Annotated in this window: 55 protein-coding genes, 2 tRNA genes and 1 other RNA gene (1 of these 58 running past the window's edge); 24 read left to right on the top strand and 34 right to left on the bottom strand. The window is 58.8% G+C overall.

The window, feature by feature from the left end; translation table 11 throughout:
• The 9 genes from SLW75_RS27605 to SLW75_RS27565 form a co-directional block, all read left to right on the top strand.
• Positions 1–920, top strand: the 3' portion of a protein-coding gene (locus tag SLW75_RS27605) for a TRAP transporter substrate-binding protein (protein WP_369318947.1). The gene continues 64 nt to the left of window position 1, outside the view; 920 of the gene's 984 nt are visible here — the last part of the coding sequence; the start codon falls outside the window, past its left edge; it ends in the stop codon at positions 918–920.
• 63 nt (positions 921–983) lie between these two features.
• Positions 984–1511, top strand: a complete 528-nt coding sequence (locus SLW75_RS27600) for a TRAP transporter small permease (RefSeq protein ID WP_065987588.1) — start codon at positions 984–986, stop codon at positions 1509–1511.
• Positions 1511–2791 carry a TRAP transporter large permease gene (locus SLW75_RS27595; RefSeq protein ID WP_074888520.1) on the top strand — a complete coding sequence of 427 codons (1281 nt, stop codon included), beginning with the start codon at positions 1511–1513 and terminating at the stop codon, positions 2789–2791. The genes SLW75_RS27600 and SLW75_RS27595 overlap by 1 nt, the downstream gene beginning before the upstream one ends.
• A gap of 362 nt (positions 2792–3153) precedes the next feature.
• Entirely contained in the window at positions 3154–3915 is a 762-nt protein-coding gene (locus SLW75_RS27590; RefSeq protein WP_410936007.1) for a hypothetical protein, read from the top strand.
• A 165-nt stretch (positions 3916–4080) separates the two neighbouring features.
• Positions 4081–4992, top strand: a complete 912-nt coding sequence (locus tag SLW75_RS27585) for a TauD/TfdA dioxygenase family protein (RefSeq protein WP_410936006.1) — start codon at positions 4081–4083, stop codon at positions 4990–4992.
• A 34-nt stretch (positions 4993–5026) separates the two neighbouring features.
• Positions 5027–6142 carry an ABC transporter substrate-binding protein gene (locus tag SLW75_RS27580; RefSeq protein ID WP_410936005.1) on the top strand — a complete coding sequence of 372 codons (1116 nt, stop codon included), beginning with the start codon at positions 5027–5029 and terminating at the stop codon, positions 6140–6142.
• A gap of 4 nt (positions 6143–6146) precedes the next feature.
• On the top strand, positions 6147–7055 hold the full coding sequence (locus tag SLW75_RS27575) for an ABC transporter permease (protein ID WP_410936004.1): 909 nt from the start codon (positions 6147–6149) through the stop codon (positions 7053–7055).
• Positions 7052–7840 (top strand): ABC transporter permease, encoded by a 789-nt coding sequence (locus tag SLW75_RS27570; protein ID WP_410936003.1) that lies wholly within the window; start codon positions 7052–7054, stop codon positions 7838–7840. Before SLW75_RS27575 ends, SLW75_RS27570 begins: the two co-directional genes overlap by 4 nt.
• 65 nt (positions 7841–7905) lie before the next feature.
• Positions 7906–8709 carry an ABC transporter ATP-binding protein gene (locus tag SLW75_RS27565; RefSeq protein WP_065987594.1) on the top strand — a complete coding sequence of 268 codons (804 nt, stop codon included), beginning with the start codon at positions 7906–7908 and terminating at the stop codon, positions 8707–8709.
• Between the two features lie 40 nt (positions 8710–8749).
• Here the strand turns inward: SLW75_RS27565 and SLW75_RS27560 are convergent, their stop codons facing one another.
• The 18 genes from SLW75_RS27560 to rlmE all read right to left on the bottom strand — a co-directional run bounded on the left by SLW75_RS27560 (position 8750) and on the right by rlmE (position 27161).
• Positions 8750–9709, bottom strand: a complete 960-nt coding sequence (locus SLW75_RS27560) for a GGDEF domain-containing protein (protein ID WP_192132947.1) — start codon at positions 9707–9709, stop codon at positions 8750–8752.
• A 3-nt stretch (positions 9710–9712) separates the two neighbouring features.
• A complete protein-coding gene (locus tag SLW75_RS27555; protein ID WP_410936002.1) occupies positions 9713–10714 on the bottom strand; it encodes a response regulator in 1002 nt (333 codons plus the stop codon).
• A 454-nt stretch (positions 10715–11168) separates the two neighbouring features.
• A complete protein-coding gene (locus SLW75_RS27550) occupies positions 11169–11519 on the bottom strand; it encodes a BON domain-containing protein (protein WP_065987597.1) in 351 nt (116 codons plus the stop codon).
• 294 nt (positions 11520–11813) lie between these two features.
• Positions 11814–13919, bottom strand: coding sequence for a polyribonucleotide nucleotidyltransferase (gene pnp / locus SLW75_RS27545; RefSeq protein WP_410929639.1), 2106 nt, complete (start codon positions 13917–13919; stop codon positions 11814–11816).
• Positions 13920–14091: 172 nt separating this feature from the next.
• Positions 14092–14361 (bottom strand): 30S ribosomal protein S15, encoded by a 270-nt coding sequence (gene rpsO, locus SLW75_RS27540; RefSeq protein ID WP_037015114.1) that lies wholly within the window; start codon positions 14359–14361, stop codon positions 14092–14094.
• A gap of 151 nt (positions 14362–14512) precedes the next feature.
• On the bottom strand, positions 14513–15430 hold the full coding sequence (truB, locus tag SLW75_RS27535) for a tRNA pseudouridine(55) synthase TruB (RefSeq protein WP_065987599.1): 918 nt from the start codon (positions 15428–15430) through the stop codon (positions 14513–14515).
• 3 nt (positions 15431–15433) lie between these two features.
• Positions 15434–15835, bottom strand: a complete 402-nt coding sequence (rbfA, locus tag SLW75_RS27530) for a 30S ribosome-binding factor RbfA (RefSeq protein WP_065987600.1) — start codon at positions 15833–15835, stop codon at positions 15434–15436.
• 161 nt (positions 15836–15996) lie between these two features.
• A complete protein-coding gene (infB, locus tag SLW75_RS27525) occupies positions 15997–18522 on the bottom strand; it encodes a translation initiation factor IF-2 (RefSeq protein ID WP_410936001.1) in 2526 nt (841 codons plus the stop codon).
• Positions 18523–18549: 27 nt separating this feature from the next.
• Positions 18550–20031: a transcription termination factor NusA gene (gene nusA / locus SLW75_RS27520; protein WP_065987602.1), complete on the bottom strand. Its 1482-nt coding sequence runs from the start codon at positions 20029–20031 to the stop codon at positions 18550–18552.
• A gap of 59 nt (positions 20032–20090) precedes the next feature.
• Complete coding sequence (rimP, locus tag SLW75_RS27515) at positions 20091–20549, bottom strand: ribosome maturation factor RimP (RefSeq protein ID WP_065987699.1); 459 nt, start codon at positions 20547–20549, stop codon at positions 20091–20093.
• A gap of 127 nt (positions 20550–20676) precedes the next feature.
• Positions 20677–20753, bottom strand: a tRNA-Met gene (locus SLW75_RS27510).
• 97 nt (positions 20754–20850) lie between these two features.
• Positions 20851–20936 (bottom strand) — tRNA-Leu (locus SLW75_RS27505).
• A 44-nt stretch (positions 20937–20980) separates the two neighbouring features.
• Positions 20981–21364: a preprotein translocase subunit SecG gene (gene secG, locus SLW75_RS27500; protein WP_074888489.1), complete on the bottom strand. Its 384-nt coding sequence runs from the start codon at positions 21362–21364 to the stop codon at positions 20981–20983.
• A 4-nt stretch (positions 21365–21368) separates the two neighbouring features.
• Positions 21369–22124, bottom strand: coding sequence for a triose-phosphate isomerase (gene tpiA / locus SLW75_RS27495; RefSeq protein WP_065987603.1), 756 nt, complete (start codon positions 22122–22124; stop codon positions 21369–21371).
• A gap of 66 nt (positions 22125–22190) precedes the next feature.
• A complete protein-coding gene (glmM, locus tag SLW75_RS27490) occupies positions 22191–23534 on the bottom strand; it encodes a phosphoglucosamine mutase (protein WP_192132954.1) in 1344 nt (447 codons plus the stop codon).
• Between the two features lie 16 nt (positions 23535–23550).
• On the bottom strand, positions 23551–24402 hold the full coding sequence (folP, locus tag SLW75_RS27485) for a dihydropteroate synthase (RefSeq protein WP_410936000.1): 852 nt from the start codon (positions 24400–24402) through the stop codon (positions 23551–23553).
• Between the two features lie 8 nt (positions 24403–24410).
• The gene (gene ftsH, locus SLW75_RS27480) at positions 24411–26321 is read right to left on the bottom strand and encodes an ATP-dependent zinc metalloprotease FtsH (protein ID WP_133776820.1); all 1911 of its coding nucleotides are present in this window, start codon (positions 26319–26321) and stop codon (positions 24411–24413) included.
• Positions 26322–26510: 189 nt separating this feature from the next.
• Positions 26511–27161 (bottom strand): 23S rRNA (uridine(2552)-2'-O)-methyltransferase RlmE, encoded by a 651-nt coding sequence (rlmE, locus tag SLW75_RS27475; RefSeq protein WP_065987607.1) that lies wholly within the window; start codon positions 27159–27161, stop codon positions 26511–26513.
• Positions 27162–27268: 107 nt separating this feature from the next.
• Between rlmE and SLW75_RS27470 the strand changes: the two genes are divergently transcribed.
• Positions 27269–27577, top strand: coding sequence for a YhbY family RNA-binding protein (locus tag SLW75_RS27470; protein WP_410935999.1), 309 nt, complete (start codon positions 27269–27271; stop codon positions 27575–27577).
• Between the two features lie 171 nt (positions 27578–27748).
• On the opposite strand, the gene greA is transcribed toward SLW75_RS27470, so the two are convergent.
• From greA to grpE, 7 genes are all read right to left on the bottom strand, one after another.
• A complete protein-coding gene (gene greA / locus SLW75_RS27465; RefSeq protein WP_037015137.1) occupies positions 27749–28225 on the bottom strand; it encodes a transcription elongation factor GreA in 477 nt (158 codons plus the stop codon).
• On the bottom strand, positions 28222–31443 hold the full coding sequence (gene carB / locus SLW75_RS27460; protein WP_172610671.1) for a carbamoyl-phosphate synthase large subunit: 3222 nt from the start codon (positions 31441–31443) through the stop codon (positions 28222–28224). The genes greA and carB overlap by 4 nt, the downstream gene beginning before the upstream one ends.
• Positions 31444–31564: 121 nt before the next feature.
• On the bottom strand, positions 31565–32701 hold the full coding sequence (gene carA / locus SLW75_RS27455; RefSeq protein ID WP_065987610.1) for a glutamine-hydrolyzing carbamoyl-phosphate synthase small subunit: 1137 nt from the start codon (positions 32699–32701) through the stop codon (positions 31565–31567).
• A 301-nt stretch (positions 32702–33002) separates the two neighbouring features.
• On the bottom strand, positions 33003–33809 hold the full coding sequence (gene dapB / locus SLW75_RS27450; RefSeq protein ID WP_410935998.1) for a 4-hydroxy-tetrahydrodipicolinate reductase: 807 nt from the start codon (positions 33807–33809) through the stop codon (positions 33003–33005).
• Between the two features lie 10 nt (positions 33810–33819).
• Positions 33820–34950 carry a molecular chaperone DnaJ gene (gene dnaJ / locus SLW75_RS27445; protein WP_410935997.1) on the bottom strand — a complete coding sequence of 377 codons (1131 nt, stop codon included), beginning with the start codon at positions 34948–34950 and terminating at the stop codon, positions 33820–33822.
• A gap of 322 nt (positions 34951–35272) precedes the next feature.
• Positions 35273–37192: a molecular chaperone DnaK gene (gene dnaK, locus SLW75_RS27440; protein ID WP_410935996.1), complete on the bottom strand. Its 1920-nt coding sequence runs from the start codon at positions 37190–37192 to the stop codon at positions 35273–35275.
• A 102-nt stretch (positions 37193–37294) separates the two neighbouring features.
• Entirely contained in the window at positions 37295–37861 is a 567-nt protein-coding gene (gene grpE, locus SLW75_RS27435; RefSeq protein ID WP_065987614.1) for a nucleotide exchange factor GrpE, read from the bottom strand.
• A gap of 277 nt (positions 37862–38138) precedes the next feature.
• On the opposite strand from grpE, the gene recN reads away from it, so the two are divergent.
• Positions 38139–39812, top strand: a complete 1674-nt coding sequence (recN, locus tag SLW75_RS27430; RefSeq protein ID WP_065987615.1) for a DNA repair protein RecN — start codon at positions 38139–38141, stop codon at positions 39810–39812.
• A gap of 111 nt (positions 39813–39923) precedes the next feature.
• Here the strand turns inward: recN and fur are convergent, their stop codons facing one another.
• Positions 39924–40331 (bottom strand): ferric iron uptake transcriptional regulator, encoded by a 408-nt coding sequence (gene fur, locus SLW75_RS27425; RefSeq protein ID WP_065987616.1) that lies wholly within the window; start codon positions 40329–40331, stop codon positions 39924–39926.
• A 98-nt stretch (positions 40332–40429) separates the two neighbouring features.
• Between fur and SLW75_RS27420 the strand changes: the two genes are divergently transcribed.
• The gene (locus tag SLW75_RS27420; RefSeq protein WP_410935995.1) at positions 40430–40954 is read left to right on the top strand and encodes an outer membrane protein assembly factor BamE; all 525 of its coding nucleotides are present in this window, start codon (positions 40430–40432) and stop codon (positions 40952–40954) included.
• A gap of 87 nt (positions 40955–41041) precedes the next feature.
• Here SLW75_RS27420 and SLW75_RS27415 read toward each other — a convergent pair whose 3' ends face one another.
• From SLW75_RS27415 to SLW75_RS27405, 3 genes are read right to left on the bottom strand one after another with little or no spacing between them, the layout of a single operon-like run.
• A complete protein-coding gene (locus SLW75_RS27415) occupies positions 41042–41362 on the bottom strand; it encodes an RnfH family protein (RefSeq protein ID WP_192132978.1) in 321 nt (106 codons plus the stop codon).
• Positions 41355–41789, bottom strand: a complete 435-nt coding sequence (locus tag SLW75_RS27410; protein WP_065987619.1) for a type II toxin-antitoxin system RatA family toxin — start codon at positions 41787–41789, stop codon at positions 41355–41357. The genes SLW75_RS27415 and SLW75_RS27410 overlap by 8 nt, the downstream gene beginning before the upstream one ends.
• Before the next feature lie 7 nt (positions 41790–41796).
• Positions 41797–43200 carry a sodium-dependent transporter gene (locus tag SLW75_RS27405; protein ID WP_410935994.1) on the bottom strand — a complete coding sequence of 468 codons (1404 nt, stop codon included), beginning with the start codon at positions 43198–43200 and terminating at the stop codon, positions 41797–41799.
• A gap of 127 nt (positions 43201–43327) precedes the next feature.
• Between SLW75_RS27405 and smpB the strand changes: the two genes are divergently transcribed.
• Positions 43328–43810, top strand: coding sequence for an SsrA-binding protein SmpB (gene smpB, locus SLW75_RS27400; RefSeq protein ID WP_065987620.1), 483 nt, complete (start codon positions 43328–43330; stop codon positions 43808–43810).
• A gap of 121 nt (positions 43811–43931) precedes the next feature.
• On the opposite strand, the gene SLW75_RS27395 is transcribed toward smpB, so the two are convergent.
• Positions 43932–44699: a GntR family transcriptional regulator gene (locus tag SLW75_RS27395; RefSeq protein ID WP_410935993.1), complete on the bottom strand. Its 768-nt coding sequence runs from the start codon at positions 44697–44699 to the stop codon at positions 43932–43934.
• A gap of 428 nt (positions 44700–45127) precedes the next feature.
• Here SLW75_RS27395 and SLW75_RS27390 point away from each other — a divergent pair, with 428 nt between their 5' ends.
• The 11 genes from SLW75_RS27390 (at position 45128) to SLW75_RS27340 (ending at position 55039) form a co-directional block, all read left to right on the top strand.
• Positions 45128–46834, top strand: a complete 1707-nt coding sequence (locus SLW75_RS27390; RefSeq protein ID WP_410935992.1) for a lactate permease LctP family transporter — start codon at positions 45128–45130, stop codon at positions 46832–46834.
• 67 nt (positions 46835–46901) lie between these two features.
• Entirely contained in the window at positions 46902–48047 is a 1146-nt protein-coding gene (gene lldD, locus SLW75_RS27385) for an FMN-dependent L-lactate dehydrogenase LldD (RefSeq protein WP_410929631.1), read from the top strand.
• A gap of 75 nt (positions 48048–48122) precedes the next feature.
• The gene (locus SLW75_RS27380; protein WP_410935991.1) at positions 48123–50933 is read left to right on the top strand and encodes an FAD-binding and (Fe-S)-binding domain-containing protein; all 2811 of its coding nucleotides are present in this window, start codon (positions 48123–48125) and stop codon (positions 50931–50933) included.
• Between the two features lie 209 nt (positions 50934–51142).
• On the top strand, positions 51143–51433 hold the full coding sequence (locus SLW75_RS27375; protein WP_410929629.1) for a hypothetical protein: 291 nt from the start codon (positions 51143–51145) through the stop codon (positions 51431–51433).
• A gap of 113 nt (positions 51434–51546) precedes the next feature.
• Positions 51547–51938: a transfer-messenger RNA gene (gene ssrA, locus SLW75_RS27370) on the top strand.
• A 150-nt stretch (positions 51939–52088) separates the two neighbouring features.
• On the top strand, positions 52089–52607 hold the full coding sequence (locus tag SLW75_RS27365; RefSeq protein ID WP_410935990.1) for a hypothetical protein: 519 nt from the start codon (positions 52089–52091) through the stop codon (positions 52605–52607).
• Positions 52607–53008 (top strand): hypothetical protein, encoded by a 402-nt coding sequence (locus SLW75_RS27360; RefSeq protein ID WP_410935989.1) that lies wholly within the window; start codon positions 52607–52609, stop codon positions 53006–53008. The genes SLW75_RS27365 and SLW75_RS27360 overlap by 1 nt, the downstream gene beginning before the upstream one ends.
• Positions 53009–53337: 329 nt before the next feature.
• Entirely contained in the window at positions 53338–53577 is a 240-nt protein-coding gene (locus SLW75_RS27355) for a hypothetical protein (RefSeq protein ID WP_410935988.1), read from the top strand.
• 313 nt (positions 53578–53890) lie between these two features.
• Positions 53891–54391: a hypothetical protein gene (locus tag SLW75_RS27350; RefSeq protein WP_410935987.1), complete on the top strand. Its 501-nt coding sequence runs from the start codon at positions 53891–53893 to the stop codon at positions 54389–54391.
• Entirely contained in the window at positions 54388–54678 is a 291-nt protein-coding gene (locus SLW75_RS27345; protein WP_410935986.1) for a hypothetical protein, read from the top strand. The genes SLW75_RS27350 and SLW75_RS27345 overlap by 4 nt, the downstream gene beginning before the upstream one ends.
• A gap of 97 nt (positions 54679–54775) precedes the next feature.
• Positions 54776–55039, top strand: a complete 264-nt coding sequence (locus SLW75_RS27340; protein WP_410935985.1) for a pyocin activator PrtN family protein — start codon at positions 54776–54778, stop codon at positions 55037–55039.
• A 6-nt stretch (positions 55040–55045) separates the two neighbouring features.
• Here the strand turns inward: SLW75_RS27340 and SLW75_RS27335 are convergent, their stop codons facing one another.
• The 4 genes from SLW75_RS27335 to SLW75_RS27320 all read right to left on the bottom strand — a co-directional run.
• Positions 55046–56293 carry an SGNH/GDSL hydrolase family protein gene (locus SLW75_RS27335; protein WP_410935984.1) on the bottom strand — a complete coding sequence of 416 codons (1248 nt, stop codon included), beginning with the start codon at positions 56291–56293 and terminating at the stop codon, positions 55046–55048.
• Positions 56290–56505 (bottom strand): hypothetical protein, encoded by a 216-nt coding sequence (locus SLW75_RS27330; protein ID WP_410935983.1) that lies wholly within the window; start codon positions 56503–56505, stop codon positions 56290–56292. The genes SLW75_RS27335 and SLW75_RS27330 overlap by 4 nt, the downstream gene beginning before the upstream one ends.
• 73 nt (positions 56506–56578) lie before the next feature.
• The gene (locus SLW75_RS27325; RefSeq protein WP_192132999.1) at positions 56579–57004 is read right to left on the bottom strand and encodes a cell wall hydrolase; all 426 of its coding nucleotides are present in this window, start codon (positions 57002–57004) and stop codon (positions 56579–56581) included.
• A 57-nt stretch (positions 57005–57061) separates the two neighbouring features.
• Positions 57062–57671, bottom strand: a 610-nt coding sequence (locus SLW75_RS27320; protein WP_410935982.1) for a hypothetical protein, incomplete at its 5' end; no start/stop codon positions are given.

Raw genomic sequence — 57671 nt, 5'->3', positions numbered from 1 at the left:
CGCTGGCGGAAACCAAAATCAAATTCGCTGAAGTACACCCCGCAGGTTATCCGCCCGTTGTCGCTGAACAAAACATGGGCAAGAAACTGGAGGAGCAAAGCAAAGGCGAGATCAGCTTCAAGATGTTCGCCGGCGGTGTGCTCGGCTCCGAGAAGGAAGTCGTCGAACAGGTTCAGGCCAACGCCGTCCAGATGACCCGCATCAGCCTCGGCATCGTCGGGCCGGTGGTACCGGACGTGAACGTGTTCAACCTGCCCTTCGTGTTCCGTGATCACGCCCACATGCGCAAGGTTATCGATGGCGAAATCGGCCAGGAAATGCTCGACAAAATCACCAACTCCGAAGCCAAACTGGTCGCCCTGGCCTGGATGGACGGCGGCACCCGCAACCTCTACACCAAGAAGCCGGTACACGACGTAGCCGACCTCAAGGGCATGAAGATCCGCGTGCAGGGCAACCCGGTGTTCATCGACACCATCAACGCGATGGGCGGCAACGGTATTGCCATGGCGACGGGCGAAATTTTCAGCGCCCTGCAGACCGGTGTCATCGACGGCGCCGAGAACAACATGCCCACCCTGCTTGAACACAACCACTATCAGAACGCCAAGTTCTACACCCTGACCGAGCATCTGATCCTGCCGGAGCCTGTGGTGATGTCCAAAGCCGCCTGGGAAAAACTGAACCCGGAACAGCAGGCGCTGGTGAAGAAACTGGCAGTCGAGGCCCAGGCTGAAGAGCGCGTTCTGTGGGACAAGAAGTCGGCCGAAAGCGAGACGAAGCTTAAGGCGGCAGGTGTGGAGTTCATCACGCTGACGCCTGAGCAGAAGAAAGCCTTCTACGACGCGACAGCGGGCGTGCGAGCCAAGTATGGCGCGCCTTACGCTGACTTGATCAAGCGCATCGAAGCGGTCCAATAAGTCCTTCAGCCCGATAGCACGGCGGTGGCGGCCCTGGCCGTCCACCGTCGTTGTGGTGAGCCTATGAAAAACACGATTCTGCGCTTCAATGACGCACTGTATCGCCTCTGCATCGGGATCGCGGGCCTGTCGATGCTGACCATGGCGCTGATCATCCCGTGGGGCATCTTCGCCCGCTACGTCCTGGGTACCGGCTCCAGCTGGCCGGAACCGACTGCCATTCTGTTGATGGTGGTGTTCACCTTCTTTGGCGCCGCTGCCAGTTACCGGGCCGGCGCGCACATGGCCGTGAATATGGCCACTGACCGCCTGCCGGAAAACGCACGCAAGGCTGCCGCCGTGCTGGTGCAAATCCTCATGGCCGTGGTCTGCGTGTTCATGGCGGTCAAGGGCATGAAGCTGTGCCTGAACACCTGGAATCAGTTTCTGGGTGAAATGCCGGGGCTGCGGGTTGGCATCTCCTATCTGCCGATTCCCATCGGTGGCGTACTGACGCTGATCTTCGTTCTGGAGAAGCTGTTTCTGGGTGACCAGCGTCACCGTCGGGTGGTGAGTTACGACGTGGTCGAATCCAGCGAAGAGGCAGCATGATGGACGCATTTATTCTGTTGGGCAGCTTCATCGCACTGATCCTGGTCGGCATGCCGGTGGCGTTCGCTTTGGGCCTGTCTGCGCTGATCGGCGCATGGTGGATCGAGATCCCGTTCGACGCACTGATGATTCAGGTCGCGGGTGGCGTGAACAAGTTCTCGCTGCTGGCGATCCCGTTCTTCGTGCTGGCCGGCGCGATCATGGCCGAGGGCGGCATGTCCCGCAGGCTCGTGGCGTTTGCGGGCGTGCTGGTGGGCTTCGTGCGCGGCGGCCTGTCGCTGGTTAACATCGTCGCCTCGACGTTCTTCGGCGCCATCTCCGGCTCGTCGGTTGCCGACACCGCGTCGGTCGGTTCGGTGCTGATTCCGGAAATGGAGCGCAATGGCTATCCCCGCGACTTCTCCACGGCGGTAACGGTGAGTGGTTCGGTGCAGGCGCTGCTCACACCGCCCAGCCACAACTCGGTGCTGTATTCGCTGGCAGCGGGTGGCACCGTATCGATCGCGTCGCTGTTCATGGCCGGGATCATGCCGGGCCTGCTGCTCAGCGCCGTGTTGATGGTGCTGTGCATGATCTTCGCCCGTAAGCGCAACTACCCAAAGGGCGAAGTGATCCCGCTGCGCAAGGCGTTGAAAATTGCCGGTGAGGCCCTGTGGGGCATGATGGCGATGGTGATCATCCTCGGCGGCATCCTGTCGGGGGTGTTCACCGCCACCGAGTCCGCGGCGATCGCTGTGCTCTGGGCGTTCTTCGTCACCATGTTCATCTACCGCGATTACAAATGGCGCGACCTGCCCAAGCTGATGCATCGGGCCGTGCGCACGGTTTCCATCGTGATGATCCTGATCGGTTTCGCCGCCAGCTTCGGCTACATCCTGACGCTGATGGAAATCCCCATGAAGATCACCACGGCGTTTCTGACGCTGTCGGACAACCGCTACGTGATCCTGATGTGCATCAACGTCATGTTGCTGCTGCTGGGCACGGTGATGGACATGGCGCCGCTGATCCTCATCCTCACCCCGATCCTGCTGCCGGTGATCGTCGGAATCGGCGTCGATCCGGTGCACTTCGGGATGATCATGCTGGTCAACCTGGGCATCGGGCTGATAACGCCGCCTGTGGGAGCCGTGCTCTTCGTCGGCGCCGCAGTGGGCAAGGTCACGATCGAGGCCACGGTGAAAGCGCTGCTGCCGTTCTATGTCGCACTGTTCCTGGTGCTGATGGCAGTCACGTACATCCCTGCGATCTCGCTGTGGCTGCCGAGCGTGGTGCTGTAAGTCACGTGAAGTGAATGCGCTAAAAAACGCCCTCTTTCCGAGGGCGTTTTCAGTTATCGCCCCTGGCAGACATCCTGGCCTGTCTCACGGAAGGAACAGGCGTCGACATATTCAGTGACACAACTTCGTTACGTCTCGCCGCCCATCTATCCGGCGCGTTCTTCGCCGATCTGTTTCATAAATGGACGGAAAACCTCGGCTTTTTAGCTGAAAATTAACATTTTGAAATATTCCTTCCTTGCGCGTGGATAAAGTTGTGCTAGCTGCTAGGCTCTGGCCTCGCCCGGCTGAACCGGTACATCTCAAGCAGTAGGTCCGACGGGTTTCGCTGTTCCTCGGTCTACGTCATGAGGTTGCGCCAGATGCCTTACACGACTTTTTCGGAAGCTCAGGTTCAGAGCTTGATCAAGGCCATCGACAGTGACGGATACGCTGTCTTGCCGGACTGGGCCAGTCCGTCCCAGCTCGAATCGCTGCAAGCACTGGTTGCCCGGACCGTGGCCGATAGCGGCAACGATTACGTGGCCCTCTCTGGCCGACAGGCCGTGCAGGATACGCCGCTGCATGAGTGGGGCTCGTCCCGGGACTTCATCGATTTATGCCGACGCATCGTGGCGGGCGTCACCGGCGATCGTTCAAGCGAAAATGGCATGACCCAGACATTGCGCTGCCTGACCGGCAGCGGCGGGCGTCGCGAATCGCTGATCTTTCACTACGACTCGTTTGTGCTGACCACCATCCTCCCGGTCTGCATGCCCACCAGCGGAGAACGCGGCGACCTGCTGATGCTGCCGAACCGTCGGCCAATCCGCCGCACCTACTTCGCCAACCTGCTCGACAAGGTGCGCGTGGACAACGGCTGGGTGCAGCGCCGCCTCAGGAGCAAAGCCGCGAAGGCTGACAACGCCTTTACCCGCATCGCCATGCAACCCGGCCACCTGTACCTGTTCTGGGGCTATCGCTCGCTGCACACCAACATGCCCGTGGCCGAAGACGCCCTGCGCGCCACGGCGGTGTTTCACTACCACAACGTCCACGGCAGCAGTTCGCTGGCGAGCCGGCTGCGCCGATCACTCGGCACCTGGAAGGACCAGGGTTTGCAGGAGGATGTGCCACAGATGTGAAGTGATCGGGTGATGCCGCAAAACGAAAGGCTTATGACCTTGAGCCTCGGAGATTAATCTGCTGCATAAACTCTCCTTCTATATTTATGCCAAATAGTGATTAGCGAAGCACCTATTTATATCCTTATGATCTGAGCCTCAATAGCCCAGATCGAGGTCAAGGACATGGCGATTCAGATCAAACCCGTTGCGGGGAAAATCGGTGCCGAGGTGAGCGGCGTCAAACTCTCCGCAGATGTCTCCACGCAGGATTTCGATTTCATTAATCAGGCGCTGCTCACGCACAAGGTGCTTTTCTTCCGTGAGCAGTTTCTCAGCGACGAACAGCATGAGGGCTTCTCCCGCCGCTTCGGTGATCAGGTCCCTCACCCCACCGTTCGCTCCGCCGAGAAAAGCAGCGCCATCCTGCACCTCGACGCCAGGGAAACTCGGGCTAATTCGTGGCACACCGACGTCACCTTCGTCGCCAACTACCCGAAAATCTCGATCCTGCGTGGCGTGGTCATCCCGCCCTACGGCGGCGACACCGTGTGGGCCAACACCGCGGCTGCCTACGCTGACCTCCCCGACAGCCTGAAAACCCTGGCCGACGGCCTCCGCGCGCTGCACACCAACGTCTACGACTACGCGGCACCCCGCGACACCGGCGAAGCGGGCGTGAAACGCTACCGCGAGCAGTTCACCGCCGAAGTCTACGAAACCGAACACCCACTGGTGCGCGTGCACCCTGAAACCGGCGAGCGCAGCCTGTTGCTCGGCCACTTCGTCAAACAGATTCAAGGCGTCAGCAGCAACGACTCGAAACAGCTGATCCGCTTGTTCCACGATCGCATCACGCACCTGGACAACACCGTGCGCTGGCGCTGGAACGAAGGCGACGTGGTGATCTGGGACAACCGCGCCACTCAACACATCGCCGTCAACGACTATGGCCAGGCCGAGCGCGTGGTGCGCCGTACCACTGTCGCAGGCGACATTCCGGTCGGCGTCGACGGACGCGCCAGCCAGGCCATTAAACCCACACCCGAAACCCTCTCGCCCAAGACCGAAGCCGACAAGAAACACCTGGCTGCCTGATCGCGCGTCACCCACTTTCCAAGGAAGAAACGCTATGGCAAATCCCAAGCGAACATCTCTAATCAGCAAGACACGCGTAGCTACCGCACTGGCGGCGCTGCTGATGATGCCCTTGGCCGAAGCCGACGTTCTGCGCATTGGCGTGGCCAGCGCCGGTGGCGGTGATCCGGTCACGTTCAGCGGCTCGTCCCTGGGCATCGTGCGCAACCAGCAGCTCCTTGAAAAAGCCTTCGCCGGCACCGACACCGAAGTGCAGTGGTTCTTCTTCAAGGGCGCCGGGCCGGCCGTCAACGAGGCACTTTCCAATCAGCAACTGGACTTCGCCTACGAAGGCGACTTGCCCGCGGTAGTCGGCCGTTCCAATGGCCTGGACACCAAATTGCTTGCGGCCATCGGCGTGCGCTCGAATGTGTATCTGGCCGTGCCCAAAGGCTCCGAGATCAAGAGCGTCGAAGACCTCAAGGGCAAGAAGGTCGCGGTGTTCCGTGGCACCAACGCCCACCTGGTGTCGATCAAGTTACTGGCCGATCACGGCATGACCGAGCGCGACCTGAAAGTGATCAATCTGGACAGCGGCAGCAGCCAGGCCGCGCTGGCGTCCAAAGGCGTCGATGCCGCATTCGGCGGGCGCGAGCTGTTCAAACTGCGCGATCAAGGGCTGGCCGACATCATCTTCGATAACCCTGACAACAACGTGCGCTATACCCGCCAGTGCGCATTGGTGGTCCGTGGGGATTACGAAAAACAGCACGCCGACAATGTGCAGAAAGTCGTCAACGTGCTGGTCGATGCCGCGCGATGGGAATCCGAAGCCAGCAACCGCGACGCCGTGCTCAACGAGTGGGCGAAGACCAACGAACCGCTGGCCTCGCTGCAAGCCGACTTCGGTGGTCTGGATTTGCGCGACAGCGCGTCACCGCTGGTGGATGCGTTCCTGCGCGACAGCTATCAGGCCGTCGCTGATCAGGCCAGGGACGAGAAGATGATTCGCCGCCCTGTGAGCGTCGAAGGCTGGTTCGACACTCGCTATCTGGACAATGCGCTGAAAGCCAAAGGTCTTGAGCACTACTGGACCGCCTACGGTGCGGACGGCAAAGCCGCGAACACGGCGACGGCGTCTTCGGACAAACCCGCCAACAACGGAGGTTGATGCCATGGCCCGAGCCACCGCTGAAGCGCTTGATCGGCAGCACATTCCTGTGAAAACCCTGGCGCCGGTCAAGCGTCTGCCCAACGCCCCAACCCGCCCCGCTCGGCGAGTTGCGGCGCCAGCATCTACCAAGCCCTGGCTAACCCGCGCGGCCAACGTCGCGCTGGCCTGGTTGCTGCCCATCGTGCTGCTGGGCCTGTGGTACCTCGGCACGGAGCGCGGCTGGTTGTCGGAACAAGTACTGCCGCCTCCCGCGTTCGTTTACCAGACGTTGGGCGATCTGGTCAGCAGCGGCGACTTGTGGCTGAACGCCTCCGCCAGTCTGCAGCGCGTGCTGGTGGGCTTTCTGATCGGCTCGGCGTTGGGGATCACCCTGGGGCTGGCGATGGGGTTGTCGAAAACCGTCGAAGATTATCTGCTGCCGACGTTCAACGCGCTGGTGCAGATTCCGGTACTGGGCTGGATGCCGTTTGCCCTGCTGCTGTTCGGCATCGGCGAGCCGCTGAAATACGTATTGATCGCCCACGCCGCGCTGGTCCCGGTGACGCTGTGTACGCTTCAAGCCTTCCATGAAGTGCCCAAACGCCTGCTGGAAGTGGGCCGCGCGTACGGATTCAGCCAACGCCAGATCGTCACCGACATCGTCCTGCCCTCCGCCGTCGCGCCGATCTTCACCGGCCTGCGTCTGGGATTCACCAAGGCCTGGCTGTCGCTGGTGGTGGTTGAGCTGTTGGCGTCCAGCGAAGGGCTGGGCTACCTGATCGCCTACGGTCGGCAGTTGTTTCAGCTGGATCTGGTCATGGCCGCCGTGGTGGTGGTTGGCACCCTCGGGCTACTGATTGATCGCGGTTTCGAATTCATCGAGCGGCGCCTAAACCGAGGCCGTCCGGTCAAGACCGGGAGGTTGGCATGAGCACACTGACAATCCCACACGGCACCCAGACCCACCGCTATCGAGGTTGGGTTGTTCCCCTCTTGGCGGTGGCGGTCTGGTGGCTTGCGTCCAGCCAGGGCTGGAGCAGCTCCGGCTTGTTGGTTTCGCCACAAAAGGTCGCCGTCACCGCCTGGGAGCAAGTGACGTCCGGGCAGTTCTGGCGTGCGATTTCCGCCAGTCTTGCCCGCGACCTGAGCGGCTTTTTCATCGGCACCACACTGGGCTTGGTGCTCGGTTGCCTGCTGGGGTTTTCGCGGCTGTTCGAGCGAGTGGTGGGCCCGAGCTTCAACACGTTCAAACAGATCTCGTTGTTCGCCTGGATCCCGCTGATCTCGGTGTGGTTCGGTCTGGGCGACGTCGCCAAAGTGGTGTTCCTGTCCCTCGCAGCACTGGTGCCGGTGGTGGTCAACACGTGCGACGGCTTGCGCAGCGTTTCCCCGGCGCTGCTGGAAGTCGCGAAGGTCTACGGCTTCACCCGCTGGCAGACGATCACCGGCGTCATGCTGCCCGCAGCGCTGCCTTCGATCTTTACCGGTATCTACCTGGCGCTGGTGTATTCGTGGCTGGCGACCATCGGCGCGGAATACCTGCTGGTGTCGGGCAGCGGCATCGGCAATACGCTGATCGATGGCAGCGAGCACTTCATGATGGACCTCGTGCTGTTCGGCATGATCGTCATCGGGCTGGTCGGTTGGGGGCTTAACGTCTTGGCGCGTCTTTTTGAACGACGCCTGCAACGGCTGTACGGCATTGCCCCTCGCTGAGGTCGTCGTGTTCGGCCTCTCTCGAATCTCTCGCTTCCCCAAACCGAATGTCAGAAGGAACGCTCATGCCCAGTACCCAATCGCTTACCGCCCAGCCCCTCGCCCCGTCACAGGGCAACGGGCTGCGCCTGGAAAACATCAGCAAGCACTTTACCCATGCAGCCGCCGACACCCAACTGCACGTTCTGGACAACGTCCAGCTGGACATCGCGCCGGGGGAGTTCATCACCATCGTCGGTGCCAGTGGTTGTGGCAAATCAACGCTCCTCAGGTTGATCCTCGGCCTGGACGAAGCATTCGACGGCCGCATCCTGCTGGACGACAAGCCGATCACGGGCACGGGGCTTGAGCGCGGCATCGTGTTCCAGGATCACCGGCTTTTCCCGTGGCTCACGGTTGAGCAGAACGTCGCGGTCGGCCTGAAGAACGCACCGCTGAGCGCCGCGCAAAAGCGTGACACCGTACGCGAACACATTCAGCTGGTTGGCCTGCAGGATTTCACTGAGTCGTACCCGCACCAGATTTCCGGCGGCATGGCGCAACGGGTGGCGATTGCCCGGGGACTGGTCAATCGGCCCAGCGTGCTGCTCCTTGACGAACCCTTCGGCGCACTGGATGCGCTGACCCGTACGCGATTGCAGCGTGAGTTGCAGCACATCTGGCAGCAGGAAAAGATCACCATGGTCCATGTCACCCATGATGTGGATGAGGCGGTTTATCTCGGTGATAGGGTGGTGGTAATGCAGCCGCATCCGGGGCGGATCCGGCGTATCGTCGACATCGACCTGCCCCGCCCGCGCAATCGCAGCGACGCACGGTTTATCTCTCTAAGGGATGACGTGCTCAGCGATTTCGCGGAGTTGTCCTAGCGGGTGAAGACCGCCTTCGAGGCGGCCCTCCGCCGGTGCTTCAATCCGACGTATCCACCGACACGCGATTGCGACCGTTCTTTTTGGACTCGTACAGGGCCTGATCTGCGCGCTCGATGAGCGTCTTGTGATCATCCATCGGCGAGGTCATGTCAGCGACGCCCAGGCTGATCGTGCAATGAATGGCTTCGCCTTCCTGCATGACGTCCAGCGCCTCGACGGCGGCGCGCAGACGCTCAGCGAACATGGCGCCGCCTTGCTTGTCGGTGTCGGGCAGCAAGACCGCAAACTCTTCGCCGCCGTAACGACCGGCGATGTCAGCTTCACGGATGTGTTCACGCACGACGTCCGCCACCCGCTGGATCACCCGGTCTCCGCATTGATGCCCGTAGGTGTCGTTGACGCGCTTGAAGTGATCGATGTCGAACATCACCAGCGACGCCGTGGTGCCGTAGCGCACGTGCCGCGCATGCTCCAGACGCAGTGCTTCTTCCCAGTGACCGCGGTTGTACAGGCTGGTCAGGCGGTCAGTGCTCGATAGCTTCTGCAGCTCGCGGTTGGCGGCCTGCAATTGCAGACGGTTCGTCGCCACATCGGTGACGTCGTAGATCACCAGGCACACATGGCTGACCACCCCGGTCGTCGACCGCAGCGGGTACATCGTGGTGTTCTGGTACATGAAGTCTTCTTGCCCGGTGATGGGCTGATAGCTCTTGAAATGAACCAGATAAGGGCGCTGCTCCCAGATCGTGAACGCTGGGGTTCCCAGCGTAATCACGCTGTCGATCTTGTTCTTCAGCCAGCGCTCGTTGATCTCCGGGAACAGCGAAAAGAACGAACGGGTCGCCGCTTCATACGACAGTATCCCGGAACGGTTCTCCATGAAGGTGTTCCAGACCTGCACCCGGTACTCTTGATCCAGCACCACCACGCCGACGTCGATGTTCTGCGTCACGGTGAGCAGCCAGTGCAATTCTTTGAAATCGATACGATCGTTCATGAATCAGCTCATCAAATGGGCGAGTTTCCGCGACAGCAGCTCGACCGAGTCCTCGGTGAACAACATCAACAGATCGAAATGGATGTTATGGCCTTCCAGGCTGTAACTGATCTCCACAGCCAGCGTCTTCTTCCAGCGCCGCTCGTTGAGACGGATCAGCTCTTCAATGCCGCTGTGCAAGCCCAGCACTTGGGGGTGGCTTTGGGAAAAGGCGACGTCGAGCTGCTCCGCAATGCCGCTCAGACAAGCGCCGATCAGGATGGACGACAGGTCCAGCAACATCTCCATGTCAGAGTAGTCGGCGTCGTCGACCTTCATCAGTTGCGCCATGTCGGCGATATCCGAATCATGAAACAACAACAGCGCTTCGCCGGCGATGCCGCCACCGATATAGCCCTGACACACCGCCGTGAGCCGGTCATTGGCCTGGGCATCCGCCAGCGCCATGTGCAGCTCGCCCACCTCCAGCATGTTGACGTTGGGCACCGGCAGTTGCACGAACACGCCCAAGACCCGCGCCAGCAACGCGGCGGCGCGGCCCATTGCGACGTTCACGGTCTCGCGGAATGCGTCATTGAAACTGATGGCGGCCTGATCGCCACCCGATGCCAAGGCCAGAGACTGATTGGCGCTCTCTCCCAACAGGCCTAGTCGCTCAAGGGTCTGCTGCAGTTGATCGGGATCAGCCGGTTTTTTCAGGAAGGCCAGCGCGCCCAGTTCCAGGGTGCGCCGCACCGCTTCTTCCTGAACGTCACCGGAGACAACGATGACGCTGGCCTGCAGGCTTTCCGCGCGAATGGCGGCCAGCGTCTGATAACCGTCCATGTCCGGCATCGTCAGATCCAGCAACACAACGCGGCCCAGACCCTGGCGAATCGCCTCGATCCCTTCATGGCCATTGGCCGCCGTGGTCACCGACACATCCCACTCGGGCGGCAGGGCCTTCATCAGCTGCTTGCGCGCCATGTTGGAGTCGTCGCAAATCAGTAAGGGAATCGTGGGCATCTACTTCTCACAGCAAAAGAGTTTCAGGCCTGGCCCGGAGTAAAGCAGCTTCGCCACAGAGAAGCGAAGGTACGCCAGACTGTAGCCGATGACAGGTCATCAAAGTGTCAAGGCTGTGGGTAGATTCGCCACCCATCCAGCAATGGGCTGCGTGATATGCAATTACTGTGCACAGCCGCACTGACTTCTATCAATTGGATGGTTTAGACACCTTCACTTGGATAGCGCGCGGCGTAGGAGGATAACTCAGTGGGCGTGGCGAGAAGATGTCAACTGCTCGTCTCATCTGCGAAACAAGCTGGTCGTGCAGAAATGAGGGCATAAAAAAACCCCGGCGCGAACGTCGGGGTTTTTGTTGACCACATCCTTGTGGCCCTTCGCATGAACCTTGAATCAGTCGCCTGACGACTTTCACACTGTCAGCCGGCTATATTCCAGGTTCGGCAGAATGTAATTACTCAGCTTTCAGGCCATCAGCCGAAACAGCTTTTACGCCTTTGATTTTCTTGGTGATCGCAACAGCGGTGGTTTTCTGCGCATCAGTGATAGCGACAGTCGACGACAGGGATACCACGCCTTTGTTGGTCTCAACCTTGATGTCGGAGCCTGGAATGCCTTTTTCGGTCAGCAGGTCAGATTTGACCTTGGTGGTGATCCAAGTGTCAGAAGTAGCTTCTTTGGTTTTGGCGACTTCGTTTGCAGCTACAGTCATTGGAGCTTGAGCAGAGGTCTGAGCCATGGCTACGTTGGCCATAGTCAGAGTCAGAGCAGTGGCGGTAGCAGCAGCAATAGCGAACTTCTTCATACGGGTAACTCCTGTTTTTCTCAGAATCTGCGCCAATCTGATTGGCCGCAGGGTTACCTACAATGTCGCAAGCGCTGTGCCAACACACGATCACAAATATATTCCTTATAAATCAAAGGCTTATGTTTTCATGGATCCACAGCTGTCGTGCAGATTGCCCGCTTTACGAAAGTTCCGCTTGCAAGATGCATGTTCTGACGAGCCGCCCGACGACGGTCTGGCTCCCTAAGCCATTAATTGCATTCAAAAAAAAGAGCCCCGAAGGGCTCTTTTTCATCAACTGCAGGAGACGGGTTAAACCCCCGACGCCTTGGCGGCTGCAACGTCTTTGATCGAAAGCTTGATACGGCCGCGGTTATCCACGTCCAGCACCAGCACTTCGACTTCTTGACCTTCTTTCAAGATGTCGGTGACCTTCTCTACGCGAGCGTCGCTCAACATGGAGATGTGCACCAGACCGTCTTTGCCCGGCAGGATGTTAACGAACGCGCCGAAGTCGACGATGCGCTCGACCTTGCCGACGTAGATCTTGCCGATCTCGGCTTCAGCGGTGATGCCCAGAACGCGCTGACGTGCAGCTTCAGCAGCTTCCTTGGTTTCGCCAAAGATCTTGATCGAGCCGTCGTCTTCGATGTCGATCGACGCTTTGGTTTCTTCGCAGATGGCACGGATGGTAGCGCCGCCCTTGCCGATCACGTCGCGGATCTTGTCGGTGTCGATCTTCATCGCGATCATGGTCGGAGCGTTTTCCGACAGCTCGGTGCGCGACTGACCAATGATGGTGTTCATCTGACCCAGGATGTTCAGACGTGCTTCCAGCGCCTGACCCAAAGCGATCTCCATGATCTCTTCGGTGATGCCCTTGATCTTGATGTCCATCTGCAGCGCGGTGACACCTTTGGCGGTACCGGCCACTTTGAAGTCCATGTCGCCCAGGTGGTCTTCGTCACCCAGGATGTCGGTCAGGATGGCGAACTTCTCGCCTTCTTTAACCAGACCCATGGCGATACCGGCGACCGGCGCCTTCATTGGAACACCAGCGTCCATCAGCGCCAGCGAAGCACCACAGACCGACGCCATGGAGCTGGAACCGTTGGACTCGGTGATTTCCGATACGACGCGGATGGTGTACGGGAACACGTCGGCAGCCGGCAGCATGGCCTGAACCGAACGGCGGGCCAGACGGCCGTGACCGATTTCACGGCGACCGGCGCCACCCATGCGACCACACTCGCCCACCGAGAACGGAGGGAAGTTGTAGTGGAGCATGAACGGGTCTTTCTTCTCGCCTTCGAGGGTGTCGAGCAGCTGAGCGTCACGCGCGGTACCCAGGGTGGCCACGACCAGCGCCTGAGTTTCGCCACGGGTGAACAGCGCCGAACCGTGAGTCTTCGGCAGAACGCCGACTTCGATGTTCAGCGTACGCACAGTCTTGGTGTCGCGACCGTCGATACGCGGCTTGCCGTTGACGATGTTTTCGCGAACGGTGCGGTATTCGATCTCGCCGAATGCCGCTTTGACTTCGCTGGCGGACGGGCTGCCGTCTTCAACAGCCAGCTTGGCAACGATCTGATCCTTCAGCTCACCCAGGCGAGCATAGCGATCGGCCTTGACGGTGATGGTGTAGGCCTCGGAGATCGCTGCGCCGAACTCGGAGCGGATAGCGCCCAGCAGTTCAGTGGCTTCAGCTTTCGGCGCCCAGTTCCAGGTTGGCTTGGCAGCTTCGGCGGCCAGCTCTTTGACGGCCTTGATGACCGACTGGAATTCGTCGTGGGCGAACAGCACGGCGCCCAGCATCTGGTCTTCGGTCAGCTCTTTGGCTTCCGACTCAACCATCAGTACCGCTTCTTCGGTGCCGGCAACGACCATGTCCAGGCTCGATGCTTTCAGTTGCTCGTAAGTCGGGTTCAGCAGGTAGCCGGTGCTCTCGTGGAAAGCAACGCGCGCGGCACCGATCGGGCCGTCGAACGGAATACCGGAGATTGCCAGCGCAGCCGAAGTACCGATCATCGCAGCGACGTCCGGATCGGTTTTCTTGCTGGTGGAGACGACGGTGCAGACAACCTGCACTTCGTTCATGAAGCCTTCTGGAAACAGTGGGCGGATCGGACGGTCGATCAAACGCGAGGTCAGTGTTTCTTTTTCGGAAGGACGGCCTTCACGCTTGAAGAAACCACCAGGGATCTTGCCAGCGGCGTAGGTCTTTTCCTGGTAGTGAACGGAAAGAGGGAAAAAGCCTTTGCTTGCGTCTGCATGCTTGGCGCCGACCACAGTCACGAGAACGGTGACGTCGTCGTCAACGGTGACCAATACAGCACCAGAGGCTTGACGGGCAATACGGCCAGTCTCGAGGGTTACGGTCGATTGACCGAATTGAAATTTCTTGATTACCGGGTTCACGGTTTCCTACCTTCTTTGTGGCTCTTGGGGAACTGGTTTCTTGCGAATTCTTGGGCAGCGAGGGGAATCGGACCCTTCGGCAGTCCAGATACAACTAGAGGCTGGGAGCCCGCCAGCCCACTGGTAAAACCAGCGGAACATGACGACCAACCAACCTCTATCCGAGTCGTTATTAGCGACGCAGACCCAGACGACCGATCAGGGCGCTGTAACGGCTAACGTCCTTACCTTTCAGGTAATCCAGCAGCTTGCGACGCTGGTTTACCATACGGATCAGACCACGACGGGAGTGGTGATCCTTGCCGTTGGCCTTGAAGTGGCCTTGCAGTTTGTTGATGTTGGCGGTCAGCAGTGCAACTTGCACTTCTGGCGAACCAGTATCACCAACAGCTTGCTGGTAGTCGGTTACGATCTGAGCTTTATCTTCAACGCTGAGTGCCATGTGGGCATTCCCTTTATCAAGAAACCGCTCCTGAGAGACGGTTTCAACAGGCCGAGAGCTGACTCTCGTATTTAAATGTGAGGAGTGACCATGCCTGTTAACAGCCACCCTCGTACCGCCGTGCCAGGAAACCCTGCCGCGACGGGTCCGGTCACTCTGACCGAATCAGTCGACGCGGCGCAATGCGCCCGTCTTCACTCACTTCACCGATCCCGATGAAGCGTCCTTCATGATCCTGCACCCGCACCATGCCAAACTTCGGCGCGTCGGGGGCTCTCACCGGCTGGCCATGCAGCCAGTAGAACGAACTGTGCTCGGAGAACTGCAGCAGCGGCCAATCCAGCAATCCGCTGTCCGATGGCATCAGGAAGCGATCAACCGCTTCGTTACCGCCTTCGGCATGCACGGCTTCCAGCTCTTCCAGCGTTACCGTCTGGGCCAGCGTGAAAGGACCGGCCTGGGTGCGACGCAACTGGGCGACGTAAGCACCGCAGCCCAGCTTTTCACCGATATCTTCCACGAGGGTACGAATATAGGTGCCTTTGGTGCAGTCGACAGCCAAACGAGCGGTCTCACCTTCACACGCCAATAATTCCAGGCGCGCAATAGTAACAGAACGCGGTTCGCGCTCCACCACTTCCCCTGCTCGGGCCAGCTTGTATAACGGCTGACCGTCCCGCTTGAGGGCGGAGTACATCGGCGGTATCTGACTGATATCCCCGCGAAATGCCGGAAGCACCGCCTCGATATCCGAGCGACCAACGGTCACAGGCCGCGTCTGCAGCACCTCACCCTCGGCGTCGGCCGTGGTGGTGGTCTTGCCGAGCTGCATCAGGGTTTCATAACCCTTGTCGGAATCGAGCAGGTACTGGGAAAACTTGGTGGCTTCACCGAAGCACAGCGGCAGAACGCCGGTTGCCAGCGGATCGAGACTGCCCGTATGGCCGGCTTTTTCGGCGTTGAGCAACCAGCGCACTTTCTGCAGCGCGGCGTTGGACGTGAAGCCCAGCGGCTTGTCGAGCAGGATGATCCCGCTGACGTTACGGCGAATACGCTTGACCTGAGCCACGCCTTATTCCTCCGGACCGTCTTGCTTGGGTGCGGTTTGGTGCTGACCATCTTCAGCCACCGCACGCTCGATCAATGCCGACAAATGCGCGCCACGGGCAACGCTTTCGTCGTAATGGAAATGCAGTTGCGGAACGCTGCGCAGCTTCATCTCACGGGCCAGCTGCATACGCAGGAACCCTGCAGCAGCATTGAGCACCTTGATCGACTGCGCGATTTCTTCGGCGCTGTCCTGCCCCATCACGGTCATGAAGATTTTGGCGTGGCCGACATCACGGCTGACGTCGACGGCGGTGATGGTGACCAACCCCACGCGGGGGTCTTTGATTTCACGACGGATCAGCTGTGCCAGCTCACGCTGCATCTGATCGCCGATACGTTGGGTACGGCTGTATTCTTTTGCCATGTCTTGTTACCTGTCACTGCTGACCCATGGCAAAAGCCATGTGGTCTGAAAGCGGCAAACGCCCGGCCTGGCGAGAGCCGGACCGGGCGTTGCGTTTAGAGTCCATGACCGGCGCCTGGCATTTTCATGCGGCGCAAGCCATGACTCCTGAAGCTCGCGATTTAGAGGCTGCGAGCCACTTGGACCTTCTCGAAGACTTCGATCTTGTCACCGACCTTGACGTCGTTGTAGCTCTTGACGCCAATACCGCACTCCATGCCGGCACGTACTTCGGAAGCGTCATCCTTAAAGCGACGCAGGGATTCCAGCTCGCCTTCGAAGATAACGATGTCTTCACGCAGTACACGGATTGGACGGTTACGGAAGACAACGCCTTCGATGACCATGCAACCTGCGATCGCGCCGAATTTCGGCGAGCGGAACACGTCGCGGACTTCAGCGATACCCAGGATGTTCTCCCGAACGTCACTGCCAAGCATACCGGTGAGGGCTTTCTTGACGTCTTCGATGATGTCGTAGATGACGTTGTAGTAACGCATGTCCAGACCTTCCTGCTCGACGATCTTGCGCGCGCCAGCATCGGCACGCACGTTGAAGCCGAACAGTACAGCGTTGGAGGCCAGTGCCAGGTTGGCGTCGCTTTCAGTGATACCACCGACGCCGCCGCCCACTACGCGCACTTGCACTTCATCGTTACCCAGGCCATTCAATGCACCCTGCAACGCTTCCAGAGAACCGCGGACATCGGATTTGAGGACGATGTTGAGCGTCTTCTTCTCTTCCTGACCCATGTTCTCGAAGATGTTTTCCAGCTTGCCGGCGTGAGCACGGGCCAGCTTGACTTCGCGGAACTTGCCTTGACGGAACAGAGCCACTTCACGGGCTTTCTTCTCGTCGGCAACAACGCTCATCTCGTCGCCAGCGTCCGGCGTACCGTCCAGGCCGAGAATCTCGACAGGTATCGATGGACCGGCTTCTTTGATTGGCTTGCCGTTCTCGTCGAGCATTGCCCGAACGCGACCGTAGTTGGAGCCAACCAGAACCATGTCGCCTTGACGCAGCGTACCGTCCTGAACCAGAACAGTCGCAACCGGGCCGCGGCCCTTGTCCAGACGCGATTCAACGACAACACCACGACCCGGAGCCGACGGCGTTGCCATCAATTCCAGAACTTCGGCCTGCAGCAGAACGGCTTCAAGCAGCTCGTCAACGCCCGTACCCATCTTCGCGGAGACCGAGACGAAAGGCGTCTCGCCACCCCACTCTTCGGACGTTACGCCGTGAACGGACAGTTCACTGCGGATACGGTCCAGGTCGGCGCCCGGCTTGTCGATCTTGTTCACGGCAACAACCAGCGGAACACCGGCAGCCTTGGCGTGTTGCACGGCTTCGATGGTCTGCGGCATTACGCCGTCGTCAGCAGCGACAACCAGAATCACGATGTCGGTTGCCTTGGCACCACGGGCACGCATTGCGGTAAACGCAGCGTGACCCGGGGTATCGAGGAACGTCACCATGCCACGTTCGGTTTCTACGTGGTACGCACCGATGTGCTGGGTGATACCACCGGCTTCGCCAGCAGCAACCTTGGCGCGACGGATGTAATCGAGCAGCGAGGTCTTACCGTGGTCAACGTGACCCATGACCGTTACAACCGGCGCACGGGAGAACGTCTCACCTTCGAACTTCAGGGACTCGGCCAGGGAATCTTCCAGCGCGGTATCGCTGACCAGGGTCACTTTGTGGCCCAGTTCTTCAGCGACCAGCTGGGCAGTTTCCTGATCCAGAACCTGGTTGATGGTGGCCGGAGTACCCAGCTTGAACATGAACTTGATGATCTCGGCCGCTTTGACCGACATCTGCTGAGCAAGATCGCCCACGCTGATGGTCTCGCCGATCTTCACTTCACGCACAACAGGGCCGGTAGGGCTCTGGAAACCGTGCGCGTTGCGCTTCTTCAGCTTGGCCTTGCCGCGACCGCCGCGACGGAAGCCATCGCTTTCTTCGTCGGTAGTACGAGGAGCAACGCGTGGCGTTGGCGCCTTTTCCTTGACCGATGCGCGATGCGGGGCGTTCTTGCGATCGCCGTCACCACCGCCGCCGCTGCGACGATTGTTATCGTCGTTGCGTGGTTTGTCAGGGCGACGCTGTTCGTCTTTCTTGCGATCGGCAGTAGGCGCAGGTGCCGCAGCCGGAGTTTCCCGGGCTGGCTCGGCAGCTTGCGGTGCCGGTGCCGGCGCTGCAACAGCCTCGGCAGCCGGGGCACCAGACGAAGGCTGACGGCGCGCTTCTTCTTCAGCACGCTGACGGGATTCTTCTTCAGCCTTTTGGCGAGCGGCATTCTCTACCGCACGACGTTCTTCCAGCTCGCGCTTGCGTTCGGCTTCGATTTCTTCCGGACTGCGCTGAACGAAAACTTTCTTTTTGCGTACTTCAACGCTGATGCTTTTGCTGCCAGCAACGCGCAGGGTACTGGTGGTCTTGCGCTGCAAAGTGATCTTGCGCGGCTCTTCCACCTTGGCCTTGTGACCGCTTTTCAGGTGCGTCAACAGGGCTTGCTTTTCGATATCGGTCACAACTTGTTCGGCGGCGTTGTGCGGCAAACCTGCCTCACGCATCTGCTGTAACAGGCGCTCTACCGGTGTGTCGACCGTTTTGGCCAGTTCTTTCACCGTGACTTGCGTCATGCACTTCTCTCCTCAGGCCGCATCTACTTACTCGAACCAATGGGCTCGGGCGGCCATGATCAACTTGCCGGCACGATCATCGTCAATGCCGTCGATGTCGAGCAGATCGTCAATAGACTGCTCGGCCAGGTCTTCGCGGGTAATTACGCCGCGCACCGCCAGTTCCATCGCCAAATCCTTGTCCATACCCTCAAGCGAGAGCAGGTCTTCGGCCGGATGGGCGTCTGCCAGCTTTTCCTCAGTAGCGATGGCTTTAGTCAACAAACGATCCTTGGCACGAGCGCGAAGCTCGTTGACGGTATCTTCGTCAAAGCCGTCGATGTTGAGCATTTCTTCCAACGGTACGTAGGCAATCTCTTCCAGGCTGGTGAAGCCTTCGTCTACCAGAACCTGAGCGAGATCCTCATCGACTTCCAGCTCGTCGATAAAGTTGCGCAGGATGTCACCGGTTTCCGCTTGCTGCTTGGCCTGGATGTCCGATTCGGTCATCACGTTAAGGGTCCAGCCAGTCAACTGACTGGCCAACCGCACGTTCTGGCCACCGCGGCCAATCGCCTGGGCGAGGTTGTCTGCGCCTACAGCGATGTCCATGGCGTGGGCATCTTCATCAACGATGATCGCTGCCACTTCGGCAGGCGACATGGCGTTGATGACGAACTGCGCCGGGTTATCGTCCCAAAGCACGATATCCACACGCTCGCCGCCCAACTCGCCGGATACAGCCTGCACGCGCGAACCACGCATGCCGATGCACGCGCCCTGCGGGTCAATGCGTTTGTCCTTGGAGCGAACTGCGATCTTTGCACGCGATCCAGGATCACGAGAGGCAGCCATCACCTCGATGAGCCCTTCAGCGATTTCCGGAACTTCAATCCGGAACAGCTCGATCAGCATCTCCGGCGCAGTACGCGACAGGATCAACTGAGGGCCGCGGTTCTCGGTGCGGATTTCTTTGAGCAATGCTCGGACGCGGACACCCACGCGGAAAGTTTCCCGCGAAATGATGTCTTCACGCGCCAGCAAAGCTTCGGCATTGTTGCCAAGGTCGACGATGACATTGTCACGTGTAACTTTTTTAACAGTGCCGGAAATGATTTCGCCCAGACGCTCACGGTAGGCGTCCACGACTTGAGCTCGCTCGGCTTCGCGAACTTTCTGCACGATGACTTGCTTGGCGGTCTGCGCAGCGATGCGGCCGAACTCGATGGAATCGATCTTTTCTTCTACTACATCGCCAACGTTGGCACCGGGGTGCGTCAGCGCAACTTTGCTCGGCCACGTTTCGATCGCCGGATCGTCGAGATCGTCTTCTTCGACCACCGTCCAACGACGGAATGTCTCATAGGCGCCTGTTTGACGATTGATCTCGACACGCAGATCTACTTCATCTTCAAAACGCTTCTTGGTGGCCGTAGCCAGCGCTATCTCAAGCGCTTCAAAAATCACATCGGCCGGTACGCCTTTTTCATTGGATACCGATTCAACAACCAGCAGTACTTCTTTGCTCATCGTACGCCTCGCCTTTCGCAAGCCATTGGATCCGCGGGATCCGCTGTATCTGGCACGTCTTAGTCAAACGTGGGAATAATGTTGGCTTTGTCGATCAGATCGATCGGCAACAGAAACTCGTGATCTTCAACCTGGACCACGACGTCCTGCTCCTCCACCCCGCGGAGAAGGCCTTGAAAGTTGCGTCGACCTTCAAACGGTGAACGCAGCTTTATCTTCACTTGTGCCCCGGCAAACTCCGCAAACTGCTCAATGGTAAACAGTGGGCGTTCCATGCCTGGAGAGGAAACTTCGAGCGTGTATTCGGAGCTGATCGGATCTTCTACATCCAGAATACCGCTGATCTGACGGCTGACGATCGCGCAATCGTCCACCAACACGCCGCCTTCTTTATCGATATAGACGCGCAACATCGAGTGACGCCCTTGAGACGAAAACTCGATACCCCAGCATTCATAGCCTAGGGCCACGACCACCGGGGCCAGCAAGGCCTGCAACTCTTCTAGCTTGCTCGACACCTGAACCCCCTCGTGCATGCTGCAAATAAAAAATGGGCAAAAGCCCAATCATGAAAACGCCGGCGAAAAGCGGCGTCATAAAGTGTCCAGCTAACAAAAAGCCCCTGAAAAGGGGCTCCGCTAAAACTGGTTGCGGGGGCTGGATTTGAACCAACGACCTTCGGGTTATGAGCCCGACGAGCTACCAGACTGCTCCACCCCGCGACAAAGCTGGGGCGGAAGTATACGACCGATCCAAATTTGGGTCAATCCGACACATCCACCTACAAGAAAGCCCGCTACTGCGGGCTTTCTTGTTAATTGGTACCGAGAAGGGGACTCGAACCCCTACACCCTATGGGCACAACCACCTCAAGGTTGCGTGTCTACCAATTCCACCACCTCGGCATTACAACTCTTTTGCAGCCCCAAAAACAGCTGCGAATCCGGTGTTACTTTTGCTCTGGAGTTGCAGGAACATCAGCAGGTACTGCAGCTGGTTTCTGTTGCCCTTCCAAAACCGGAACATCATCTGCTGCCGGCTTTTGCTTCACTTCCAGTACCGCTGGATTTGGCAAACCTACTTGAGTCAGCTGGTGAGCTTTCTCTTTAGCAAAGTAACCTAACCCTAAGCTGGTCATGAAGAAACAGGCGGCAAGTATAGCAGTAAGTTTACTGAGAAAGGTAGAGGAACCTTGTCCACCGAACACAGTATTTGATGCACCTGCTCCAAATGATGCGCCAGCGTCGGCACCTTTACCCTGCTGCAGCAAAACCAGAGCAACAACGCCCAGAGCACCCAGCAGATGAAGAACGACTACGACTGTTTCCAGCATTTTTTCAGTTTCCCGCGGCGCGAATGATCGCACCGAACTCATCTGCATTCAGGGAGGCGCCACCAATGAGGCCTCCATCGATATCCGGCATGCCGAACAGTTCGACCGCATTGGCCGCCTTCACGCTGCCGCCATATAGAAGACGCACACCTTGTGCGACTTCAGAATTCTCTTGTCTCAACTGCGCACGAATCGCTGCGTGCACTTCCTGCGCCTGTTCAGGCGAGGCAGTCAATCCGGTACCAATGGCCCAGACTGGCTCATAAGCAATGACCGCATTAACGAAAGCACCGACGCCAAGCTCTTCGATGATGCTGCCCAGCTGCTGCCCGACAACCTCAAGCGTCTTGCCTGCTTCTCGCTCCTCGAGTGTCTCGCCGATGCAAAGTATCGGGATCAGACCTGCTGCCTGGGCAGCCTCGAACTTGCGATTCAGGACCTCGTTACTTTCGCCCATTACCTGACGACGCTCCGAGTGCCCGACGAGCACAAACTTGCAACCTGCATCCGCCAACTGGGTCGACGACACTTCGCCAGTCAGAGCGCCCTGCCCTGCTTGATGGGCGCAGTTCTGCGCACCGACGGAGATCAACTGCCCTTCCAGGCAATCAACTACAAGACTCACGTGCAGGCTTGGCGGGAAGACCGCCACATCTACACCACCCGGAAGAGCAAGATTTGCGAGACCCTCGATCAGCTCAGCGACGCTGGCGCGGGTACCGTGCATCTTCCAGTTACCAGCTACCATAGGGCGACGCATGCTGTACCTCGTCGGTCAAAGTGGGCGCAGATGTTACCCAACAGTTTCAACACTGGCAAGCCGAAATCAGGCGCAAACTTCAGCAACCAGTTTTGCCAGTTCATCGGCATACCCGCGAACCAGGATTTCGTCCTCGCCCTCGACCATTACACGCACCAGCGGCTCGGTACCGGACTTGCGCAGAAGCACACGCCCACGCCCGCCCATGGCGACGGTCACGCGGTCACAGGCTTCAATAACGGCGGGGTGTTTGACCGGATCAACGCCTCCACCCTCAAACCGCACATTGATCAATACCTGAGGGCATTTCTTCAGGCCTTCGCGCGATTGCGCGAGGCTCTGTCCGGTACGCTTCATCGACAGCAGTACCTGTAATGCAGCGATGATTGCATCCCCCGTTGTGGTATGCCGGAAGCAGACGACATGGCCCGAGTTCTCGCCGCCCACTTGCCAATCGCGCTCCAGCAGCTCTGCGATGACATAGCGGTCGCCAACATTGGCTCGCACGAACGGAATATTGAGATCCGCAAGCGCCAGCTCCAGTCCGAGGTTGCTCATCAGCGTACCCACGACACCGCCTTGCAACTGGCCGCGCTCCTGAAGGTCCCGCGCAATGATGTACAGCAGCTCATCACCGTCAACGATCGCGCCGGTATGGTCGACCATCAGCACACGGTCGCCGTCACCGTCGAAACCGATGCCCAGGTCAGCGCCATGCTCGACAACGGCGGCCTGCAGCGCTCCCATGTGGGTGGAGCCGCAGTTGTCATTGATGTTGAGCCCGTTGGGGGCCGCCGACAGTACAGTGACCTCGGCGCCAAGCTCACGGAACACATTTGGCGCTACCTTGTACGTCGCACCATGGGCGCAATCGACAACGAGCTTCAACCCGTCGAAGTCAGTACTGGTCGGAACGCTGCTTTTACAGAATTCGATGTAACGGCCAGCGGCGTCGTTGATACGGGACACCTTGCCGAGTTTCTCGGACTCCTCGACGGTCATCGGCGAGTCAAGCAACTCCTCGATCATCAGCTCGATTTCATCAGGCAGCTTGGTGCCCTGCCCGGAGAAGAATTTGATGCCGTTGTCGTAATGCGGATTATGTGACGCACTGATCACGATGCCCGCTTCGGCATGGAATGTACGCGTCAGATAGGCGATCGCAGGCGTCGGCATCGGCCCCAGGAGCATCACGTCCGCACCCGCTGCAGATAAGCCAGCTTCGAGCGCCGACTCGAACATGTAGCCCGAAATACGGGTGTCCTTGCCTACCAGAATTCGGCATGCGCCCATTTTCCGGAATGCCATCCCTGCCGCCCAGCCAAGCTTGAGCATGAAATCAGGGGTGATCGGGAATTGGCCTACACGACCGCGGATACCGTCGGTACCGAAATATTTCTTGGTGCTCATGGGTGCTCCAGATTTCTTATTTTGCTGACTGAACAGCAGCAATCATACGCACTACGTCGACCGTCTCCGGGACGTCGTGCACACGTAGGATTTTTGCGCCTTTGACCATCGCCATGGCGGCAAGCGCCAGGGCGCCGTGCAGACGCTGGTCAACAGGCTTGTCGAGAACCTTGCCGATCATGCTTTTGCGGGAGACACCGACCAACAGTGGACGGCCCAATGCATGAAGCGCTTCCATGTGTTTGAAGAGGCTCAAGTTATGCTCAAGGGTCTTGGCGAACCCGAATCCCGGATCAAGGATAATTCTCTCGGCAGGAATACCCGCTTCGACGCACTGCTCCATGCGCTCGCGCAAAAATGCACTGACCTCACCGACCAGATCAGTGTAGTGAGGGTCATTCTGCATGTCCGTCGGTTCGCCGCGCATGTGCATGAGGCAGACGGGTAAACCCGTTGCCGCAGCGGCGTCCAGCGCCCCGTCACGGCGAAGCGAGCGAACATCGTTGATGAGCCCTGCCCCCAGACGTGCAGTCTCGCGGATGACCGCCGGCGTGGAGGTGTCGACCGAAATAATCACATCGAGCTCGGCGCTGATGGCTTCAACGACAGGTGCCACGCGCTCCAGCTCTTCAACAGAAGAAACCGATCGCGCGCCGGGCCTTGTTGACTCACCCCCGACGTCGATCAAGGTCGCACCCGCCAGCATCATCGCTTCGGCATGACGCAACGCAAGGTCACGCTGCGCAAAACGGCCGCCGTCCGAGAACGAATCAGGGGTGATATTGAGGATCCCCATCACGTGCGTGCGGGATAAATCAAGAACCCGGTTGCCGCAAGGCAACCGGGTCGGGTGAAGCGCAGGAGTCATGTCAGACCTTAGTGTTCAGCAGCAGGGCCGCCAATAGGCGATTCCGGACGCGGACCTACAGGTGCGATCGGGGTGCCGGAATCTCCGGAACCACCTTCCCAATCACGAGGCTCGCGCGGTGTGCGGCCTGCCATGATGTCATCGATCTGCTCGGCATCGATGGTCTCGTATTTCATCAACGCATCAGCCATCGCTTCCAGCTTGTCACGGTTGTCCGTGAGGATCTGTCTCGCGGTGCCGTAGCATTGATCAATGATGCTGCGCACTTCGGAGTCGATCAGACGAGCAGTGTCCCCGGAGAGACTGGCGTTCTGACCGCCACCGCCACGCCCCAGGTAACCGCCTTCTTCCTCGTCCGAATACATCAATGGACCAAGCTTCTCCGAGAGGCCCCATTTGGTGACCATGTTCCGAGCGATCTGGCTGGCCCGCATAATGTCGTTGGAAGCACCCGTGGTGACACCATCGAAGCCAAGCGTCATTTCTTCCGCGATTCGACCGCCGTACAGCGAGCAGATCTGACTGATCAGGGCACGCTTGGACAGACTGTAGCGATCTTCCTCAGGCAGGAACATTGTCACACCTAACGCACGACCGCGCGGGATGATCGACACTTTGTAGACCGGATCATGCTCTGGCACGACGCGGCCAACAATCGCATGACCTGCCTCGTGATAAGCGGTATTGCGCTTCTCTTTGTCGGACATGACCATCGATTTGCGCTCAGCGCCCATCATGATCTTGTCTTTCGCCAATTCGAACTCTTTCATCTCGACGATGCGCTTACCGGTGCGGGCAGCGAACAGCGATGCCTCGTTAACCAGGTTGGCCAGATCGGCACCGGAGAACCCCGGGGTACCACGAGCAATCACGCCTGGCTGAACATCGTCGCCCATTGGCACTTTGCGCATGTGTACTTTAAGAATCTGCTCACGACCGCGGATATCGGGCAGGCCAACCACTACCTGACGGTCGAAACGGCCTGGACGCAGCAGCGCAGGGTCGAGAACGTCTGGACGGTTGGTGGCGGCGATCACGATGATGCCGTCGTTCATCTCAAAGCCGTCCATCTCAACCAGTAACTGGTTGAGCGTCTGCTCACGCTCATCATGACCACCGCCCATGCCGCCGCCACGATGGCGGCCTACGGCATCGATTTCGTCGATGAAGATGATGCAAGGCGCGTGTTTCTTGGCCTGTTCAAACATGTCACGAACACGACTTGCACCCACGCCGACAAACATTTCGACAAAGTCGGAACCGGAGATCGTGAAAAACGGAACCTTGGCTTCACCCGCGATGGCCTTCGCGATCAGGGTTTTACCTGTACCTGGAGGACCCACCATGAGGACGCCGCGAGGGATGCGACCGCCGAGGCGCTGGAACTTGCCCGGGTCGCGCAGAAACTCGACGAGCTCGCCGACTTCCTCCTTGGCCTCATCACAGCCGGCGACGTCAGCCAGCGTGGTTTTGACCTGATCCTCGGAGAGCAGACGCGCCTTGCTTTTACCAAAGCTCATCGGTCCGCCTTTGCCCCCCGCACCGCCCTGCATCTGGCGCATGAAGAACATGAAGACAGCAATAATCACGAGGATAGGGAAGCTGGCGACAAGGAGCTGAGTCCAGATGCTTTGCTGCTCTGGCTGCTTGCCCTCGATCACAACGTTGTTGTCGACCAGATCACCGATCAGACCGTTGTCCTGAATGGCAGGGCGAATGGTCTTGAAGGAGTCGCCATCGCTGCGCTTGCCGGTAATGACGTAACCGTCAACGGCAACCTTCTCGACTTTGCCGTCCTTCACCTGCTGGATGAATTCGGAATAGTTGAGGGTCTGCGGCTCGTTAGGACTGGAGAAGTTGTTCATCACGGTCACGAGAACCGCCGCGATGATCAACCACAGGATCAAATTCTTTGCCATATCGTTCAATTAGCTACCCTCTGAAGCAAGCTCCACGCTGGAGCGTGCCTCGCATGATATATACCGGCCTAACGTACTACAGATCCTACAGGCGTGGCAGGCGGCGTCTGTAACCCTTTGTGAAACTTTGACTACGCGATGTTGGTTACGCTCCCTTGATAAAGCCATTTGAAAAAAGCTATCGCTTGATCAAAGGCGCTCATCGCTTGCCGATCCTTCTATGCCGCGAAACCCGCGACCCAACAAGTACTGCTCCCTGGAACGGTCTCGCGACGACAAAGGCTTGCGCATCTGCACCTTGTCGAACAGCTTGCGGATGTCCTTGTGGTACACGTCAAACCCTTCACCCTGGAAGACTTTGATCAGGAAATCGCCACCTGGGCGCAGCACACGGCCGGCTAAATCAAGCGCCAACTCACAGAGGAACATTGCGCGGGGCATATCAACAGCGCTCAATCCACTCATATTGGGGGCCATGTCGGAAATCACAAGGTCTACCTGCGTATTACCGACAGCCTCGAGGATCTGCGCCAGTACCTCATCCTGGGTGAAATCCCCCTGAATGAAAGTCACATCAGGGATGCTGTCCATTTCCAGGATGTCAGATGCAATCAACCGACCTTGACCACCAATCAGACGACTGGTCACCTGCGACCAGCCGCCTGGCGCCGCGCCAAGGTCGATGACCGTCATGCCAGGACGAATGATCTTGTCCTTCTCCTGAATCTCCAGGAGCTTGTAACTGGCGCGGGAACGGTAACCATCCCGCTGCGCCATTTTGACGTACTTGTCGTCGAAGTGTTCTTTAAGCCAGTTATGGCTGGTTTTGGAACGTGCCACGGAGCACCTCAAAAAATTAGGACGAGTCGCGATTAACCGGGCGGTCCCGGACTCGCTCGGGTAAACTGGCCGCCGCTTTTTACAAGATCAGACGCAGAGGTCAGATTATGCCGCTCACTCAAGAGCAGAAGAAACAATACAAATCCATTGGCCACCATCTGAAACCGGTGTTGATCGTGGCGGACAATGGTCTGACTGAAGGTGTGTTGGCCGAACTGGAGCGCGCACTGGGCGATCACGAGTTGATTAAAATCAAACTCAACATCCTCGACCGCGAAAGCCGCCTGGCAGCCATCGCTGAACTGTGCGAAGTCGGCAAGGCCGATCTGGTGCAGGTCATTGGCAAAATGGCGCTGATTCACCGCAAGAACCCGAAGGTAAACAAGCAGCTGTCCAACGTCCACCGCTTCAACTGATCCTCTTCGGGTCAGCGGCGAACACGCGCTGGCCGTTAGATTCGATGCCCAGCTGCAAAGTTGGGCGCCGAACCGGTCAGACCCGACATGCGACCGCCGGTTCGATAGGCCATGCAATGACCTTCGAACCCGCTGTCTGAATCTACACCCGCGCAATGCGGGTGTTGATCATCAAACGTGACGCACTTCCACGATTTCGTACTCGATCACACCGCTTGGTGTCTTCACAGCGACGACATCGCCCTCTTCCTTGCCAATTAACGCGCGAGCGAGCGGCGAGCCCACCGAAATCTTGCCCAGTTTGAAGTCAGCTTCGTCCTCACCCACGATGTGATAGGTGACGCGGTCGTCCGTCTCCACGTTTGCAATTTCGACGGTAGTGCCGAAGATCACTTTCCCAGTGTGAGGGATGGTGGTGACGTCGATGATCACCTGATTCTGGATCCGGCCTTCGATGTCGCGGATGCGCGCTTCGACCATGCCCTGCTGTTCGCGGGCGGCATGGTACTCGGCGTTTTCCTTGAGATCGCCCAGCTCGCGCGCAGTCCCGATGTCCTGACTGAGCTTGGGACGAACCACCTTGGTCAGGTGTGCGTGTTCCTCTTCCAGGGCGCGAGCGCCCTGAACGGTCATTGGGTACTTGATCATGCTTTCAGTCCTGCGTGTAGATCCTGCAAGCGGCGTACGGTTTTTTCAGGGCCGAACTTCAGCGCTTCACAGATGGCCTCGCCCGCAGCGATAGTCGTGGTGCAGTAGATCTTGTGCTGCAGGGCATTGCGGCGAATGGAATAGGAATCAGCGATCGACTGGCGCCCTTCGGTCGTGTTGATGATCAGCGTGACTTCGTCATTCTTGATCATGTCGACCACGTGAGGACGGCCCTCGGTCACCTTGTTGACGCGGCGAACTTTCAGCCCGGCCTCTTCGATCAGGCGTGCGGTCCCAGCGGTTGCAACGATGTCGAAGCCCAGTTCGATCAAGCTGCGTGCCACACCTGCCACCAGCGGCTTGTCGTCGTCACGCACGCTGATGAAGGCCGTGCCGCCAGTCGGCAGGACTTCACTGGCGCCCATCTGGGCTTTCGCGAATGCTTCGCCGAAGGTGTCGCCGACACCCATGACTTCGCCGGTCGACTTCATTTCTGGGCCGAGGATCGGGTCGACGCCCGGGAACTTGGCGAATGGGAACACCGCTTCTTTCACGCTGTAGAAATTCGGAATGATTTCTTTGGTGAAGCCGAGTTCTTTGAGCGTTTTGCCAGCCATGACACGAGCGGCAATCATCGCCAGGGAGACTCCGATGCACTTCGACACGAACGGTACCGTACGCGATGCGCGCGGGTTCACTTCAATGACGTAGATGTCTTCGCCCTGCAATGCGAGCTGCACGTTCATCAGACCGACAACGCCGAGCTCCAGGGCCATTTTCTTGACCTGCTCACGCATTTCGTCCTGGATATGCGCCGGCAGCGAATACGGTGGCAGCGAGCATGCCGAGTCACCGGAGTGAACACCGGCCTGTTCGATGTGCTGCATGATTGCGCCGATCACCACGTCGGTGCCGTCGCAGACCGCATCAACGTCCATTTCGATGGCGCAGTTGAGGAAGTGGTCAAGCAGCACCGGGCTGTCGTTGGACACTTGAACCGCTTCACGCAGGTAGCGCTTAAGTTCGTCTTCTTCGTAGACGATCTCCATCGCACGGCCGCCCAGTACGTAGGACGGACGCACCACCAGCGGGTAGCCGATCTTCGCCGCCGCCCGAATGGCTTCGTCTTCGCTGCGCACGGTGGCGTTTGGTGGCTGACGCAGGTTCAGTCGCTCGACCATCTGCTGGAAGCGCTCACGGTCTTCTGCACGGTCAATGGCGTCCGGGCTGGTGCCGATGATTGGCACGCCTGCAGCTTCCAGTGCACGCGCCAGCTTCAACGGGGTCTGGCCGCCGTACTGGACGATCACGCCTTTCGGCTTCTCGACGCGGACGATTTCCAGCACGTCTTCCAGGGTCACCGGCTCGAAGTACAGACGGTCAGAGGTGTCGTAGTCGGTCGATACGGTTTCAGGGTTGCAGTTGACCATGATGGTCTCGTACCCGTCTTCACGCAGGGCCAGCGCGGCGTGTACGCAGCAGTAGTCGAACTCGATGCCTTGGCCAATGCGGTTCGGACCGCCACCCAGAATCATGATCTTGTCGCGATTCGTCGGGCTGGCTTCGCACTCTTCCTCGTACGTGGAGTACATGTACGCGGTGTCGGTGGCGAACTCGGCGGCGCAGGTGTCAACGCGCTTGTAGACCGGCAGCACGTCCAGTTTGTGACGATGCGTGCGCAGGTTCTTCTCGGTCACACCCAGCAGCTTGGCCAGGCGGGCATCGGAGAAGCCCTTGCGCTTGAGGCGATACATGATGTCGCGGTCAATCGCCGACAGGCCGAGGGTCTTGACCTTCTCTTCGTCCTTGATCAGATCTTCGATCTGCACCAGGAACCAGGGGTCGATCATGTTCATGCCGAAAATCTGTTCAACCGTCATGCCGGCACGGAAAGCGTCAGCGACGTACCAGATGCGCTCGGCACCCGGAACCGTCAGCTCGCGCTTGAGAATGCTCATGCTTTCCGGATTGCTGAGGTCCAGCTTCGGATCGAGACCGCTGACACCCACTTCCAGGCCGCGCAGGGCTTTCTGCAGGGATTCCTGGAAAGTCCGGCCGATGGCCATGACTTCGCCGACTGACTTCATTTGAGTGGTCAGGCGCGCGTCAGCTTTGGCGAACTTCTCGAACGCAAAGCGTGGCAGTTTGGTCACGACGTAGTCGATCGATGGCTCGAACGACGCCGGGGTCTTGCCGCCGGTGATTTCGTTCTGCAACTCGTCCAGCGTGTAGCCGACAGCCAGCTTGGCTGCCACTCGGGCGATCGGAAAACCGGTGGCCTTGGAAGCCAGTGCAGAAGAGCGAGAAACCCGCGGGTTCATCTCGATCACGACCATACGGCCGGTGTCCGGGCAGATGCCGAACTGAACGTTCGAGCCGCCTGTTTCGACGCCGATCTCACGCAGGACCGCCAGCGAGGCGTTACGCAGGATCTGGTATTCCTTGTCGGTGAGCGTCTGTGCTGGCGCAACGGTGATGGAGTCGCCAGTGTGCACGCCCATCGGGTCGAAGTTTTCGATGGAGCAGACGATGATGCAGTTGTCCTTTTTGTCGCGGACAACTTCCATTTCGTATTCTTTCCAGCCGATCAGCGATTCGTCGATCAGCAGCTCTTTGGTCGGCGACAGGTCGAGACCGCGGGCGCAGATTTCTTCGAACTCTTCACGGTTGTACGCGATGCCGCCACCAGTGCCGCCCATGGTGAAGGACGGACGAATGATGCACGGGAAGCCCAGCTTTTCGAGGACGGCATTGGCCTCTTCCATGCTGTGGGCGATACCGGAACGCGGGCAAGCCAGGCCGATGGACTTCATGGCCTTGTCGAAACGGGAGCGGTCTTCAGCCTTGTCGATGGTATCGGCATTGGCGCCGATCATCTCAACGCCGAACTTCTCCAGAACGCCTTCGCGCTCCAGGTCCAGCGCGCAGTTCAGTGCGGTCTGGCCGCCCATGGTTGGCAGCAGCGCGTCGGGGCGTTCTTTTTCGATGATCTTGGCGACGGTCGCCCATTTGATCGGCTCGATGTAGGTCGCATCCGCCATGGCCGGGTCGGTCATGATGGTGGCCGGGTTCGAGTTGACCAGAATGACGCGGTAACCCTCTTCGCGCAGGGCCTTGCAGGCCTGGGCGCCGGAGTAGTCAAATTCGCAGGCCTGGCCGATTACGATCGGGCCAGCGCCAAGAATCAGGATGCTTTTAATGTCTGTACGTTTTGGCATGGGTTGTCACTCGAATCCTGTGTCAGTCGGCAAGCCGTCTTGAACATCTCAGGTGCCGGGCGGGCTATCGAACCTTGTCCGATCCGCGCGGCCACCTGCTCGCTACAGTCGCAAGGCAGCCTTAGCGGCGCTTGTCCATCGCTGTGATGAAACGATCAAACAGCGGCGCGACGTCGGTCGGGCCCGGGCTCGCTTCAGGGTGGCCCTGGAAGCTGAACGCGTCCTTGTCGGTGCGCTCGATGCCTTGCAGGCTGCCGTCGAACAGCGATTTGTGAATCGCGCGAACGTTGCTCGGCAAAGTCGCTTCGTCCACCGCAAAACCGTGGTTCTGGCTGGTGATCATGACCACGCCGGTGTCCAGGTCCTGAACAGGGTGGTTGGCGCCGTGGTGGCCCAGATCCATCTTGATGGTACGAGCGCCGGAAGCGAGCGCCAACAGCTGGTGACCCAGGCAGATACCAAAGACTGGAATGTCAGTCTCCAGCACGTCCTTGATCGCCTGAATGGCGTAGTCGCAGGGCTCCGGGTCGCCAGGGCCATTGGACAGGAAGATGCCGTCCGGCTTGAGGGCAAGCACTTCACTGGCAGGGGTTTGGGCAGGTACGACCGTCACACGGCAACCACGCTCAACCAGCATGCGCAGGATGTTCAGCTTGACGCCGTAGTCCCAGGCGACCACGTGGTACTTCAAATCGGCTGCGGCAACTTCGGGGCTGCTGTCGGACTGCAGATTCCAGACCGTGGAGCGCCACTCGTAGGTGTCTTTCGTGCTGACTTCCTTGGCGAGGTCCATGCCCTTCAGGCCCGGGAAGCCCCGTGCTGCCGCGATGGCCGCTTCTTCGGAAATGTTGTCGCCAGCCATGATGCAGCCATTTTGAGCGCCCTTCTCGCGAAGGATACGCGTCAGGCGGCGAGTGTCGATGCCTGCAATCGCAACGGTTTTATTGGCTTTCAGATACTCAGCGAGCGGCATCTTGTTACGCCAGTTGCTCGCCACCAGTGGCAGGTCGCGAATCACCAGACCCGCCGCCCAGACGCGGTCAGACTCGGCATCTTCCGGCGTGGTGCCGGTGTTGCCGATGTGCGGGTAAGTCAGGGTGACGATTTGCTGGGCATAGGAAGGATCGGTAAGAATTTCCTGATAGCCGGTCATTGCGGTGTTGAACACCACTTCACCAACGGTTTGACCGTCGGCACCAATGGCTTCGCCGCGAAAAATGCTGCCATCAGCAAGGGCGAGTATGGCTGGCTTAGTCAAGAAGACCTCCCGTAATAAAGCCTGAAAGGGCGATCGCAGGTTGTAAAAAAGCGGAATGACGTATAGACACGTCACCCCGCTTTTTTCATAGAATTATCTGCGCGCTTTTAGTGGACACACTAAAGCTGTAGCTTACAGAAAGAGGTCTTTTTAATCCACCGCTAAAATTGCCGTGAGGGCTGGGGAGTGCGACGGGACATCGCGTAGCGGGTGTGTAACGGCTTGAAACTGCGGGCAGGATACAGGGAAAGCCCCTCTCCTGCCCGCATTGTTACTTGTCAGACTCAGAGCACCGGACCACTCAACGCAGATCGAGCACGTCCTGCATGTCGTAAAGACCCGGCGCCTTGCCATCGAGCCACAGCGCTGCACGCACTGCGCCCTTGGCGAATGTCATGCGACTTGACGCCTTGTGCGTAATCTCCAGGCGCTCGCCCTCGGCGGCGAACAGCACAGTGTGATCACCTACGACGTCACCGCCACGGACCGTGGCGAAACCGATCGTCTCGCGCTCACGAACACCCGTGTAGCCCTCACGACCGTAGACAGCGACCTTGCTCAAGTCACGCCCCAAGGCATTGGCAACGACCTCGCCCATGCTGACCGCCGTACCCGACGGCGCATCGACCTTGTTGCGGTGATGAGCTTCGATGATCTCGATGTCCGCATCTTCACCCATCACTCGCGCCGCCAGATCCAGCAGCTTGAACGACAGGTTCACACCCACACTGAAATTGGACGCGAAGACGACAGGAATGTCCCGGCTCGCCTCACCCAGCAGGCGCTTTTGTTCGACGCTCAAGCCGGTGGTACCAATGACCATCGCCTTGCCCGCCTTACGACAGAGCGCCAGATTTTTCAGCATGACGTCCGGCAATGTGAAGTCGATCAGGACGTCGAACTCGTCGGCAACCTGCTCCAGATTACCGGTCAACTGAACACCGATACGCCCCAGCGATGCGAGTTCGCCGGCGTCGGCACCGATCATCGTGCTGCCGGGACGAACGATTGCCGCCGTCAGCCCGGTGAGCGGCGCACGATCCTGCACCGCCTCGATCAGGTTCTTGCCCATGCGCCCGGCGGCGCCCATCACTGCAATGCGTCGCATGCCCTGCCCCTTAGAGATCGCCGAAGAAACGCTTCACACCTTCGAACCAGCCACTGGCTTTAGGCGAGTGAGAGCTGTCACCTTCAAGGGAGGCACGGAACTCTTCGAGCAATTCACGCTGACGACGCCCGAGGTTGACCGGAGTTTCGACGGCAACACGGCACATCAGGTCGCCGGCGCCACCACCACGTACAGGGGCAACGCCCTTGCCGCGCAGGCGGAACTGCTTACCGGTTTGCGTGCCTTCCGGGATCTTCAGTTTGACGCGACCATCCAGCGTCGGGACTTCCAGCTCACCACCCAGTGCAGCGTCGGTGAAGCTGATTGGCACTTCGCAGTACAGGTGCTTGCCGTCGCGCTGGAAGATCGCGTGTTCACGCACATTGATCACGACGTACAGGTCGCCCGTTGGGCCGCCCTGCGTCCCCGCTTCACCTTCGCCCGACAGACGAATGCGATCGCCGGTATCGACGCCTGGCGGCACTTTGACCGACAGCGTCTTGGACTCTTCCACACGGCCTTCGCCATGGCAGGAGTCGCAAGGATCGGAGATGATCTTGCCGTTGCCGTGGCAACGCGGGCAGGTCTGCTGAACAGAGAAAAAGCCCTGCTGCATGCGCACCTGGCCGATGCCGCCGCATGTCGGGCATGTCACCGGGGACGAGCCCTTTTTGGCGCCGCTGCCGTCACACGGCTTGCAGTTGACCAGCGTCGGCATACGGATGCTGACAGTCGTGCCGCGCACCGCTTCTTCAAGATTCAGCTCGAGGGTATAGCGAAGATCGCTGCCACGTTGGGCACCACCACGACCACCACCGCCAGCGCGACCCCCGCCGAAGAAGTCGCTGAAGACATCGCCAAAGATGTCGGAGAAGTTGGCGCCACCGCCGCCGAATCCGCCGCCACCCATGCCTTGATCGACGCCGGCATGACCGTATTGGTCATAGGCCGCGCGCTTGCTGGCATCGGAAAGCACTTCGTAGGCTTCGTTGGCTTCTTTGAAGGCGTCTTCCGAAGCCTTGTCACCCGGGTTGCGGTCAGGGTGATATTTCATGGCGAGACGGCGATACGCCTTTTTCAGGTCTGCTTCACTGGAGCCACGCTCCACGCCCAATACTTCGTAATAATCACGCTTTGACATAAATTTTCCGCACTCTTGAGGACGTCCGGCATGACCCTCCTGAGTCTGCCGAACTCGTTGAGCCCCTTTCAGGCCCGGACCCAACTCACGTCAATTCAACGATCCTGGTCTTGGTTCAACGGCCTTCGATCGACCGAGAAAAGCGGCTGAACAAGCCGGAGTGCAGGAGCATCCGGCTTTGCCACAAAGCCCGCGATACGGAATCGCGCGCTTGAAAATTCGGGTGTTCCAGACACGCCAACGCGGGAGCAAGCTCCCGCGCGGCGACATCCTACCAGCGACCACTGGAAGGTGGTCAACCGGCGATCAAGTGAGCCTGCGCTTACTTGTTTTCTTTTACTTCTTCGAACTCGGCGTCGACAACGTCGTCGGCCGGCTTGCTTTCTTCCTGAGCGGGCTGAGCACCGCCTTCAGGTTTTTCGCCTTGCTCGGCGTACATTTTCTGAGCGACCGGCGCGGAGACTTTCGACAGCTCTTCGATCTTGGCGTCGATGGCAGCCTTGTCGTCGCCTCTCACAGCGGCTTCAAGTGCAACCAGTGCAGCCTCGATAGCGGTCTTCTCTTCGGCGGTGACTTTATCGCCAGCGTCGGAGATCATTTTGCGCGTCGAGTGAACCAGCGCATCGCCCTGGTTACGGGCAGATGCCAGCTCTTCAAACTTACGGTCTTCGTCCGAGTTCGCTTCAGCGTCGCGAATCATCTGCTGGATTTCTTCGTCCGACAGACCCGAGTTGGCCTTGATCACGATCGACTGAGTCTTGCCCGTCGCCTTGTCTTTCGCGCCGACGTGCAGGATGCCGTTGGCGTCGATGTCGAAGGTCACCTCGATCTGAGGCACGCCACGTGGTGCTGGCGGAATCTCGGCCAGGTCGAACTTGCCCAGGGACTTGTTCTGAGCCGCTTGCTTACGCTCGCCCTGCAGCACGTGAATGGTCACTGCGCCCTGATTGTCGTCGGCAGTCGAGAACACTTGGGATTTCTTGGTAGGAATCGTGGTGTTTTTCTCGATCAACGCGGTCATCACGCCGCCCATGGTTTCGATACCCAGCGTCAGCGGGCTGACGTCCAGCAGCAGAACGTCTTTCACGTCGCCGGCCAGTACCGCACCCTGGATGGCTGCACCCATAGCGACGGCTTCGTCAGGGTTGACGTCTTTACGCGCTTCTTTACCGAAGAACTCGGTGACCTTCTGCTGAACCAGTGGCATACGGGTCTGACCGCCGACCAGGATCACGTCGTTGATCGCGCCGATGTCGATACCCGAATCTTTCAACGCAATGCGGCAAGGCTCGATGGTGCGCTGAACCAGGTCTTCAACCAGCGATTCCAGCTTGGCGCGCGAGATCTTCACGTTCAAGTGCTTAGGACCGGTGGCATCTGCAGTGATGTACGGCAGGTTCACGTCGGTCGAATTGCTCGAAGACAGTTCGATCTTCGCTTTCTCGGCAGCTTCTTTCAGACGCTGCATCGCCAGCGGATCACCTTTCAGGTTCATGCCGGATTCTTTCTTGAATTCGTCAACCAGGTAATCGATCAGGCGGATGTCGAAGTCTTCACCACCCAGGAACGTGTCGCCGTTGGTGGCCAACACTTCGAACTGGTGCTCGCCATCGACTTCAGCGATTTCAATAACGGAGACGTCGAACGTACCGCCACCCAGGTCATAAACGATGACGGTGTGATCGCCCTTCGCTTTGTCCATACCGTAAGCCAGCGCGGCTGCGGTCGGCTCGTTGATGATGCGCTTCACGTCCAGACCTGCAATACGACCGGCGTCTTTGGTGGCCTGACGCTGGCTGTCGTTGAAGTAAGCAGGGACGGTGATGACTGCTTCAGTCACGGTCTCGCCGAGGTAGTCTTCGGCGGTCTTCTTCATTTTCTTCAGGATTTCAGCCGAAATCTGAGGAGGGGACATTTTCTTGTCGTTGACTTCAACCCACGCATCGCCGTTATCAGCCTTGGCGATTTTGTAAGGGACCATCTTGATGTCTTTCTGCACGACTTCTTCGTCGAACTTACGGCCGATCAGACGCTTCACCGCGTACAGGGTGTTGTGCGGGTTGGTGACTGCCTGACGCTTGGCCGATTGGCCTACGAGGATCTCGCCATCATTGGCATACGCAATGATCGACGGGGTGGTACGAGCGCCTTCGGCGTTCTCGATAACCTTGGCTTTACCGTTTTCCAGAACCGAGACGCAGGAGTTGGTGGTCCCCAGGTCGATACCGATAATCTTGCCCATTTTTGACTCTCCCGAAACTTAAATTTGGTTGCCGCAACTGCATTTACAAATTGCGGTAATTCTTAAACGCTTGGCCTGTAAATGGGGGCCACTCAGCTAATTTCAAGCCTGCTCGTCAATCGACGGCGAAACAGGCGATGGCGCCTTGCTGACCACGACCATGGCCGGGCGAAGCAGACGGCCATTGAGCTGATAACCCTTCTGGAACACCTTGAGCACGCTGTTCGGCTCGACGTCAGCGCTTTCCTGCATCGCCATTGCCTGATGGTGCTCGGCGTTGAACGGCTGGCCATGTGGGTCGATGGCTTCAAGGTTGTAGCGCTTGAGCGTGTCGTAGAACATTTTCAGCGTCAGCTCGATGCCTTCCCGCATCGGCCGGATGCTCTCGTCATCCGAGTTGGACAAGTCCAGACCACGCTCAAGGCTGTCGACGATCGGCAGCAGATCGCTCGCAAACTTTTCGAGCGCAAACTTGTGCGCCTTCTCAACGTCTTGCTCGGCACGGCGGCGGACGTTCTGCAGATCCGCAGCCACACGCAGAGACTGGTCCTGCGCCGCCTTCAGCTGTTCTTCAAGCACTTGCACACGGGTTGCCAGATCATCTTGAGAAGTCGCCGTGTCGGCAGCCTGATCCTGGGCCTGCATGTCCGGGTTCTGTTCGTCAGCCATAAATTCTCTCCTTCTAATTACATCCGTGAGCTCAACTCACGCCTCTGCCCGGCTATATGGGGTCGTAATTTTCGGGTTCAAGGGGTTTGGGTGCAGGATCGGCTGAATAACCCTACAAATGTTCCGACATGAGTTCGACGGCCCCGCACGGTGGCGAAATGCAGGTTTGATGCTAAAAATGGGAGACGACCTTTCAAATCGAGCTAAGGGCGGGCATTGTCAGCCCAAACCAAAACACTGTATAAATAACCAGACAAATTGTTTGGGAGCCGCTCTGATGCTGGTCCACCTGTCCATACATAACTACGCCATCGTTGAACATCTCGATCTCGAACTGGATCGCGGCATGAGTGTGATCACCGGGGAAACCGGGGCTGGCAAGTCGATCATGCTCGACGCCCTCGGCCTGACGCTGGGCGATCGCGCCGACAGTGGCGTGGTAAGGCCAGGGGCCGACAAGGCAGACATTCTCGCGACCTTCGACGTGTCGGATATCCCTGAAGCAAGCGCCTGGCTGAAGGAGCGGGACCTCGAAACCGACGGCCCCTGCATTCTGCGCCGCGTCATTACTGCCGAAGGCCGTTCACGCGCCTACATCAATGGCACGCCATGCCCCCAGGGCGACCTGAAAGCACTTGGTGAACTGGTCATCGACATTCACAGCCAGCACGAGCATCAGTCACTGCTCAAGACCGATACCCATCGGCGACTGCTGGACGAATACGCGGGCGCCACCGATCTCGCCCGCCAGGTTCATCTGGCCTCCCAGCGGTGGCGGCAAACGCGGCAGGAGCTTGAACGTCTTTCCAACTCCGGCGACGAGCAGCGTGCCAAGCATCAGTTGCTGAGCTACCAGCTTGAAGAGCTGGAAAGCCTGAGCCTCGGCGAAAACGAACTCGAGCGGCTGGAACAGGAACACACCACGCTGACCAATGCCGAGAGCCTGCTGGGCATCTGCCGGCAAGTGGTCGAGCTGTGCAGTGAAAGCGATTCGGGCAATGCGCTGAACGCACTGACCGCCAGCCTCAACAGACTCAGCAGCGTGAACAACACGCCCGATGCACTGAATGAAGCGACCAATCTGCTTTCCAGTGCGCAGATTCAGGTCGAGGAAGCCGTCGGCGAGATCAATCGTTTCCTCGATCGCTTCGAAGCGGACCCCGCCCGCCTGCAGCAAATCGAAGAGCGCCTCGACACCATCTACACGCTGGCACGCAAACACCGCGTGCAGCCGACTGAAGTCGCGGCGCTGCATCAGAAATTGCTCGACGAGATCGAAACCCTCAACGCCAACGATGAAGCGATCGAGAGACTGGAGCACGAGGTAGGTTCCTACGCGCGGCACTATCAAGAGAAGGCGCGCGAACTGAGTGACCTGCGTCACCGCGCTGCACCGGAGCTGGCCCACAAGGTCGAGCACGAAATCCAGCGGCTGGGCATGCCGGGCGGCCGTTTCAATATCGAGCTGCGTGAGAACGTAGATAAAGAACTGTCACCCAACGGGCTGGAGCAGGTTGAGCTGCTGGTCAGCGCCAACCCGGGTCAGCCGCTCAAGGCGCTGGCGAAAGTGGCGTCGGGCGGGGAGCTGTCGCGAATTAGCCTGGCGATACAGGTGATCACCGCACAGACATCCCGGGTTCCGACGCTGGTGTTTGACGAAGTCGACGTTGGTATCGGTGGCCCAACGGCTGAGATTGTTGGCCAGCTGCTGCGACGTCTTGGCGAACGCGGCCAGGTCATGACGGTTACCCACTTGCCGCAAGTGGCCGCCCAAGGGCATCAACACCTGTTCGTGCACAAGGTTCGTGAAGCGGATGTGACGCGCACGGCGGTGTCCAAGCTGAGCAAAAATGAACGTGTGGAAGAAGTGGCGCGAATGCTGGGAGGGATCGATCTGACCAAGGAGTCGCTCGCGCACGCCAAGAAAATGGTGGTCACGTCCAAATCGTGACGATCATTATGGCCTGAGCCGGACGGCGTTGATGTGGCGGTATCCCGATCCCGCAACGTAGACACAACAAAGGCGACCCGCGGGTCGCCTTTGTCGTACTTCACAAAAGGCTTACACCTTTTGCTTGCGTACGTAGAGCACCAGATTGTGATCAACCAGCTCGAAGCCGTGCTTGCTCACAATGGCTTTTTGCAGTTTTTCGATTTCTTCGTCGAAGAACTCGATAACCTCGCCGGATTCCACGTTGACCATATGGTCGTGGTGACCTCCGTCAGCCAGCTCGAATACCGCATGGCCGCCGTCGAAATTGTGGCGAACCACCAATCCGGCCGCTTCGAACTGAGTCAGAACTCGGTAAACCGTTGCCAGACCGACGTCTTCGTTGGCCTCCATCAGCGCCTTGTAGACGTCCTCCGCGCTCATGTGACGCTGCTGCGCAGAATCGAGCATTTGAAGGATCTTGACCCGCGGCAGGGTCACTTTAAGTCCGGCTTTGCGTAGTTCGCTATTTTCAACCATGGTCAGCTTTCTCGCAGACGCTGCTTCGCAGCTTCTCTTAATGCAGGTATGATCGGGGTTTACGTTGTCCCAGCCAAGATAGTGGAAGTCGCCCACCGATGCAAAACACCAAGCTCTTGCTAACCAGTTTCACCTTCGTGGGACTGCTCGCACTCGCCGGTTGTTCATTCCCCGGGGTTTATAAAATCGACATCCAACAGGGCAATGTCGTCACGCAGGACATGATAGACCAGTTACGCCCGGGAATGACCCGTCGGCAAGTAAGGTTTATCATGGGCAACCCCTTGTTGACCGACACTTTCCACCCTGAACGCTGGGACTATCTGTACAGCCTGCAGCCTGGTGGTGGTGAACGCCAGCAGGAGCGTGTCAGCCTGATATTCAACGGCAATGACCAACTGGCGAGCCTGTCCGGTGACTTCAAGCCGGGCGTCAGCCGCGACGAGGCCATTCTCGGCAATAGCAGCGACACGAGTGTCACCCCCGAAAATCAAGGGACGCCGCCGCCGAAGGAAGAGCCGCCGAAGCCTGGTTCGTTGCTTGAGCAGATTCAGAACGATGTCGACAAGGTCGAGACCGTGCCCGTTCCTTCCCAGGAACCACTGGACACAAATCCGCGCTGATCCACCGTTTCCCAGTAGAATCAGCCGCACAAAAAAGCCCGGACATCCCGGGCTTTTTTACGTCTCTCAATCGTGCCGATGAGAAAATTAAATCGATTTTTGCGCCTTTCTTGAAGCCGCGGCTTTTAAAGCGCGCAGACGCCGTACCTCTTTCGGATCAGCGAGCAACGGGCGATAAATCTCGACTCTGTCACCGTCATCCAGCTCGCGCCGCTCCGGATCGCCAACGAGCTTGCCGAAGATGCCCATCGGGCACTGCGCGAGATCCAGCTCAGGAAAACGCTCGGCCATGCCCGACGCGATAGCCGCAGCGCGTACTGATGTTCCGGCAGGCACATCCAGTGCGAGCAACGTCTGACGGTCAACGGCGGCATACACCACCTCAACGCGAATCAGCCGCTCAGCCATGCAGCTCTTTGGCTCGCTGGCAGAAGGCGTCAACCAGAGTGTTGGCGGCCTGATTGAACAGCGGCCCCAATGTTGCGCGGACGATCGAGCCGCTGTAGTCGAACGACAGGTCCAGACTGATCTTGCAGGCCTTTTCATTCAGGGCCTTGAAGGTCCAGACGCCGTGCAGCTGGCTGAAAGGCCCCTCCTCCAGATTCATCTCGATGGTTTGCCCCGGCGTCAGCGTATTGCGTGTGACGAAGTGCTGGCTCAAGCCGCCTTTGGCGATCTCGACACGCGCACGCATTGAGGTATCACTCTGCTCCAGCACACTGGCGCCGGAACACCAGGGCAGAAACTCGGAGTAGCGACTCACGTCATTGACCAGGTCATAAAGCGCCTGGGCGGGATACGGCAAAAGGGCGGAACGTTGAATATGCGTAGTCATGTCAGCGTCATTTCCAAAGCTGAGCGGCAAAGACAATCAAGATGCCGATCGGCGCCACATAGCGCATCAAAGAGAACGTTAAAGCGAACAGAACCGGGCTACGTACCGACAACTCGTCGCGCACCGCACCGCGTCCCATCACCCAACCTGCGAATACCACGAAACACAATCCACCCAACGGCAGCATGATCCGCGAGGTGAAGAAATCGATCACGCCAAAGAAATCCAGCCCCGACGACGATCCCCACTGATAGAGATGGAACCCGCCGCCTTCGTTCACGAAGAATTTGGCCTGCTTCCAGATGTTGAAAGAGAAAACCGTCCCAAGGCCCACGAACCAGCAGATGAACGATAGCCAGAAAGTCACCCAGCCACGGCGCACCTTCGTACGCTCGACCAGGTACGCGACCATGGGCTCGAGCAAGGAAATGGCCGAACTCCAGGCCGCGACGGCGACAAGGATAAAGAACACCACGCCCATGACGGTACCGAAGGCGACGTGACCAAATGCATACGGCAAGGTAACGAACATCAAGCCCGGCCCTTCGCTTGGGTTCAGGCCCGCTGCGAACACAATCGGAAACAATGCAAGGCCCGCCAGCAGCGACACAAACGTGTCGAGCAATGCCACGCCGACCACTGTCGCGCTGATCGACGCCTCCTTGGTCATGTAGGCGCCGTAGATCATGATCGATCCAACGCCCACGCTGAGCGAGAAGAACGCGTGCCCCATGGCCGGGAGCAGACCATCAAGGACCTTCTCAGGCGTGAAGTCGAACATGAAATGCACGCCTTCCATGAAGTGCCCGGTGGTCAGGCTATAACCCAACAGAATCACGATGAGCACGAACAGCAACGGCATCAGGATGCGCAGGCTGCGCTCAAGGCCGGCGTTGACGCCCTTGGCAATGGTGATCGCCGACAGCAGCATGAACAACGTGTGCCAGCCGACCAGGCGCCATGGATCAGCGATCATCTCGCCAAAATAGGCACCGACACCGTCAGGCGTCACGCCTTTGAAATCGCCCTTGCCGACATCGATGATGTACTCGAGCGACCAGCCCCCCACGACGCTATAGAAAGAGAGGATGAGCAACGCGGTGACCATGCCGGCAAACGCGCCCCATGACCACTTCGACGAATGCCCGGCGGCGAGCGCCAGCGAACGCAGCGCGTTGGCCGGACTCTGCCGCGCACGACGGCCGATGAGCGTCTCGGCGATCATGACCGGAATCCCGATCAGGGCGATGCACGCGAGGAACACCAGCACAAACGCACCGCCGCCGTAGACGCCGACCATGTAGGGGAATTTCCAGATGCTGCCCAAACCCACGGCAGAGCCGGTGGCAGCCAGGATGAACACCCAGCGACTGGCCCAACTCCCGTGAACCGAAACCTTGTCCGTCGACATCGTTGACACGTCCAACACGCAAAAAAGATCGCGCATTGTCCGGGATTCACTCCACGTGCTCAAGCACACAGCTTCAGCGTGCGAGCCCATAGCCGAGACGCCCGTTGATCCCTATAATGCGTCGCCTATGGCTAAGCTCAAGAAACATCCCACAGGGACCATCGCGCAAAATAAAAAGGCGCGTCACGATTACTTCATCGAACACAAGTTCGAGGCCGGTCTGGTCCTGGCTGGCTGGGAAGTAAAAAGCCTGCGTGCCAACAAGGTGCAGCTGGTTGACAGTTACGTGTTGCTCAAGGACGGTGAGGCCTGGCTGATGGGTAGCCATATCTCGCCGTTGACGACAGCCAGTACCCACGTCATCGCTGACCCGACACGCACCCGTAAACTGTTGCTCAACAAGCGCGAGCTGGAGAAGCTAACGTCGTCTGTTCAGCAAAAAGGCTATGCCTGCGTGGCCCTTGCCCTTTACTGGAAGCAGCACTTGATCAAGTGCGAGATTGCTCTGGGTAAAGGCAAGAAGGAATACGACAAGCGCGACACCGAGCGCGAACGCGATTCCAATCGCGAGCTGCAACGCGCAGTGCGGAACAAGGGCAAGGAAGACTGACTCAGTCTCTCCCGCCTGTTTCGGCAAGACCGGGTCTCGGCTGAGGCCCGGTAAAAATGCACGTTCAGCAGCGCCGGCTGGTTATCAGCGGCCCTCTCCCATCGTGCGCAACATCACCTCCTCAAATCCGGCTGCGCCGCTCAGCCCGGGCAGTTCGCTGCACTTGCTGGCGCACTTCCTCCAGCACTTCCTGCACGTACAGCAAGTGACGGCTCGACACTTCTCGAGCGTCGTCCGCCCGCCCTTCGATAATCGCCAGGTACAACTCACGATGCTGATCGATCAGCATGTCCCGGGTTTCTGCGCGCTGTTTGTACATGCCGCCAATGTTGGTGACGACACTGCGCCGCAGCAGATCGAACAGACCGCGAATGGTGTGCAGCAACACGGCGTTATGGCTGGCTTCGGCGATGGCGAGGTGAAAATTGGCGTCCGCCGCGCCCTCCTCCGCGCGGCTCACTTCCTCCGCACGGCTGTAGCAGTCCTGCAAAGCATCAAAGGCTTCGCGCAGCTGCAGCCGATCAACATCTGTCGCACGTATCGCCGCGTAGTAGGCGCAGGAGGCTTCAAGGGTGTGGCGAAATTCGAGCAGGTCGCGCTGGGCTTCCGGACTGCTTTCCAGCAGATGAAGCAGCGGATCGCTGAACGTCGACCCAATGCTGTCGACGACGTAGTTGCCGCCCCCCTGACGGCTGACCAACAGCCCTTTGGCCGTCAGCTTTTGAATGGCTTCGCGCAGCGAGGGGCGTGACACACCAAATTGCTCGGCCAGCGCTCGCTCAGCCGGCAGGCGACCGCCGGAGCGCAGCGTGCCCTCCAGAATCATCCTTTCCAGCTGCTCGACAATATCGTCGGACAAGCGGCGCTGACGCACCTGATCAAACCCCATAACCCTTCACTCCACATCCCGACTGCCCCGCCTGACATGGCCGCGGGGCGCATATTCTCGCCCATCGTAACCAGACATTCACCCGGCAGATGTAGGAGAAATCGCCCTCTCAGGCGAAGAGCGGGCGAAATCCGGGCGAGCTGCTACGAAAGTTTAAGCGTCATAAATTGACACACCATCGGCAAGGCTTCTAACCTAGCGCCAAGACATTGTAAATTGGTATTACCAATTTACAATGCCGGCGATGGACGGCTTGCCGCTGTCCCACGCTGCAGGCACTTCCCGACGGCGGAACGCTTGAGCTGGTGAGCTGTGCGACTCGTTCGTCAGCGCCGGCAGGAAGACAGACAGGCAGTTGTCACCTGCAGGAGCCGCGCACGTAAGACATGGACACCGGGCCTAACCAAAAACAATTAGGGGCCTCATACATGCAAACCTGGCAACAGCTCTACACACCTCTTGGCGGCTTGGGCTTTTCGGCGCTGGCGGCTGTCATTCCGATCGTTTTCTTCTTTCTCGCGCTGGCGATATTCCGGCTCAAGGGCCACGTCGCAGGCGCCATCACGCTTGTTCTCGCCATACTGATCGCGATCTTCGCGTTCCAGATGCCTGCCGACATGGCCGTTGCTTCCGCCGGTTACGGGTTCCTCTACGGCTTGTGGCCGATCGCGTGGATCATCGTCGCCGCCGTGTTTCTCTACAAACTGACGGTCAAAAGCGGCCAGTTCGAGATCATTCGCAGTTCGGTCATGTCGATCACTGACGACCAGCGCCTGCAGGTCTTGCTGATCGGTTTCTGCTTCGGCGCGTTTCTGGAAGGAGCCGCAGGCTTCGGCGCACCGGTGGCGATCACCGCTGCGTTGCTCGTTGGCCTGGGTTTGAACCCGCTGTACGCCGCCGGCCTCTGCCTGATCGCCAACACTGCACCCGTGGCGTTTGGTGCATTGGGTATTCCGATCATCGTGGCCGGTCAGGTGTCGGGCCTCGACCCGTTCAAGATCGGTGCGATGGCCGGTCGTCAATTGCCGCTGTTGTCGGTGTTCGTGCCGTTCTGGCTGATGTTCATGATGGACGGCGTGAAAGGCGTCAAGGAGACCTGGCCGGCGGCGCTGGTCGCGGGCGGCAGCTTCGCCATCGTTCAATTTCTGACCTCCAACTTCATCGGCCCGGAACTGCCTGACATTACCTCGGCGCTGGTCAGCCTCGTGGCCCTGACGTTCTTCCTGAAAGTCTGGCAGCCCGCTCGCGCAGCCGATGCGCAGATCGCCGGTGCGCCAGGCGGTGCCGCAGTCATGGGCGGCGGCGCAGGAAATGCAGGCGGCTTTGGTCAGCCGCGCACCACCAAGAAATCGCCGTACTCGGCGGGCACCATCGTCAAGGCATGGTCGCCCTTCCTGATCCTCACAGTCGTCGTGACGATCTGGACGCTGAAGCCGTTCAAGGCGCTGTTCGCGGCAGGCGGTCCGCTGCAAGCGCTGACCATGAACTTCCCCGTCCCGCACCTGGATCAACTGGTCATGAAGATGGCGCCGATTGTCGCCAACCCGACCGCCATGCCAGCGGTGTACAAGTTTGACCTGCTCGCCGCCTCGGGCAGCGCGATTTTGATCTCGGCGATTCTGGCAATGATTGTGCTGCGGATCAGCGCCAAAACCGGGCTGACCACGTTCAAAGAAACGCTCATCGAACTGCGCTGGGCCATCGTGTCCATCGGCATGGTGCTGGCCTTCGCCTTCGTCATGAACTACTCCGGCATGTCCTCCACCCTGGCGCTGGTCCTCGCCGGGACAGGCAGCGCCTTCCCGTTCTTCTCGCCGTTCCTCGGCTGGCTGGGCGTATTCCTGACGGGTTCCGACACCTCGTCGAACGCGCTGTTCGGCTCGTTGCAGGCGACTACCGCACATCAACTGGGCGTCAGTGACGTGCTGATGGTGGCGGCCAACTCCAGCGGCGGCGTGACCGGCAAGATGATTTCCCCGCAATCGATCGCAGTGGCCTGCGCGGCGACTGGCCTGGTGGGTAAAGAATCCGACCTGTTCCGCTTCACCCTCAAGCACAGCATTTTCTTTGCCACCATCGTTGGCTGCATCACCTACGCCCAGGCGTACTGGTTCACCGGCATGCTGGTTCATTAATCAGACGAGCGCCGGGTGCGTTTTTAGCGCCCGGCTGTGGCCCCCGCTCACTCATCTGCGAGATCCCATGATCATTTCTGCCTCCACCGACTACCGCGCCGCCGCTCAGCGCAAACTGCCGCCCTTCCTGTTTCACTACGCCGACGGCGGCGCCTACGCCGAGCACACCCTGCGCCACAACGTATCCGACCTGGCCAGCATTGCGCTGCGCCAGCGCATCCTGAAGAACATGTCCGAGCTGAGTCTGGAGACGACGCTGTTCGGTGAAACCCTGAGCATGCCGATGGCACTGGCACCGGTCGGTCTCTGCGGCATGTACGCCCGCCGTGGCGAAGTACAGGCCGCCCGCGCTGCCGACGCCAAGGGCATTCCGTTCACGCTGTCGACGGTTTCGTTGTGCCCGATTGAAGAAGTCGCTCCGGCGATCAAGCGACCCATGTGGTTTCAGCTCTACGTGCTGAAAGACCGCGGCTTCATGCGGAATGCGCTGGAGCGAGCCAAAGCCGCCGGCGTGAAGACACTGGTATTCACCGTCGACATGCCCGTCCCGGGCGCTCGTTACCGTGACGCGCATTCCGGCATGAGCGGCAAAAGCGGGCCGATGCGCCGCGTTTTGCAAGCCATGACTCACCCGCAATGGGCGTGGGATGTCGGCATCAACGGCCGCCCCCACGACTTGGGCAACGTGTCGGCCTATCGCGGCAACCCTACCGGTCTCACCGACTACATCGCCTGGCTGGGCAACAACTTCGATCCATCGATTTCATGGAAAGACCTGGAATGGATTCGCGATTCCTGGGACGGCCCGATGATCATCAAGGGCATCCTCGACCCGGAAGACGCCCGGGATGCCGTGAAATTCGGCGCCGACGGCATCGTTGTGTCCAACCATGGCGGTCGCCAGCTCGATGGCGCGCTGTCCACCGCCCGCGCGCTGCCCGCCATCGCTGACGCGGTGAAAGGCGATCTGAAGATTCTCGCCGACTCCGGCATTCGCAGCGGCCTGGACGTAGTGCGCATGATCGCCCTCGGGGCCGACACCGTGCTGATCGGCCGCGCGTTCATCTACGCCTTGGCCACCCACGGCGAGGCCGGGGTGAAAAACCTGCTGGATCTGTTCGAGAAGGAAATGCGCGTGGCGATGGTCCTGACCGGCGCCAAGTCGATCAGCGAGATCACTCGCGATTCGCTGGTTCGCGAACTGGGCGCCTGAACGGCGCCGATCCCGACCTATGCGGCCCGACAGAGGCCGCAGCCGCCACTGAGATGCACCCATGAGGAAAACCGCATGACCTTGCCCGCCGCGTTTCTGGACGGAGTGAACAGCCTCATTCCTGCCGGAAGACGCTTCGACGACCCGCTCTCGACCCTGGCCTTTGGCACCGACGCCAGTTTTTATCGGCTGATCCCCAAACTGGTCATCCGCGTCGAATCAGAAGACGAAGTCGTGGCGCTGCTGAAGCTGGCGCAGGCGGATAAAGTCTCCGTGACCTTCCGCGCGGCGGGCACCAGCCTGTCGGGGCAGGCTATCAGCGACTCAGTATTGATCGTGCTCGGCGACAACTGGAACGGCCGTGAAATACGCGAGCAAGGTGCGCAGATCCGTTTGCAACCGGGCGTCATCGGTGCACAGGCCAATGTCTGGCTGGCGCCGTTCGGGCGCAAGATCGGTCCAGACCCGGCGTCCATGCACGCAGCAAAAATCGGCGGCATCGTTGCCAACAATTCCAGCGGCATGTGCTGCGGCACGGCCCAGAACACCTACCACACCCTCGCCGGCATTCGGCTGGTGCTCGGCGACGGCACTCGCTTGGACACGGAAGATGCCGCCAGCGTCGCTGCATTTAAAGTCAGCCATGGCGAGCTGCTCCACCGCCTCGCGCAACTGGGTCGTGAGACGCGCGCAAATACGGAACTCGCTGCGAAGATCCGCCACAAGTACCGCTTGAAGAACACGTGCGGCCTGTCGCTAAACGCCTTGGTGGATTTCGACGAGCCCCTCGACATCCTCAGTCACCTGCTGGTGGGTTCGGAGGGCACGCTGGGTTTCATCAGTGCGGTGACATATGACACGGTGCCCGATCACCCGAACAAGGCGACGACGCTGATTGTCTTTCCCGACATCGAAACCTGCTGCAACGCCGTAACGGTTCTGAAGACCCAGCCAGTCGCTGCCGTCGAACTGCTTGATCGACGCAGCCTGCGTTCGGTGCAGAACAAGCCAGGCATGCCGGCATTCGTTCGTGAGCTGTCGGAAGGCGCCTGCGCCCTGTTGATCGAAGCCCGCGCCGCGACCCGGCCGTTGCTGCACGAACAACTGGCCCAGATCACGGCGTCCATCGCGCATTTCCCGGTCGAGAAGCAGGTTGATTTCACCGAAGACGCGATCGAAAACGCGCGGCTCTGGGCCATTCGCAAAGACACCTTCCCTGCCGTCGGCGCGGTGCGTGAGACCGGTACGACCGTCATCATCGAAGACGTCACCTTCCCCGTCGAGCAACTGGCCGTCGGCGTTCGGCGACTGATCGAACTGTTCGAAAAGCACCGCTACGACGAAGCGATCCTGTTCGGCCATGCGTTGGAGGGCAACCTGCACTTCGTCTTCACCCAAGGGTTCAACGACCCGCAGGAAATCGCGCGTTATTCCGCGTTCATGGATGACGTCACGCAACTGGTGGCCGTGGAGTTCAACGGCTCGCTGAAGGCTGAACACGGCACCGGCCGCAACATGGCGCCGTTCGTGGAGCTTGAGTGGGGCGGCGAGGCTTATGCGCTGATGTGGCAACTCAAACGGTTGCTTGACCCCGCTGGCATCCTCAATCCGGACGTCGTGCTCAGTGAGGATCCGCAGGTGCACCTCAAGCACCTGAAACCCATGCCCGCTGCCGATGCGATCGTCGACAAATGCATCGAGTGCGGCTTTTGCGAACCGGTGTGTCCGTCGAAAGGGCTGACCCTGAGTCCACGGCAGCGGATCGTCATGTGGCGTGACATTCAGGCGAAAAAACGTGCGGGCACCGACACCACTCAGCTGGAGCGCGATTACCAGTACCAGGGCATCGACACCTGCGCCGCCACCGGTTTGTGCGCGCAACGTTGCCCGGTCGGCATCAATACCGGCGAACTGGTGAAAAAGCTTCGTGGGGACCAAGCGCATCATGACAAGGCCGCCAGCTGGATCAGTCAGCATTTTGCGACAGCGTTGAAGGGCGCGCGATTTACGCTGCATGCGGCCAATGGCGCACGCATGCTGCTTGGCGCGCCGAGGCTGGCGAAGATTTCCAGCGCGCTGAGCAAGGCGTCGTCGGGCCGCGTACCTCAGTGGACGCCGGCGATGCCGCAACCCGAGCACGCTATTCGCTTCACGCCCCCGTTTGAAGATACGCGCCCCCGCGTAGTCTATCTGGCCGCCTGCGTGTCCCGCGTCATGGGGCCTGCGGCGGGGGATCGCGAACAGATGTCGCTGATGGACAAGACCCGAGGGCTGCTGGAGAAAGCCGGCTATCAAGTGGTGTTCCCGGAAGACCAAGACAGCCTGTGCTGCGGGCAACCCTTCGCTTCCAAGGGCTACGCCGAGCAGGCGGAGGACAAGCGCCAGCAGATGCTCGCTGCGCTGACCAAGGCCAGTCGTGGCGGGCTTGATCCGATCTATTGCGACACCAGCCCCTGCACCCTGCGTCTGGTTCAGGACCTCAAGGAAACACGGCTCGACCTGTATGACCCGGTACGTTTCATCCGCACCCATCTGCTGGATAAACTGGTGTTCACCCCGCAGCAGGCGCCCATCGCCGTTCACGTCACCTGCAGCACGCAACACCTGGGCGAGAGCCAGGCGCTGATCGACCTTGCGAGGATGTGCAGCGTGAATGTGGTCGTGCCCGAAGGCATTCATTGCTGCGGGTTCGCGGGCGACAAAGGCTTCACCACACCGGAGCTGAACGCCCATGCGCTGCGCTCGCTGAAAGACGCGGTTCAGTACTGTGATGAAGGCATTTCGACCAGCCGGACGTGCGAGATCGGGCTTACGCAATACGGCGGTATCGACTACCACGGCCTGGTCTATCTCGTGGATCGAGTGACTCAACCAAGAACCCCTTAATGCACACAAATGGGGCGCAGATCGCCCCATAATCCCGAAACATCCGGCAACGTGGCTTTTTCACAGCATCGTGAAAAAAAAATAGAACCCCTGCGACAGGCGGCAGTCCATCTCTTTAGGCGCCACAAACCATTCGGCGCTTTTCCCTATATCTCGGGCACCGGCAAATTGAGCGGCGACACCGAGTCAACAGGCTCAAGGAGATACACATGAAGCGCACCGCACTGACTGGACTGTTTCTTACCGCTGCACTGTTGGGCTCCCCGGTTTTCGCTGCTGATGACCTGTGCGGCGCGAACATCGCGGCACTGAAGAATGCTGAAGCGTCGACTGTCACCAACCTCGCCGGCGACAGCAAGACCGATATTGAAAAAACCGTTGCTGATGCCACCGCCGCGCAAAAAGCTGGTAATGAGAAAGAGTGCATCTCGATCACTCAGAAGAAAATCACCGAGCTGAAGACCGGCGGTGACGGCAGCGACGGCGGTGCCGCGAAGTAATTGCCGAATCGCGACGGCTCCAAAGCCGTAGCGAGCGGAATGTCAGGCGGACGGTCGACGTATCTCATTGATTCGGGTAGACTCCGCCGCCTGACTGCTAGAGCAGCAGAATTGGGGCCGATTAGGATTCGACGCCGGTGATGAAACTCTAGGGGCATGCCGACTTGGTAACAGAAGTCGTAAATCCACTGTTGCAACTTTCTATAGTTGCCAATGACGAAACCTACGGGGAACAAGCTCTCGCCGCGTAAGCGGTGCTAGCCTTCCTTCTGGTAGCTTCGGCTCCAGCAATCACCAGGGGATGCCTGTAAACCCAAAGTGATTGTCATACAGAACAGGATCGCCGTGCAGTACGCTGTGGACGAATCGGCTAAAACTTACACAGCTCGCCCAAAGCACCCTGCCCGTCGGGTCGCTGAGGGTTAACTTAATAGACACGGCTAAGCATGTAGGCCCGAAAGCGGAGTACTGGCGGACGGGGGTTCAAATCCCCCCGGCTCCACCAAACAAGCGTTACAAATCAAGCACTTAGCGCTCGCCGCAAGTGCTTTTTTTGTGTCTTTTGGGGCTGTTTTGGCTCCGTAATGCCAGCTTAATGACAGCGTCATCACAGGGATGAGCTGAGCCTGAATGCTCAAGATATGAGGAAATCGTGATGCTGCAGAAAATTGGGAAGGCTGTATTCAGCTTCAGCGGTACTTCTCTTTTCATAGCTGTGATAGGCGTGATGTCTTCCTTTGTAGGCCTATTCGTGGACGTCTCCGGCGCACTGTCCGTCAAATGGTTGCTATTCACGATCACCGTCGCCGCCTACGCTATTGTGATCTTACTCAAGATTGCTCACGATGCAGTCGAGCAGGGGCGACCTCCGCCAGCCTTTGAAAACCCTATAAAATATCTGAAAGATGGCCGCATTTTCGTCATCAGAAAGAATGACCATTTCCTCGCAAATATCGTGGTTGGTTGCTACTCCCAACAGGACGGCATCGACCGCCTTGCCTATCTGGGAGTGGTCGACCTCGTGCAGCCGAAAATCATCCAGATCAAAATTGAGGTCGATCTAGGGGTTCTGCGGACTGTGCCGGTCGGGCCGGATGAGCTGAAGATGTTGGAAATACGCCCAGTGGTGCCTTTTAGTGCCCTACTTAAATTTACGGACATGAGAAAAAACTGATGAATAGCCGCTATCACGGAAAGGTTGTCGCTAAGCCTGATAATTACTCCGTCGTGGTCAACATCGGCTCCGACCACCTAGTGAAGCTCGGCCAAGAGTTTCTGATTGTGGGACTGGGTGAGACCATCATCGATCCTGATACCGCAGAAGTATTAGAGCAGCTTGAAATTGTCAAAGGCAAAGTCACTGCAACGCACGTTCAACAGAAAATCTCGACGCTCACTTCCCTTGAAGTCGAGCGAGATCCGGATATCAAAGAAATTAAGCGGAAACCCTCAGGTTCCGCCTATACAAATATTTTCGGGGATCGTGAATCAGTTGTCGAAACAACCCGGATTGGGGCTGAGCGCAAAAAAACCATCCCCTATGCAGAAATTGGCGACTACATTCTGAAGGTCTAAGCGCCTCATTAGTAGGTCCGGGGCCCGGCTTCTGGTGCTGGAGCCTTATTACAGCATCAAGGGCTCGGGAAATGCGGGCCTTTTGTTGTTCGGCGCGCGTGCAACGACACTTACAAAACCGCCCCGCCGAGGCCCGTTTCTGTATTCTCCAAACGCACCTTTCAAATGGCCTGTGTGGATTAGCTGGTGTAAGAAGAACGCGCTGAGAGGGGCGTCCCAGCGCACTCCGAACACCCTAAAAACCCCTGCCGGGAACACTGATTGGTACAAAAAGTGGTACGAGTTCTTGCCCGGCCTCACTGCCCCACTCCTCTCGGAGCGTGCCTGCCATGAACACTAATGACCTCGTCATGCCCTCTGCTGTTCGCCAGGAGCTAGATATACTGCTGGCAGATATCAAGCGCGCCAGCACCAGCGACCAGGCTGAGCGCGCCGGCCTCCGAGCCGAAGGCTTCGTACTTGGCGTTGAGCGATTAAAGGCGCTGCAACCTGCATCGATCGAGGCGCTTTACCTGGTGGTGGAGCAGGCTGTAGAGGCCAGGTCGGGCGAAATTGTGGCGAGGCAATAATTTGATCCAGCTGTCTGCGCGCCTAATGTGCCCAAGCCGCTAAGGGGCAGGAAAGCATAATGGCCTGGGTCTAGACTCCGAGTGGACGATGGGTTGGAACGTTGCAAGGCGAGCCAGCTCATCAGATTAAAGAATTGGGCCTATCAGCCGAAACAATCGTTGAACCCGTGACCATTTGTAGTTCCTAACCTATAGTCACGTCCGCGCCACGAAACGTTGAGATACGTTTTCGTGGCGCGGAATTCATTTGACAGAGGGGTCGGCTTAGCGATAATCGCGACCCTAGCACTGCAACCATCAAAGGAGCCTTGTGATGAACGCGGCAAATCACCACCTTTTAGCCGATGCTCTGACTGCTGCCGAGCTTATGGGTGTAGGTGCCGTTCGTTCCTTGGACCTACTGCGTGACATAGACGGCACCATTGACGCCCTGACCCACCATACCGCGTTGCTCAGAGCGGCAGAGAGAACCTTCGCTAACGTCAAGAAGGCACTATCGTCCGGAGAGGCCGCGAAGGCTATTCCTGAGGGCGATATCATTCCTGTGCTCGAGGGTCTCCAAGATAGCTTGGTGAAATCCTTCTCAGAAAAAACGCAGAAGATGGGGTATGCCATCAGCGATCCACGACTCAGTGACGAGGATGGAGTCGTTGACGCCTATTCGATCTTCCTTGATGCGGTGGCGTCCCTCAATCGCACTACTGAGTCTCTTCGCTGGGCGATCTTGGAAAGTAATGCTGATGCGGAAGAATCTCACGCCCCAGTGATACTGAGTGAACCTTCCGATATTGATAACTACCTTGACTCTCTGTGAGGCTGAGGATTACGGCTATCGACGTGGGCCGGAAGTCGTTCAAAAACTCCTACGCCTCACTCTCTGATGAGATAAAAGCCTCCTTTAAGGAAGCCTACAGGCTGCTCCTTGATGACCCACAGCCTAAGAAACTGAGGCTTGAAAAGCTTTCGGGGCATAAGAATCCAGGTGTTTACACAATTCACATCACCTCCAACCACAGCCACAAACTTAGCTTCGAACTCATCGGAACGATCGCTGAGCTGAGGCGGATAGGCACTCACAAAGAGATTGACCGAACTCCGTAAGCCCGGCCCAGCGCCGGGCTCTTTGTATCTGGTCCTCCGTTGCAATCAATTGCAAATCTGATTGTGATCCTCTCTCAGTCACATCCCCGCCCAGCATATGAAGACACTATTCCTCCTCATGGCTCAGTACGACGGCCAGATCATCATTCCCCTGGAGCGCATCTGCTCCGACTACTTCACACACCTCACACCTGATGCGATGAAGGTGAAGGTTGCGAACGGGCAGATCGACCTGCCGTTGGTCAAGCTGGAGAACAGTCAGAAGTCAGCCCGCGGTGTCCACGTGAATGACCTTGCCGAATATCTGGATGCTCGGCACAGGGCAGCGAAGGCGGAGCATGATCGGCTCATGAGGCGTTAAGGGAGATCAGACCTTGCGGATGCCAAACTGAGCAACCTTTACCCTGGAGTCCTGGTCAATGCCTGCGGCGAGGTACAGTCCCATCCGCGCAGTGATCACCGTTTCCGTCAAGTCGCCCGTGTACCGCTGCGTCTCCAATGCGCCCTTCCAGTTGGCCGGCAAGGTGAACGGCTCTTGGTATTTGTCCATCGACCGGTAATAGATGGTGGTGGAAGTGCTGAACACCGGCTTGGTGATAATCAGCTCCGCTTCCCAGCCAAGGATTCCACGGCTGTTGCCTACAATCTCCGGCGCCGAAACCATCTCGATCACATCCCCTGCCAGCACATTAGACACCGTGACGTTCGCAGCTGGCTGCACATAGATGTAGCCGCCGGCGGCCGCCATTGCACCGGACAGCTCTATGCACTGTGCCTCTCCATATGCGGCCGGCTCCTTGTACCACCGAGTAGTGATCCCGTTCAGGCCTGAGCCGGAGGCTTTGTAGTTGTCCGCCAGCACCGATCCGCCTACCGGGTTGACCGATGCGTTGATGACACCGGTCGAGCCCGTCATCAATGGGTTCGCGTTCAGACAGCCGTATGGGCGAATTGCCGAATACAGATCAGCAGCGTCCGTCGGCAGCGGCACGCCGAAGAATTCGAAGTTGGCATTTATCACCGGCACACACTTCGACTGGATGAAATCTGCGCCGATCAGATTCGGGTGCAAGTCATCGACGGTCATGGCCTGGGTGAAGCCATCCCATATGTTCACGACCGGCACGAACTGTATGACGTAGGTCAGCACCCAGTCCTTGTAAGCAATCGCGTCCGCCAGCGCCTGGCCGGTCAGAGCCTTCGTGCCGAAGCGCGGCGTGCCAGTGCCAACAATCAGGTACTTCCCGGGCGTGTTCTGGAACGCTGTGATGGCCTTCATCACATTGGCCTTGCTATCGGCGAGCGTCATGCCGGGCGTCGTGCTGTCGTTCGTGCGCGACAGCAGCATCCACAAATCGGCCGTCGCTGAATTCAGGCAGGACGGCAGCCGTGGCATGAACTGGCCGGAGTGGTCGCCGACCTTACCTTGATTGTCCAGGTAGCTGGGAAACAGGCCCGTCTTCGCCGCGATCGCACCGGCGTAACCATAGGCTTCGGTGCCGAAGGCCTTCGGATCAATGGTGTGGCAGTTGGCGCTAAAGCTGTCGCCTAGCAGGCCAAGCCCACGCCGGATACGTCTTTTGGTTCCAGGCGCCCCGCCTATCACCAAGGTCACTTAGCCACCTCATAAGCCGCGCCGCCTTTTGGTGTGAATCGGGTGGGCGAGTTGCCCAGATCCAGACGCCACGCGCCATCAGTGCTGAATGTGTCAGCGGTCACCCAGTCAGTGCCCACTGCCTTTTCCACAAGCACGCTTCCGCCATTTGCTTTCACGGACAGCGTATGCGGGCCGTAGCTGTACTTCATCACGAATTGATCTGTACGCACTGAGCCTCCGGGGCTTCACATGTGAGTTAGGTCGTTGGTGCTGGTACCCGAGGCGCCAGCACCAGCCGAATGTTTAGGGCACGTCCTTAAAGAACACGTGGTTGCCGAGCTTCAGCGTTCGCTTCGCTTTGGCAGCCCAGTCCGGCGCCTTCGGCATGGTGGTCGCGTGATAGTGGGTCGCCCCGCCCGTAGAATCCGGCACCTTGCCGTCAATCACCTGGTCAGCAGCAATCCGGCACTGTGCCAGCTCACGGAACGGGATCTCACGCGCGCCGCTCAGGAACTGATAGTTCGGGTCATTCCGGTTCCAGCAGCTGAACTGGTACGGCTTCTGGCACACGCCGGCGTAGCCCTCGCCCCACCACGATTTATCCTTGCCGTCGTCCACTCGGTTGCGGATCGTCCAGGCCACCGACACCATCCCGGCCAGCCCCTCCCCGCGCGCTTCGCCCCACAGTGTGCGCGCCAGCACGTCACGATCTTTCTCGGTTACGGTCATGTAGTTTTCTCCAGACGAAAAAAAGCCCGCGCATGGCGGGCCTCGTTAAAAGAACGGCTATTTGATTTGGTAGCTGAAGCTGATACGCACCTGCACCGTGACCTTCACGGTAGACTTGAACTGGATCAGCACGTTGTCGGCGGTAGCATCACTCCAGATCACACCCGTCATGAGCGGTTCCTGAACACCGACACAGAACCCAGCAGCGTCCGTCACAGCGGTAAAGTCCGAAGGGATCGGGATAGAGAGCTGCAGCTGCGTCAACGTGGATTCCACCGCCGGCGTCAGCGTGATGCAGCCGGCTACCGTGACCATGTTGCCGACTCGGTGGTAGATCAGTTGGTCTCGCGGCACCGCAGCGCTGAGGTTTTGCGGGTTGCTCATGACTGGGGTGTAGAGCCCGCTGCCGTATACAGTTGCTCGCAGATTCTCCCCATCCAGAAGCGGGCCGTAGATCAGTGTCGAGCCCAGCGACGAGAAATGATTCAGCCCGTTGCCGCCGTATGGCAGTGAGGTCGTGGCGGTCGGATTTGGCGCGCCCCATGCTTGGATTGACGTCAGCTGCGGACGATACGCAGCTGGCTCGCCCAGATTGACATGGTTAACCCGCGTCCAGGGCCCGGTTTCCAAAGCGTAGTAGCGGGTCATTGGCAAGAACTCGCCGCCG

The organism is Pseudomonas sp. W5-01, assembly GCF_046540435.1.
Lineage (GTDB): Bacteria > Pseudomonadota > Gammaproteobacteria > Pseudomonadales > Pseudomonadaceae > Aquipseudomonas > Aquipseudomonas graminis_B.
The sequence above is the reverse complement of the archived record's forward strand: the minus strand, read 5'-3'. Positions and strand labels throughout refer to the sequence as shown.

What these genes read in the sequence shown, in the direction of transcription:
- SLW75_RS27600 (WP_065987588.1), top strand. Translation starts at nt 984, where the DNA reads ATGAAAAACACGATTCTGCGCTTCAATGACGCACTGTATCGCCTCTGC.
- SLW75_RS27595 (WP_074888520.1), top strand. Translation starts at nt 1,511, where the DNA reads ATGGACGCATTTATTCTGTTGGGCAGCTTCATCGCACTGATCCTGGTC.
- SLW75_RS27590 (WP_410936007.1), top strand. Translation starts at nt 3,154, where the DNA reads ATGCCTTACACGACTTTTTCGGAAGCTCAGGTTCAGAGCTTGATCAAG.
- SLW75_RS27585 (WP_410936006.1), top strand. Translation starts at nt 4,081, where the DNA reads ATGGCGATTCAGATCAAACCCGTTGCGGGGAAAATCGGTGCCGAGGTG.
- SLW75_RS27580 (WP_410936005.1), top strand. Translation starts at nt 5,027, where the DNA reads ATGGCAAATCCCAAGCGAACATCTCTAATCAGCAAGACACGCGTAGCT.
- SLW75_RS27575 (WP_410936004.1), top strand. Translation starts at nt 6,147, where the DNA reads ATGGCCCGAGCCACCGCTGAAGCGCTTGATCGGCAGCACATTCCTGTG.
- SLW75_RS27570 (WP_410936003.1), top strand. Translation starts at nt 7,052, where the DNA reads ATGAGCACACTGACAATCCCACACGGCACCCAGACCCACCGCTATCGA.
- SLW75_RS27565 (WP_065987594.1), top strand. Translation starts at nt 7,906, where the DNA reads ATGCCCAGTACCCAATCGCTTACCGCCCAGCCCCTCGCCCCGTCACAG.
- SLW75_RS27560 (WP_192132947.1), bottom strand. Translation starts at nt 9,709, where the DNA reads ATGAACGATCGTATCGATTTCAAAGAATTGCACTGGCTGCTCACCGTG.
- SLW75_RS27555 (WP_410936002.1), bottom strand. Translation starts at nt 10,714, where the DNA reads ATGCCCACGATTCCCTTACTGATTTGCGACGACTCCAACATGGCGCGC.
- SLW75_RS27550 (WP_065987597.1), bottom strand. Translation starts at nt 11,519, where the DNA reads ATGAAGAAGTTCGCTATTGCTGCTGCTACCGCCACTGCTCTGACTCTG.
- rpsO (WP_037015114.1), bottom strand. Translation starts at nt 14,361, where the DNA reads ATGGCACTCAGCGTTGAAGATAAAGCTCAGATCGTAACCGACTACCAG.
- rbfA (WP_065987600.1), bottom strand. Translation starts at nt 15,835, where the DNA reads ATGGCAAAAGAATACAGCCGTACCCAACGTATCGGCGATCAGATGCAG.
- infB (WP_410936001.1), bottom strand. Translation starts at nt 18,522, where the DNA reads ATGACGCAAGTCACGGTGAAAGAACTGGCCAAAACGGTCGACACACCG.
- nusA (WP_065987602.1), bottom strand. Translation starts at nt 20,031, where the DNA reads ATGAGCAAAGAAGTACTGCTGGTTGTTGAATCGGTATCCAATGAAAAA.
- secG (WP_074888489.1), bottom strand. Translation starts at nt 21,364, where the DNA reads ATGCTGGAAACAGTCGTAGTCGTTCTTCATCTGCTGGGTGCTCTGGGC.
- tpiA (WP_065987603.1), bottom strand. Translation starts at nt 22,124, where the DNA reads ATGCGTCGCCCTATGGTAGCTGGTAACTGGAAGATGCACGGTACCCGC.
- glmM (WP_192132954.1), bottom strand. Translation starts at nt 23,534, where the DNA reads ATGAGCACCAAGAAATATTTCGGTACCGACGGTATCCGCGGTCGTGTA.
- folP (WP_410936000.1), bottom strand. Translation starts at nt 24,402, where the DNA reads ATGACTCCTGCGCTTCACCCGACCCGGTTGCCTTGCGGCAACCGGGTT.
- ftsH (WP_133776820.1), bottom strand. Translation starts at nt 26,321, where the DNA reads ATGGCAAAGAATTTGATCCTGTGGTTGATCATCGCGGCGGTTCTCGTG.
- SLW75_RS27470 (WP_410935999.1), top strand. Translation starts at nt 27,269, where the DNA reads ATGCCGCTCACTCAAGAGCAGAAGAAACAATACAAATCCATTGGCCAC.
- greA (WP_037015137.1), bottom strand. Translation starts at nt 28,225, where the DNA reads ATGATCAAGTACCCAATGACCGTTCAGGGCGCTCGCGCCCTGGAAGAG.
- carB (WP_172610671.1), bottom strand. Translation starts at nt 31,443, where the DNA reads ATGCCAAAACGTACAGACATTAAAAGCATCCTGATTCTTGGCGCTGGC.
- dapB (WP_410935998.1), bottom strand. Translation starts at nt 33,809, where the DNA reads ATGCGACGCATTGCAGTGATGGGCGCCGCCGGGCGCATGGGCAAGAAC.
- dnaJ (WP_410935997.1), bottom strand. Translation starts at nt 34,950, where the DNA reads ATGTCAAAGCGTGATTATTACGAAGTATTGGGCGTGGAGCGTGGCTCC.
- dnaK (WP_410935996.1), bottom strand. Translation starts at nt 37,192, where the DNA reads ATGGGCAAGATTATCGGTATCGACCTGGGGACCACCAACTCCTGCGTC.
- grpE (WP_065987614.1), bottom strand. Translation starts at nt 37,861, where the DNA reads ATGGCTGACGAACAGAACCCGGACATGCAGGCCCAGGATCAGGCTGCC.
- recN (WP_065987615.1), top strand. Translation starts at nt 38,139, where the DNA reads ATGCTGGTCCACCTGTCCATACATAACTACGCCATCGTTGAACATCTC.
- fur (WP_065987616.1), bottom strand. Translation starts at nt 40,331, where the DNA reads ATGGTTGAAAATAGCGAACTACGCAAAGCCGGACTTAAAGTGACCCTG.
- SLW75_RS27420 (WP_410935995.1), top strand. Translation starts at nt 40,430, where the DNA reads ATGCAAAACACCAAGCTCTTGCTAACCAGTTTCACCTTCGTGGGACTG.
- SLW75_RS27415 (WP_192132978.1), bottom strand. Translation starts at nt 41,362, where the DNA reads ATGGCTGAGCGGCTGATTCGCGTTGAGGTGGTGTATGCCGCCGTTGAC.
- SLW75_RS27410 (WP_065987619.1), bottom strand. Translation starts at nt 41,789, where the DNA reads ATGACTACGCATATTCAACGTTCCGCCCTTTTGCCGTATCCCGCCCAG.
- SLW75_RS27405 (WP_410935994.1), bottom strand. Translation starts at nt 43,200, where the DNA reads ATGTCGACGGACAAGGTTTCGGTTCACGGGAGTTGGGCCAGTCGCTGG.
- smpB (WP_065987620.1), top strand. Translation starts at nt 43,328, where the DNA reads ATGGCTAAGCTCAAGAAACATCCCACAGGGACCATCGCGCAAAATAAA.
- SLW75_RS27395 (WP_410935993.1), bottom strand. Translation starts at nt 44,699, where the DNA reads ATGGGGTTTGATCAGGTGCGTCAGCGCCGCTTGTCCGACGATATTGTC.
- SLW75_RS27390 (WP_410935992.1), top strand. Translation starts at nt 45,128, where the DNA reads ATGCAAACCTGGCAACAGCTCTACACACCTCTTGGCGGCTTGGGCTTT.
- lldD (WP_410929631.1), top strand. Translation starts at nt 46,902, where the DNA reads ATGATCATTTCTGCCTCCACCGACTACCGCGCCGCCGCTCAGCGCAAA.
- SLW75_RS27380 (WP_410935991.1), top strand. Translation starts at nt 48,123, where the DNA reads ATGACCTTGCCCGCCGCGTTTCTGGACGGAGTGAACAGCCTCATTCCT.
- SLW75_RS27375 (WP_410929629.1), top strand. Translation starts at nt 51,143, where the DNA reads ATGAAGCGCACCGCACTGACTGGACTGTTTCTTACCGCTGCACTGTTG.
- SLW75_RS27365 (WP_410935990.1), top strand. Translation starts at nt 52,089, where the DNA reads ATGCTGCAGAAAATTGGGAAGGCTGTATTCAGCTTCAGCGGTACTTCT.
- SLW75_RS27360 (WP_410935989.1), top strand. Translation starts at nt 52,607, where the DNA reads ATGAATAGCCGCTATCACGGAAAGGTTGTCGCTAAGCCTGATAATTAC.
- SLW75_RS27355 (WP_410935988.1), top strand. Translation starts at nt 53,338, where the DNA reads ATGAACACTAATGACCTCGTCATGCCCTCTGCTGTTCGCCAGGAGCTA.
- SLW75_RS27350 (WP_410935987.1), top strand. Translation starts at nt 53,891, where the DNA reads ATGAACGCGGCAAATCACCACCTTTTAGCCGATGCTCTGACTGCTGCC.
- SLW75_RS27340 (WP_410935985.1), top strand. Translation starts at nt 54,776, where the DNA reads ATGAAGACACTATTCCTCCTCATGGCTCAGTACGACGGCCAGATCATC.
- SLW75_RS27325 (WP_192132999.1), bottom strand. Translation starts at nt 57,004, where the DNA reads ATGACCGTAACCGAGAAAGATCGTGACGTGCTGGCGCGCACACTGTGG.